Source organism: Sphingobacterium thermophilum, from assembly GCF_039541675.1.
In the GTDB taxonomy this organism is placed as follows: Bacteria; Bacteroidota; Bacteroidia; order Sphingobacteriales; family Sphingobacteriaceae; genus Sphingobacterium; species Sphingobacterium thermophilum.
The window spans coordinates 346,619-404,289 of sequence record NZ_BAABGR010000006.1; the positions used below are offsets into that span (position 1 = coordinate 346,619).

Annotated in this window: 56 protein-coding genes and 4 tRNA genes (2 of these 60 running past the window's edge); 29 read left to right on the plus strand and 31 right to left on the minus strand. The window is 39.9% G+C overall.

All coding sequences use genetic code 11. The features are described from left to right. From ABD873_RS03545 to ABD873_RS03570, 6 genes are all read right to left on the minus strand, one after another. A protein-coding gene (locus ABD873_RS03545) for a type IX secretion system plug protein (protein ID WP_345064713.1) crosses the window boundary here: on the minus strand, positions 1–853 show its 5' portion. It extends 461 nt beyond the left edge of the window; only the first 853 of its 1,314 coding nucleotides appear in the window; it begins with the start codon at positions 851–853; the stop codon falls past the left edge of the window. A 16-nt stretch (positions 854–869) separates the two neighbouring features. Continuing rightward, on the minus strand, positions 870–1,283 hold the full coding sequence (locus tag ABD873_RS03550; RefSeq protein ID WP_052258760.1) for a hypothetical protein: 414 nt from the start codon (positions 1,281–1,283) through the stop codon (positions 870–872). 142 nt (positions 1,284–1,425) lie between these two features. Further along, positions 1,426–2,301, minus strand: coding sequence for a 4-hydroxy-tetrahydrodipicolinate synthase (gene dapA / locus ABD873_RS03555; RefSeq protein ID WP_345064718.1), 876 nt, complete (start codon positions 2,299–2,301; stop codon positions 1,426–1,428). 24 nt (positions 2,302–2,325) lie between these two features. Then, positions 2,326–4,347: an NAD-dependent DNA ligase LigA gene (ligA, locus tag ABD873_RS03560; RefSeq protein WP_345064721.1), complete on the minus strand. Its 2,022-nt coding sequence runs from the start codon at positions 4,345–4,347 to the stop codon at positions 2,326–2,328. A 117-nt stretch (positions 4,348–4,464) separates the two neighbouring features. After that, positions 4,465–5,490, minus strand: a complete 1,026-nt coding sequence (locus ABD873_RS03565) for a glycosyltransferase family 2 protein (RefSeq protein WP_039053651.1) — start codon at positions 5,488–5,490, stop codon at positions 4,465–4,467. Further along, positions 5,487–6,359, minus strand: coding sequence for a lysophospholipid acyltransferase family protein (locus ABD873_RS03570; RefSeq protein WP_345064724.1), 873 nt, complete (start codon positions 6,357–6,359; stop codon positions 5,487–5,489). The genes ABD873_RS03565 and ABD873_RS03570 overlap by 4 nt, the downstream gene beginning before the upstream one ends. Before the next feature lie 81 nt (positions 6,360–6,440). Here ABD873_RS03570 and ABD873_RS03575 point away from each other — a divergent pair, with 81 nt between their 5' ends. Next, entirely contained in the window at positions 6,441–7,049 is a 609-nt protein-coding gene (locus ABD873_RS03575; RefSeq protein WP_345064727.1) for a WbqC family protein, read from the plus strand. A 56-nt stretch (positions 7,050–7,105) separates the two neighbouring features. Beyond that, positions 7,106–7,759, plus strand: a complete 654-nt coding sequence (locus tag ABD873_RS03580) for a hypothetical protein (RefSeq protein WP_345064730.1) — start codon at positions 7,106–7,108, stop codon at positions 7,757–7,759. Between the two features lie 313 nt (positions 7,760–8,072). On the opposite strand, the gene ABD873_RS03585 is transcribed toward ABD873_RS03580, so the two are convergent. After that, positions 8,073–8,666 carry a sugar O-acetyltransferase gene (locus ABD873_RS03585; protein WP_345064733.1) on the minus strand — a complete coding sequence of 198 codons (594 nt, stop codon included), beginning with the start codon at positions 8,664–8,666 and terminating at the stop codon, positions 8,073–8,075. Between the two features lie 126 nt (positions 8,667–8,792). Here ABD873_RS03585 and ABD873_RS03590 point away from each other — a divergent pair, with 126 nt between their 5' ends. Genes ABD873_RS03590 through ABD873_RS03605 form a run of 4 tightly spaced genes read left to right on the plus strand, consistent with a single transcriptional unit; the run spans position 8,793 to position 13,230 of the window. Then, positions 8,793–9,794 (plus strand): NAD(P)H-dependent glycerol-3-phosphate dehydrogenase, encoded by a 1,002-nt coding sequence (locus ABD873_RS03590; protein WP_345065276.1) that lies wholly within the window; start codon positions 8,793–8,795, stop codon positions 9,792–9,794. 5 nt (positions 9,795–9,799) lie between these two features. Then, complete coding sequence (hemF, locus tag ABD873_RS03595) at positions 9,800–10,696, plus strand: oxygen-dependent coproporphyrinogen oxidase (protein ID WP_345064736.1); 897 nt, start codon at positions 9,800–9,802, stop codon at positions 10,694–10,696. A gap of 13 nt (positions 10,697–10,709) precedes the next feature. Next, complete coding sequence (locus tag ABD873_RS03600; RefSeq protein ID WP_345064739.1) at positions 10,710–11,963, plus strand: M16 family metallopeptidase; 1,254 nt, start codon at positions 10,710–10,712, stop codon at positions 11,961–11,963. Then, complete coding sequence (locus ABD873_RS03605; RefSeq protein ID WP_345064742.1) at positions 11,953–13,230, plus strand: M16 family metallopeptidase; 1,278 nt, start codon at positions 11,953–11,955, stop codon at positions 13,228–13,230. Before ABD873_RS03600 ends, ABD873_RS03605 begins: the two co-directional genes overlap by 11 nt. A gap of 37 nt (positions 13,231–13,267) precedes the next feature. On the opposite strand, the gene ABD873_RS03610 is transcribed toward ABD873_RS03605, so the two are convergent. The 11 genes from ABD873_RS03610 to ABD873_RS03660 all read right to left on the minus strand — a co-directional run bounded on the left by ABD873_RS03610 (position 13,268) and on the right by ABD873_RS03660 (position 19,634). Further along, entirely contained in the window at positions 13,268–13,699 is a 432-nt protein-coding gene (locus tag ABD873_RS03610) for an SRPBCC domain-containing protein (protein ID WP_082021863.1), read from the minus strand. A gap of 65 nt (positions 13,700–13,764) precedes the next feature. After that, a complete protein-coding gene (locus ABD873_RS03615) occupies positions 13,765–14,337 on the minus strand; it encodes a Crp/Fnr family transcriptional regulator (protein WP_345064748.1) in 573 nt (190 codons plus the stop codon). 15 nt (positions 14,338–14,352) lie between these two features. After that, on the minus strand, positions 14,353–14,721 hold the full coding sequence (locus ABD873_RS03620; protein WP_039054554.1) for a hypothetical protein: 369 nt from the start codon (positions 14,719–14,721) through the stop codon (positions 14,353–14,355). 65 nt (positions 14,722–14,786) lie between these two features. Continuing rightward, positions 14,787–15,404 carry a hypothetical protein gene (locus ABD873_RS03625; RefSeq protein WP_345064752.1) on the minus strand — a complete coding sequence of 206 codons (618 nt, stop codon included), beginning with the start codon at positions 15,402–15,404 and terminating at the stop codon, positions 14,787–14,789. Positions 15,405–15,429: 25 nt separating this feature from the next. Further along, a complete protein-coding gene (locus ABD873_RS03630) occupies positions 15,430–15,828 on the minus strand; it encodes a DUF1801 domain-containing protein (protein WP_039054552.1) in 399 nt (132 codons plus the stop codon). A 4-nt stretch (positions 15,829–15,832) separates the two neighbouring features. Further along, positions 15,833–16,336 (minus strand): SRPBCC family protein, encoded by a 504-nt coding sequence (locus tag ABD873_RS03635; protein WP_345064757.1) that lies wholly within the window; start codon positions 16,334–16,336, stop codon positions 15,833–15,835. A gap of 66 nt (positions 16,337–16,402) precedes the next feature. Beyond that, complete coding sequence (locus ABD873_RS03640; protein WP_345064760.1) at positions 16,403–16,939, minus strand: O-acetyl-ADP-ribose deacetylase; 537 nt, start codon at positions 16,937–16,939, stop codon at positions 16,403–16,405. Position 16,940: 1 nt separating this feature from the next. Beyond that, on the minus strand, positions 16,941–17,345 hold the full coding sequence (locus ABD873_RS03645) for a VOC family protein (RefSeq protein WP_345064763.1): 405 nt from the start codon (positions 17,343–17,345) through the stop codon (positions 16,941–16,943). A gap of 98 nt (positions 17,346–17,443) precedes the next feature. Further along, complete coding sequence (locus ABD873_RS03650; RefSeq protein WP_039054512.1) at positions 17,444–17,938, minus strand: GNAT family N-acetyltransferase; 495 nt, start codon at positions 17,936–17,938, stop codon at positions 17,444–17,446. 102 nt (positions 17,939–18,040) lie between these two features. Then, positions 18,041–19,156 (minus strand): EamA family transporter, encoded by a 1,116-nt coding sequence (locus tag ABD873_RS03655; protein ID WP_345064766.1) that lies wholly within the window; start codon positions 19,154–19,156, stop codon positions 18,041–18,043. A gap of 1 nt (position 19,157) precedes the next feature. Then, positions 19,158–19,634: an Lrp/AsnC family transcriptional regulator gene (locus ABD873_RS03660; RefSeq protein WP_039054511.1), complete on the minus strand. Its 477-nt coding sequence runs from the start codon at positions 19,632–19,634 to the stop codon at positions 19,158–19,160. A gap of 241 nt (positions 19,635–19,875) precedes the next feature. On the opposite strand from ABD873_RS03660, the gene ABD873_RS03665 reads away from it, so the two are divergent. Continuing rightward, the gene (locus ABD873_RS03665; protein WP_345064770.1) at positions 19,876–22,791 is read left to right on the plus strand and encodes an FAD-binding and (Fe-S)-binding domain-containing protein; all 2,916 of its coding nucleotides are present in this window, start codon (positions 19,876–19,878) and stop codon (positions 22,789–22,791) included. A 38-nt stretch (positions 22,792–22,829) separates the two neighbouring features. Continuing rightward, positions 22,830–23,453 carry a hypothetical protein gene (locus ABD873_RS03670; RefSeq protein ID WP_345064773.1) on the plus strand — a complete coding sequence of 208 codons (624 nt, stop codon included), beginning with the start codon at positions 22,830–22,832 and terminating at the stop codon, positions 23,451–23,453. Positions 23,454–23,489: 36 nt separating this feature from the next. Here ABD873_RS03670 and ABD873_RS03675 read toward each other — a convergent pair whose 3' ends face one another. Continuing rightward, a complete protein-coding gene (locus ABD873_RS03675) occupies positions 23,490–24,971 on the minus strand; it encodes an aminotransferase-like domain-containing protein (protein ID WP_345064776.1) in 1,482 nt (493 codons plus the stop codon). 67 nt (positions 24,972–25,038) lie between these two features. Here ABD873_RS03675 and ABD873_RS03680 point away from each other — a divergent pair, with 67 nt between their 5' ends. Next, complete coding sequence (locus ABD873_RS03680) at positions 25,039–26,928, plus strand: TonB-dependent receptor plug domain-containing protein (protein ID WP_345064779.1); 1,890 nt, start codon at positions 25,039–25,041, stop codon at positions 26,926–26,928. A 66-nt stretch (positions 26,929–26,994) separates the two neighbouring features. Here the strand turns inward: ABD873_RS03680 and gap are convergent, their stop codons facing one another. From gap to pfkA, 3 genes are read right to left on the minus strand one after another with little or no spacing between them, the layout of a single operon-like run. Further along, on the minus strand, positions 26,995–27,993 hold the full coding sequence (gene gap, locus ABD873_RS03685; protein WP_345064782.1) for a type I glyceraldehyde-3-phosphate dehydrogenase: 999 nt from the start codon (positions 27,991–27,993) through the stop codon (positions 26,995–26,997). Positions 27,994–27,997: 4 nt separating this feature from the next. After that, positions 27,998–28,846: a hypothetical protein gene (locus ABD873_RS03690; RefSeq protein WP_345064785.1), complete on the minus strand. Its 849-nt coding sequence runs from the start codon at positions 28,844–28,846 to the stop codon at positions 27,998–28,000. Between the two features lie 9 nt (positions 28,847–28,855). Beyond that, positions 28,856–29,839, minus strand: a complete 984-nt coding sequence (gene pfkA, locus ABD873_RS03695) for a 6-phosphofructokinase (RefSeq protein WP_345064788.1) — start codon at positions 29,837–29,839, stop codon at positions 28,856–28,858. Between the two features lie 203 nt (positions 29,840–30,042). Between pfkA and ABD873_RS03700 the strand changes: the two genes are divergently transcribed. The 9 genes from ABD873_RS03700 (at position 30,043) to ABD873_RS03740 (ending at position 39,187) form a co-directional block, all read left to right on the plus strand. Further along, on the plus strand, positions 30,043–30,699 hold the full coding sequence (locus ABD873_RS03700) for an NUDIX hydrolase (protein WP_039052739.1): 657 nt from the start codon (positions 30,043–30,045) through the stop codon (positions 30,697–30,699). A gap of 125 nt (positions 30,700–30,824) precedes the next feature. Then, positions 30,825–31,430: a TetR/AcrR family transcriptional regulator gene (locus ABD873_RS03705; protein WP_345064793.1), complete on the plus strand. Its 606-nt coding sequence runs from the start codon at positions 30,825–30,827 to the stop codon at positions 31,428–31,430. A gap of 3 nt (positions 31,431–31,433) precedes the next feature. Further along, complete coding sequence (locus tag ABD873_RS03710) at positions 31,434–32,753, plus strand: TolC family protein (RefSeq protein WP_345064796.1); 1,320 nt, start codon at positions 31,434–31,436, stop codon at positions 32,751–32,753. Between the two features lie 18 nt (positions 32,754–32,771). Further along, the gene (locus ABD873_RS03715; RefSeq protein ID WP_345064799.1) at positions 32,772–33,827 is read left to right on the plus strand and encodes an efflux RND transporter periplasmic adaptor subunit; all 1,056 of its coding nucleotides are present in this window, start codon (positions 32,772–32,774) and stop codon (positions 33,825–33,827) included. Between the two features lie 19 nt (positions 33,828–33,846). Then, a complete protein-coding gene (locus ABD873_RS03720; RefSeq protein WP_345064802.1) occupies positions 33,847–37,041 on the plus strand; it encodes an efflux RND transporter permease subunit in 3,195 nt (1,064 codons plus the stop codon). A gap of 190 nt (positions 37,042–37,231) precedes the next feature. Further along, positions 37,232–37,305 (plus strand) — tRNA-Arg (locus ABD873_RS03725). A 71-nt stretch (positions 37,306–37,376) separates the two neighbouring features. Continuing rightward, positions 37,377–37,952, plus strand: a complete 576-nt coding sequence (locus tag ABD873_RS03730) for an adenylate kinase (protein WP_345064805.1) — start codon at positions 37,377–37,379, stop codon at positions 37,950–37,952. 20 nt (positions 37,953–37,972) lie between these two features. After that, on the plus strand, positions 37,973–38,974 hold the full coding sequence (obgE, locus tag ABD873_RS03735; RefSeq protein ID WP_039053829.1) for a GTPase ObgE: 1,002 nt from the start codon (positions 37,973–37,975) through the stop codon (positions 38,972–38,974). Between the two features lie 140 nt (positions 38,975–39,114). After that, a tRNA-Lys gene (locus tag ABD873_RS03740) sits at positions 39,115–39,187 on the plus strand. Positions 39,188–39,233: 46 nt separating this feature from the next. Here the strand turns inward: ABD873_RS03740 and ABD873_RS03745 are convergent. Further along, positions 39,234–39,596: a winged helix-turn-helix transcriptional regulator gene (locus tag ABD873_RS03745; protein ID WP_345064810.1), complete on the minus strand. Its 363-nt coding sequence runs from the start codon at positions 39,594–39,596 to the stop codon at positions 39,234–39,236. A 90-nt stretch (positions 39,597–39,686) separates the two neighbouring features. On the opposite strand from ABD873_RS03745, the gene ABD873_RS03750 reads away from it, so the two are divergent. The 5 genes from ABD873_RS03750 to ABD873_RS03770 all read left to right on the plus strand — a co-directional run bounded on the left by ABD873_RS03750 (position 39,687) and on the right by ABD873_RS03770 (position 43,284). Then, positions 39,687–40,523, plus strand: a complete 837-nt coding sequence (locus tag ABD873_RS03750) for an SDR family NAD(P)-dependent oxidoreductase (RefSeq protein WP_345064813.1) — start codon at positions 39,687–39,689, stop codon at positions 40,521–40,523. A gap of 16 nt (positions 40,524–40,539) precedes the next feature. Continuing rightward, positions 40,540–40,932, plus strand: coding sequence for a DoxX family protein (locus ABD873_RS03755; RefSeq protein WP_345064816.1), 393 nt, complete (start codon positions 40,540–40,542; stop codon positions 40,930–40,932). A gap of 528 nt (positions 40,933–41,460) precedes the next feature. Beyond that, positions 41,461–41,922, plus strand: a complete 462-nt coding sequence (locus tag ABD873_RS03760) for a Crp/Fnr family transcriptional regulator (protein ID WP_345064819.1) — start codon at positions 41,461–41,463, stop codon at positions 41,920–41,922. 64 nt (positions 41,923–41,986) lie between these two features. Further along, the gene (locus ABD873_RS03765) at positions 41,987–42,427 is read left to right on the plus strand and encodes a carboxymuconolactone decarboxylase family protein (protein ID WP_039053827.1); all 441 of its coding nucleotides are present in this window, start codon (positions 41,987–41,989) and stop codon (positions 42,425–42,427) included. A 113-nt stretch (positions 42,428–42,540) separates the two neighbouring features. After that, positions 42,541–43,284, plus strand: a complete 744-nt coding sequence (locus ABD873_RS03770; RefSeq protein ID WP_345064823.1) for an SDR family NAD(P)-dependent oxidoreductase — start codon at positions 42,541–42,543, stop codon at positions 43,282–43,284. Between the two features lie 26 nt (positions 43,285–43,310). Here ABD873_RS03770 and ABD873_RS03775 read toward each other — a convergent pair whose 3' ends face one another. Together ABD873_RS03775 and ABD873_RS03780 are read right to left on the minus strand one after the other, a co-directional pair. Further along, entirely contained in the window at positions 43,311–46,352 is a 3,042-nt protein-coding gene (locus ABD873_RS03775) for an SbcC/MukB-like Walker B domain-containing protein (protein WP_345064826.1), read from the minus strand. Positions 46,353–46,355: 3 nt separating this feature from the next. Next, positions 46,356–47,561, minus strand: a complete 1,206-nt coding sequence (locus tag ABD873_RS03780; RefSeq protein ID WP_345064829.1) for a metallophosphoesterase family protein — start codon at positions 47,559–47,561, stop codon at positions 46,356–46,358. A 180-nt stretch (positions 47,562–47,741) separates the two neighbouring features. Here ABD873_RS03780 and ABD873_RS03785 point away from each other — a divergent pair, with 180 nt between their 5' ends. The 3 genes from ABD873_RS03785 to ABD873_RS03795 all read left to right on the plus strand — a co-directional run bounded on the left by ABD873_RS03785 (position 47,742) and on the right by ABD873_RS03795 (position 49,686). Then, on the plus strand, positions 47,742–48,410 hold the full coding sequence (locus ABD873_RS03785; RefSeq protein ID WP_039053800.1) for a hypothetical protein: 669 nt from the start codon (positions 47,742–47,744) through the stop codon (positions 48,408–48,410). 144 nt (positions 48,411–48,554) lie between these two features. Beyond that, complete coding sequence (locus ABD873_RS03790; RefSeq protein WP_345064833.1) at positions 48,555–48,998, plus strand: DinB family protein; 444 nt, start codon at positions 48,555–48,557, stop codon at positions 48,996–48,998. A gap of 211 nt (positions 48,999–49,209) precedes the next feature. Then, the gene (locus ABD873_RS03795) at positions 49,210–49,686 is read left to right on the plus strand and encodes a VOC family protein (protein ID WP_039053798.1); all 477 of its coding nucleotides are present in this window, start codon (positions 49,210–49,212) and stop codon (positions 49,684–49,686) included. A gap of 33 nt (positions 49,687–49,719) precedes the next feature. Here the strand turns inward: ABD873_RS03795 and ABD873_RS03800 are convergent, their stop codons facing one another. Further along, on the minus strand, positions 49,720–50,604 hold the full coding sequence (locus tag ABD873_RS03800; RefSeq protein ID WP_345064837.1) for a macrolide 2'-phosphotransferase: 885 nt from the start codon (positions 50,602–50,604) through the stop codon (positions 49,720–49,722). Then, positions 50,594–51,832 carry an MFS transporter gene (locus ABD873_RS03805; RefSeq protein ID WP_345064840.1) on the minus strand — a complete coding sequence of 413 codons (1,239 nt, stop codon included), beginning with the start codon at positions 51,830–51,832 and terminating at the stop codon, positions 50,594–50,596. The genes ABD873_RS03800 and ABD873_RS03805 overlap by 11 nt, the downstream gene beginning before the upstream one ends. Before the next feature lie 308 nt (positions 51,833–52,140). Between ABD873_RS03805 and ABD873_RS03810 the strand changes: the two genes are divergently transcribed. Continuing rightward, positions 52,141–52,770, plus strand: coding sequence for a Tudor-knot domain-containing protein (locus ABD873_RS03810; RefSeq protein ID WP_345064843.1), 630 nt, complete (start codon positions 52,141–52,143; stop codon positions 52,768–52,770). A gap of 59 nt (positions 52,771–52,829) precedes the next feature. On the opposite strand, the gene ABD873_RS03815 is transcribed toward ABD873_RS03810, so the two are convergent. The 4 genes from ABD873_RS03815 to ABD873_RS03830 form a co-directional block, all read right to left on the minus strand. Then, positions 52,830–53,783 carry a glycoside hydrolase family 43 protein gene (locus ABD873_RS03815; protein ID WP_345064846.1) on the minus strand — a complete coding sequence of 318 codons (954 nt, stop codon included), beginning with the start codon at positions 53,781–53,783 and terminating at the stop codon, positions 52,830–52,832. A gap of 90 nt (positions 53,784–53,873) precedes the next feature. Continuing rightward, positions 53,874–53,959 (minus strand) — tRNA-Leu (locus ABD873_RS03820). A gap of 5 nt (positions 53,960–53,964) precedes the next feature. Then, positions 53,965–54,040 (minus strand) — tRNA-Gly (locus ABD873_RS03825). A gap of 229 nt (positions 54,041–54,269) precedes the next feature. Next, a complete protein-coding gene (locus ABD873_RS03830; RefSeq protein ID WP_345064849.1) occupies positions 54,270–54,752 on the minus strand; it encodes a regulatory protein RecX in 483 nt (160 codons plus the stop codon). 71 nt (positions 54,753–54,823) lie between these two features. Between ABD873_RS03830 and ABD873_RS03835 the strand changes: the two genes are divergently transcribed. Together ABD873_RS03835 and ABD873_RS03840 are read left to right on the plus strand one after the other, a co-directional pair. After that, positions 54,824–57,256: a bifunctional UDP-N-acetylmuramoyl-tripeptide:D-alanyl-D-alanine ligase/alanine racemase gene (locus tag ABD873_RS03835; protein ID WP_345064852.1), complete on the plus strand. Its 2,433-nt coding sequence runs from the start codon at positions 54,824–54,826 to the stop codon at positions 57,254–57,256. 13 nt (positions 57,257–57,269) lie between these two features. Then, a protein-coding gene (locus ABD873_RS03840) for a DUF502 domain-containing protein (protein ID WP_345064854.1) crosses the window boundary here: on the plus strand, positions 57,270–57,671 show its 5' portion. It continues 195 nt past the right edge of the window; 402 of the gene's 597 nt are visible here — the first part of the coding sequence; the start codon lies at positions 57,270–57,272; the stop codon falls past the right edge of the window.

Consider the following 57,671-nt stretch of genomic DNA (forward strand, 5'->3'; position numbering starts at 1 on the left):
TGACCTTTGTGGTGTCTCCACGAATAATTTCTTTAATGGAGGAAGAGGCATTTCTTATACTGCGGATGTCTGCTGTTCTAAATTCGTTGTTAGCTTTGAACTCCAAGGTCGTAGGCGCATCAAAGATTAATTTGTGGGCTTCTACCTTGGTAGGTAACCGTAAGATTTGTTTGCTGTCTTCACGCTGATTCTGTAATACATGAAGTTGAAACTGAGTTTGAGGATTGCTGATTTCTATTGCTGTTTTCAGCGTGATATTTAGCTTTTGATATTCTCTTTTACTGTCTATTCTGGAAGAGGGAAGTACTGCTATTTCCAAATGGGAAAGCGGCTTTACTACGAATATTTTTGAAGTAAGTATCAGTCTGCTTTTATCGCCACTTTCATAGACTTTCAGCAGGTAGTTTCCTCCAAGCTTTGGCTTCACATACTCGTTAGGAAAGGTAAAACTATAATGTGTATAGGGAATCCGTGTATTTTGTGACAATTTGATTTCTTCGATGCGTGCTTCATTGAAACCTCCGGCATAGTCCATTGCAGGTAAGTTGCTGGGGCTCCCGTCGGCGTTGCAATGTTCAAGACTGTAATACAACGATCTTATATCTGCACGCAAATCATCAAAAGATACTTTTATCTTTTCTGAGGTTCCTAAAGTTATGATAGGAAGAGAGCCTTCCTGATCTTCCGGGAAAACCTGTACGGTCTTTATCGTAGATAGATAAACTTTGTTTTTATATTCCAGTGGACTCTTTTCAGTAAGTAGTAGGTTACTTTTGGAGGATGGTTTTTGAGCAAAAACAACTATTACAGAGTGTAATAATATTGTGAAAAACAATGATTTGTAATTAACCATCTAAAGTTTTACTATATTATTTCATGTTAACGATTTTATCCACGATATAAACAGTATTTCCGCGCCACGGCAATACGCCATGATATTCTTTGTAGTGCAGGTCGAAGAATTTTCCGCTATTGCTTTCAAGAATATGAAAGATGGAGTCGCTTTCTATAGAAAAAACGAATTCGTTGCTAGTCAAGGTGCCAGCTCTTCCACTACCAAAACCTTCTTGGATGAGCTTTCCTTCGTACGTTTTAAACAGATTACCTTTCTTGACAGCGTAGTTGAGATAGCCCGACTTTACACCTTCCCCAAATACAAAATAGTATTTCCAATATACATAGCCGCCTGCTGCTAAGAAGAGGATAAGCACTAGCCAAGCCAAGAAAGATTTAACCTTAGACTTTACTTTTTGTGATGTATTTTGTGTTGATGCTGTTTCCATATTTTTATCTTGATACATAAATATAATTAATGTTTTATAATTTATATATCTTCACTTATATAGAAAATTAAAGTTGTAGCTTTAGGGCTATAATAAAAAAGCCTTTCGCAGGGAAAGGCTTCTGTATAAAGCGTGTGTAGTTTTATAATGAGCGCATCGCTTCTTGGATACGCTGCTGTGTTTTGGAGCTTACCCGAACTAGTGGCAAGCGGACATAATCTTCTCCGAATCCAAGTTCTTTCAGAATATATTTTACGCCGCAAGGATTTCCTTCAACAAAGCATAATTCGGTTATTTCCAGAAGTTTGTAGTGTATATCTCTAGCTTCACTATACTTAGCTTCCGCACATAGATGGGCTAAGGTAGATACATATTTAGGGTAAGCATTACCGACTACGGAGATGATACCAATGGCTCCCAAAGCCATCATTGGCAATGTCGCCGGATCGTCGCCTGAGATGAGCTGAAAATGTCCCGGCTTGTCGCGAAGTATTTCCGAAAATTGTGCAAAATTTCCGGAGGCCTCTTTTATAGCTACTATATTTTTAAATTCTTTTGCCAAACGTAAAGTAGTTTCTGCTGAAATATTGGAGCCGGTCCTTCCCGGAACATTATATAGAATTATCGGTAGTTTAGATACTTCAGCTATAGCTTTATAGTGTTGATATATGCCTTCTTGTGTTGGTTTGTTGTAGTAGGGAGATACAGAAAGTATGGCGCAGAAACCTTCTGTGTCGAAGTTTTTTACGGCTTCTACAATCTCTAGGGTGTTATTGCCGCCAATGCCGGCTACTAGTGGCACTCTGCCCTTGACCTTATCCTTGGTGAATTGCCAAACCTTCTTCTTTTCTTCAGAGCTTAATGTTGCAGTCTCACCGGTAGTTCCTAATGAAACCAAATAGTCCATTCCTTCACTTATTTGAAACTCTATAAGATTTCCTAAAGTTTCAAAATCAATACTTCCATCTGCATGAAAAGGTGTAATCAATGCTACACCTGCTCCTTGAATCTCCGTCATCTTTTTGATAATTATTATTTTACTTTATTCTTTATTAATCATAGCCAACAATTCCTGATCGGAAATGATTGGGATATTTAGTTTTTGTGCTTTAACTAGTTTTGAAGGCCCCATCTTGTCACCTGCTACCAAGAAGTTGAGCTTGGATGAGATGCTGCTCAGCATTTTGCCGCCATGAGACTCTATAAGTTCGGTAAGCTGCTCTCTAGAGTAGTCAGCAAAAACTCCTGAGATGAGGAAGGTTTTTCCTTCCAAGCTGTTGCCTGCTCTAACAACTTCTTTTTCTTCTATGTGGAATTGAAGACCGTAACTTTTCAGCTTATTCAGCTCTGCTATATTATCGGTATTGTGTAGATATTGATGGATACTTTCCGCGATACGGATTCCTATATCCTGTACGGAAGCGATTTCCTCAATACTTGCTGCTTGTAAGTTATCTAAGGATTTGAAATGCTGCGCTAGTTTTTTTGCTACCGTTTCTCCTACATGACGTATGCCCAAGGCAAACAACACTTTCTCGAAAGGTTTACTTTTGGAATCTTCAATACCTTTGAGCAGGTTGTCTATGGACTTCTGGCCAAAGCGCTCTATGGTTACCAGCTCTTCGCGTCTGTGATGTAGGGTATATAGGTCCGAAATATGACGTACCAACCCCAAACGGTAGAATGTTTCTATTGTTTCATCTCCCAGACCTTGAATGTCCATCATTTTACGGCCGATGAAGTGCTGCACTTTACCGACAATCTGAGGTTTACATCCATTTTCGTTAGGACAGTAGTGTACAGCTTCACCTTCCTGCCTTATCAGTGGTGTGTTACACTCCGGACAGTGGGTAGGGTATACTATAGGCTTGGCGTCAGGTTTGCGTTTTTCAGGGTTTGCTGCAATAATTTTAGGAATGATTTCGCCTCCTTTTTCCACAAAGACGGAGTCTCCTTCGTGAAGGTCCAGCCTTGCAATTTCGTTGGCATTGTGTAGGGAGGCTCTTTTCACTGTTGTCCCTGCCAGCGGCACCGGTTTTAGATTAGCTACCGGTGTGACAGCTCCTGTTCGGCCTACCTGATAGCTTACACTGAGCAGGGTAGTTTCAACCTGTTCGGCCTTAAACTTAAACGAGGTTGCCCAGCGTGGCGATTTGGCGGTGAAGCCTAACTCTTCTTGGTACGGATATTCGTTAACCTTAATAACTATACCATCAATTTCGAAAGAGAGTTTGTGTCTTGCTTGGTCCCAGTAATGGATAAACTCTAATACTTCGTCTATGGAGCTGCAAAGTTTGGTGTGTTCTGACACAGGGAATCCCCATTCTTTCACTTTTTGAAGACTTTCCCAGTGCGTGGAGAACAACTTATTGCGGTTGTCCATATACAAGAAATACAAGAAGCAATCCAATGGTCGTTTGGCTACTTCGGAAGAGTCCTGTAGTTTTATCGTTCCTGCGGTGAAGTTGCGTGGGTTGGCGTATGTTTGTTCACCGTTTTCTTCACGTTCTTTATTTAATCTCAAGAATGCTGCTTTATGCATGAAAATCTCGCCACGTATTTCAAACAGGTCGGGATAGTCACCTTGTTTCAGCTGATGCGGAATATTGCGTATAGTTTTAACATTTTGAGTAACTTCATCGCCCTGCATACCGTCACCGCGTGTCACTGCTTGTGTAAGTTTGCCCTTTTCATAGGTAAGGGAGATGGAGATACCGTCGAATTTAAGCTCACAGACGTAATCCACGGGATGGCCTATAGCTTTTTGCACACGGAGGTCAAAATCCCTCAGCTCCTGCTCACTGTAAGTGTTGCTTAAAGACAGCATCGGCCAGCGATGCTTTACCGTATTGAATTTGCTGGTGATGTCACCACCTACTTTCAGGGTAGGTGAATTTGGATCTCTATATTGTGGATATTCTTTTTCTAAACGCTCTAACTCTTTTAGCTTGATGTCAAATTCATAGTCCGAAATAACGGGGTTTGCCAATACATAATATTGGTAATTGTATTCGTTAAGTTCAGCTGTTAATTGTGCGATTTTTGCTTGAATATCTTGTGACATACGCGACGAAATTAATAAAATTTAAATGCTTAAAATAATTTAAAAACCAATATTTTATGAGTTATAACTCATAAGATAAAGGTTTGAAAATGGGGTTATTCGATGAAAAAAGTGATGCTAAAAATTATCTGCTGATAAGTTTGAGAATTTATGAATTTTATTCACATAAAAATCCCAAATGATGGATTTTCTATATATGCCAAAATTGTTTGTTTTTGCTGAATTTTTTTTGCGTTTTTTAGAGTTTTTAAACAAATGAAGAAGAAAGTGCTGATGTGCACGGCTTATTGCCCATGCATCTTTGGCTTTTCCTTGCACCAAAAACTGGATAAGTGCCAGCAGGTCCATCCAGAAGCGGATAAAAATCACAGCAACAGCCTTTACTGTTGGGAGGTTCTTCTGAAGCATGATGAGGTTATTCCTAAAATTGAGGTAAGTTTTTTTAGGGTTACTGGTGTTTAATGTTCCTCCTCCCACGTGATACACTACGCTGTCCGGACAATAGCCGATCCTATAGCCCCGATTTTTAAGTCTCCAGCAGAGGTCTATTTCTTCCATATGGGCGAAGAAGTCTGCATCAAAGCCACCCACTTCTTTCCATACCGAAGACTTGATAAAGAGGGCGGCACCGGTAGCCCAAAAGATTTCTTTGACATTGTCGTACTGACCTTTGTCTTCTTCCACGACATGAAGGATACGTCCACGACAAAAAGGATATCCTAAACTGTCTATATAGCCACCTGCTGCTCCCGCATGTTCGAAATGTGTCTTTTTGTGGTATGCTCGAATTTTGGGCTGTGCAGCCACAAAATCTTCTTTTTCCATGAGCTCGATGACAGGCTCTACCCAGTTTGGTGTCACCTCCACATCCGAATTCAGCAAGACATAGTAGTCGGCATCCACCTGCTCCAGAATCTTGTTATAACCGCCGGCAAAGCCGTAGTTTTTGTCATTTTCGATAATGCGTACCAGCGGGAAAAATTCTTCCACAAAAGCTACAGAGTCGTCCGTAGAACCGTTGTCTCCAACTACAAATTCTATATTGGGATATGTACTGTTATATACGGATGGTAAAAACTTTTCTAAAAAATATCTACCGTTCCAGTTTAAGATGACTATGGATACTTTAGGATAATTTGTCATGATTTATTCCTTCGCTGTCTTTTCCATCTATTATGTGTCCACAGCCAATAGGGAGGATTTTCTCTAATCATTTTCTCCGTAAATTGGTTATGGATCTGTGTTATTTCGTGTTCGCCATATTGCGACGGATCTTCAACTAATGTAGTAAATTTACAGTAATAATACCCTCTTTTTTCTTTTCGGCCTATATGACAATATACTACTGGAAAGTTGGTCATCTTAGCAATGCGCTCTGTACCGGTATAAACCAATGCTTCCTGATTGAGAAAAGGCATAAAATAGTCCGAATCTTGGTAAAGAGGCGTCTGGTCGGCCACAAACATGCTGATATGGGGGGTATTGCGTAGTCTGACGATATGGCGCAAAATCTGCTTCATAGGCACCATCGTTGCTCCAAAACGGGTACGTATATCGTTATATACTTCGTCGAAAGCCTTATTGTTGAGAGGTTTATAGATAATAAGTTTGGGATGTTCGGTAAGCAATGAAAGCCGGAAGATTCCCCATTCCCAGTTGCTGTAGTGAGCCGTCACACCGATAATAGCCTTTCCAGCATTGAGGTGTCGATGTACTTCTTCCTCATTGATTAGCTCCATACGCTTCAACACTTCTTCGGCGGAAAGGTTGGCCATTTTGATACATTCTACGATAAGATCAGGAAAGTATCTATAAAATTTTTTTGCAATATGTAGAATTTCTTCTTCTGATTTTTCGGGAAAGGAATTTCTTAAGTTTTTGAAAACTACTTTTTTACGGTAGCCTATGATATAATATATAAGCACATACAATACATCCGATAAGAGGTACAACACGCTGAAAGGAAGCTTGGAAAGAGTCCAAAATACGATTTTAAGGATGCTTTTGCTCATTAATGATTGTTGCTTTATTGTTGTACAAATATCCTCAAATTAACTTATTTTTGCCCTAAATTTTAAAATAAGTAAGAGAATATGTCAAATTCAATCGTCTTAGCAGCCAGCTATCTTCCTCCGGTTTCTTATTTTCATGCCATAGCGAAAAACGAGGGTTATGTTTTGCTGGAGAAATATGAACATTTCCCGAAGCAGACCTACCGTAATAGAGCGAGGATAGCCACGGCGAATGGTGTATTGGATTTGATTGTTCCCATTCAGCATGGACGTAAAGAACGTATAGCCATGAAGGACATCCGTATCAACTACGACCATGACTGGCAACGTCTGCATTGGTTGAGCATGCAGACCGCATATAGAAGTTCGGCTTACTTCGAATACTATGAAGATGATTTTCGGCCTTTCTACGAAAAGAAATATGACTTCTTGCTTGACTATAATGTGGCTCAGCTCGAACTGCTGTTAAAATGTCTTAAGCTCAAACGGGCGATAAACTTTACGGACACCTATGAGAAGGAGTATCCTTTTGCGGACTTTAGAGACGCTATCCATCCGAAAAAGGAATCCATTATGAAAGATCCTAAACCTTATTATCAGCTTTTCGAAGACCGTCATGGCTTTTTGCCGGATTTAAGTGTGGTGGATCTGATTTTCAATCAAGGACCACAAAGTAAAAGCTATTTATAAGATTAAAAACCTTTTAGGTTTTTGGGTTGTTTACTACAAAGATCCTGAAAGGTTTTATGAATAAATTTATCTTAGCATTAACACTTCTTGTATTTCCTTCATACTATAGTTTTGCCCAGCAGGGAGCAGACACCCTTCATTATAGGAAAGTCTATTATTTTGCCGGCACGGGGTTGGCTTTACCTATAGGTAAGAGCAAGGACGTGTTGTCTCCGCAGCTTTTTGCAGGAAGTATGGGGTTGGATATATCGCTGAACAATCCCAAATATTATTTATATCCGGCACTTTATACATTCAATTTCGACTATACGCAGCGAATCCATGATTCGGATTATTCCCATATCATTGACGATGGGACGGCGAGCATATATATGCTTAGCTTGGCTGGAGGTCTGCGTAGGCAGATGAGTCGCCTTAACACCTATGCTTATGCGGGTCCAAGTTTTGGCTTGGTGAAAGAGCCACGGGCCCAAGAAATAGGAGAGGTGATAAAGATTCATAACGAAATTTTTTTTGCTGTAGGTGCAAAAGTTGGTGTTGGAGCAGACTATAAGTTCAAAAGTTTTTTCCTCGGGGGAGAAGTAGGATATATGCGGCATTTTACCAAAATTCAGAGGAGACCTTTTCATGCCTTGACCATACTGTTTGGGCTCAAGTCAGATATTACAAGGTTGAAAGAGAAGGTATTAGATATCATTGATAAGGATTAAAAGTGTTAAAAATATGTTAAACTGCTTTATGAATGTAATAAAAGTAAGTGTGCGGACGTTTTAAATGTGAAATAAGAAGGATTTATACATTATTTCATATTGTTTATATTCATAATTTCATATTTAGGTTAATAATTGGTTTAGTGATCCCTGAAATGCCCGTTTCAGGGATTTTTTATTAAACAATTTTTATAAAAACTATGTTTTGGCATATAATTTGTAATAATGAGGTGAATTATATTCATTATATAATTCATATTTAGGTTAATAATTGGTTTGGTAAAGCCCCTTGCGCCAGCAAGGGGTCTTTTGTTTAAAATTTCATCTTCCTAAAATAGTATTGTGCGTCTTGGTCTGTAATGGTTCGCAATATTTTACAGGGATTTCCGGCAGCAACGACATTTGCGGGTATATCTTTGGTGACTACAGCCCCGGCTCCGATGACGGTATTATCTCCTATGCTTACACCCGGATTGATTACTGTATTACCTCCAATCCATACGTTATTTCCAATGCGTACGGGAAAAGCATACATCACTCCTTGATTACGTAATGACGGATGCACAGGGTGGCCGGAAGTGAATATGGATACATTCGGTCCGAGTAGGACGTTATCACCAATATTTACCTCCGCACAGTCTAAAATTACCACGTTGTAATTGGAAAAGAAATTTTCGCCGATGCTTATGTTGAACCCATAGTCACAATGAAAGGGCTGTTCAATACAGAAGTGAACTCCAACCTCTTTAAAAAGTCCACGGATGAGAGCTTTACGCTGACGTAGATTCTTAGGGTCAATTAGGTTATAGCGTTGGCAAAGTTGCTGCGCATGAAGGTGTTGTTGCCGCAATTCTTTGTCCGAGGCATTATAAGGCTTACCACATAGCATTTTTTCTTTCTCGGTCATATCATTGTCGTAGGATAATTTATTGAAGATAAGCAAAAGTCATTTTTATACCATTAATTTGCTTAAAGACGATGCTATACCCGAAATATAAGTATCTTTGGACATATAAAAAGGAGAAGTTTGGAAATAAAGAAAAATAGAATAGGTATTCTCGGAAGTGGAAGCTGGGCTACAGCCATGATTAAAATGTTGACCGATAATACGGTTGACAAAGAGGTGTTTTGGTGGGTACGCAAGCCTGAGGATATAGAGTATATCAAAAAATACAAACATAATCCAAGTTATCTTTCTGCCGTAAACATTAAAATTCCTAACAAGCATATTTATACTGCTGTCCGTACGGTGGTGGAAAAGTCGGATATCGTGGTGCTTAACACGCCGGCGGCATACCTTAAGGATGCGTTGAAAGACCTTACAGTCCAAGATTTTGAAGGAAAAATCGTGGTGTCCGCCATTAAAGGTATTATTCCTGAAGAAAATCAGATTGTAGGAGAATACCTGCATGATACGTATGCAATACCCTTAGACCATATTGTCGTCATCGGAGGGCCATGCCATGCCGAGGAGGTGTCGGCAGAGAAGCTGTCCTATCTGACATTTGGATGTAGTGCTATCGACATAGCGGAAAGGGTGGCAGTACTCTTCGGTGGAAGATACATTCGTACAATTCTGTCCGACGACATCTGGGGAATAGAATATGGTGCGGTTTTGAAAAATATATATGCCTTGGCTGGCGGTATTTGTCACGGCTTAGGGTATGGTGATAACTTCCAGTCAGTTTTAATCTCCAATGCGATACGGGAAATGGAATATTTTGTGCAGGCTATAGCTCCCAAGGATAGAGACATCAAAGCGTCAGCCTATCTGGGTGACCTGTTGGTGACGGCCTATTCTCAATTTAGTCGCAACAGAACTTTCGGAAACATGATTGGCAAGGGCTACAGCGTGAAGTCAGCCCAGCTGGAGATGAACATGGTGGCAGAAGGTTATTATGCTTCTGATTGTATTCAGCGCATCATCGGCAAATATAATCTGGACATGCCTATCTGCAACATGGTGTATCAAATACTGTACAACAACAGTCCGGCAGCAAAAGAAGTAAACACATTAGCGCAAAAATTAACGTAGGTAAGATGATTACTAAAGAACATATTGCTGAAACCTATCAGACTATTCAGGATGAAATCACACAGGCTTTGGAGGCCTTGGATGGCAAAGCTAAATTCCAAGAAGAACTTTGGCAGAGAGAAGGTGGAGGTGGCGGCAGAACCCGCATCATTCAGAATGGAAATATTCTGGAAAAAGGAGGTGTAAACTTTTCGGCAGTTCATGGTAAACTACCGGAACCTATAAAAAAATCTTTTGGTGTCGACGAGGATGAATTTTTCGCTACCGGCGTATCTATCGTTATCCATCCCAACAATCCACATGTGCCAATCATTCATATGAACATCCGCTATTTTGAGCTGAATGATAAGATACGTTGGTTTGGTGGCGGTATCGATCTTACACCTCATTACGTGATAGAGGAGGATGCTAAATATTTTCATCAACAGATGAAAACGGTATGCGATAAGCATCATCCAACCTTTTATGAAGAGTTCAAGAAATGGGCAGACAATTACTTTTTTATTAAGCATAGAAACGAAACACGAGGTATTGGCGGTGTATTCTACGATAAGCTGACACCCGAAAAGTCGGGATTAAGCCTTGAAGAGCTTTTCAATTTCTCTTGTGATTTGGGAAGAACTTTTGCTCCTACTTATGCGGAATTGGTAAACCGCCATCGTCATCAATCTTTTACCGAGAAAGAAAAGGAGTGGCAACTGGTACGCAGAGGACGTTATGTAGAGTTCAACTTGGTGTACGATGCAGGAACAAAATTCGGCTTAGAGACTAACGGACGTATAGAGTCCATACTGATGAGTTTACCTACACAGGCTAACTGGTTCTACGATTATAAGGTGGCAGCGGGATCTGCTGAGGAAAAGACATTATCCTTATTGAAAAAAGATATAAATTGGGTTTAAGAGCAGATATTAGATGGTAAATTTTAGTCGTTTCAAGCTGGATAACGGTTTGACTGTACTGGTCCACGAAGATCATACCACAGCAATGGCTGTGGTCAACATATTATATAAGGTGGGAGCACGTGATGAGTCTCCCGACAAAACGGGCTTTGCTCATCTTTTCGAACATCTGATGTTCGGAGGTTCCGTCAATATTCCTAACTATGACGCCCCCTTGCAAGCCGTAGGAGGGGAGAATAATGCTTTTACCACAAACGATATTACGAACTACTATATTACGCTTCCGGCAAACAATCTGGAGACAGCTTTTTGGTTGGAGAGCGACCGTATGTTAAGCTTAGCTTTCAGCAATCAAAGTTTGGAAGTGCAGCGTCAGGTTGTATGTGAAGAGTTCAAGCAACGTTATCTCAATCAACCTTATGGTGACGTATGGTTGAAGCTGAGGCCCTTGGCCTACAAGGTACATCCTTATCGATGGGCTACTATAGGCAAGGAACTTAAGCATATTGAAGAAGCGACGATGGAAGATGTGAAAGCGTTTTTCAAGAAATATTATACTCCTCAGAACGCTGTGATGGTGGTGGCAGGAGCTGTACAGCTCGATGAGGTAAAGCAGTTGGTGCAGAAATGGTTTGGCGACATTCCATCGGGAGAGCCTGTAGTGCGGGATATTCCTAAGGAGCCGCAACAGGTCGAAGCACGCTTCGAAAGGGTAAAAGCAGACGTTCCTGTGGATGCAATCTATATAGCTTTCCATGGCCCTGAAAGAATGGAAGCAGATTATTATGCTGCTGATCTGATTACCGATATCTTGTCCAGAGGTGCTTCATCTCGCTTGTACCGTGCACTGGTGAAAGAGCATCAGCTTTTCAGCGAGATCAATGCCTATATGATGGGATGTATAGACAGCAACTTGGTGGTCGTAGAAGGAAAGCCTTTGCCACATCTTTCATTGGAAGAGGCCGAACAACATATTTGGCAACAGCTGGATCGGCTGAAAGAAGAGCGTATTGAGGAGCAGGAACTTCAGAAAGTGAAAAACAAGGTAGAATCTACGATGCTGTTTTCCGAACTCTCCATTCTGGATAAGGCAATGAACTTAGCGTTTTTTGAAATGTTGAGCAAGGCAGAAGATTATAATAGGGAAGTGGAGAAATATAGTGCTGTTTCTTCCGAGGATATACTTCGCGTAGCCAATGCCGTATTTAGAAAGGAAAATTCATCGACCCTTTATTATCAATCAAACGCTAAAGAACATGTTGAATAGAACAGTACCTCCGGCTTTTCAAAGCATCAAGGATATTACGATTATACAGCCGGAAGAAATAGTATATAAAAATGGACTTAAAGCTTTTGTTTTTCAAGCTGAAAGCTTGGATCTGCTAAAGTTTGAGGTTACGTTTGCCAATATCTATACGCAAGAAGAGCTGGCCTATCTGAATCCAATACTGTCTTCCATGTTGAAGGAGGGGACTCAAACTCTTTCGTCAAAGGAAATTGCCGATACTATAGATTTTTATGGCGCTTACCTGATGCCGGAATACAGCTTAGACCATACATCGTTAACCTTATACACGATGCATAAATATGCAGATAAGGTTTTGCCGATAGTGGCCGATATTCTTAGGAATGCAAGCCTGCCACAGAAAGAGTTGAGTACATATATACGTAACAATAAGCAAAGCCTCCAAATATCGCTCCAGAAAAACGACGTATTGGCACGGCGATACTTTTATGATGCTGTCTTTCGGGGAACGCGCTATGGTGTATTGCCTACAGAGGAAAAATATGATGCTGTGACACGTGAGCAGCTATTGAATCTTTTCCAGCATCAGATATATCCTTCTAACTGTACGTTATTTATTGCCGGAAGAGTCGATAAGCCTATACTGGATTTGGTTAGTCAATATTTCGGTGAGGATTGGAAAAACGAACAGAAAGAGCTTAACGCAAATGCTCTTAGTTTTGATGCACATACAACGGAAGTCGTAGTGGTAGAGAAACCCGAAGCTTTGCAATCCGCTATTCGTTTGGGAACCACCTCCATTAGACGTGCTCATGAAGACTTCCCTGCCTTACAGTTTGTCAATACCTTGTTTGGAGGATTCTTCGGCTCACGCCTCATGCGTAATATTCGTGAGGAGAAAGGATACACCTACAGTATAGGTTCTTATGTAGGTAATCTGAAATACACGGGCTTTTTTACTATTGCCACAGAAGTGGGGATAGCTTCCACTCAAGATACGTTGAAAGAAATCGCAACAGAATTTGACAGGCTCAGAAGTGAACCTCCACAGCAGGAAGAAGTGGATTTAGTTCGCAATTACATGCAAGGAGTGATGCTTGGTAGTCTGGAAAGTATCTTTTCGCATGTGGATAAATTTAAAGCTACCTATTTCTCTGGGTTGACTTTAGATTATTACAGATATTATTCGGATGTATTAAAGGCCATGACTCCAGCAAAAGTGCAGGACATAGCTATTAAATATTTTGATTACGATAAGCTCTACAAAGTTGTTGTAGGAAAGATGTAATACTAACGCATTCGGACTTGATCTGTCCGAATGCATATTATTGCCTTTCAGCTTTCTTTTTTAGAGCCTTATTCATAGCTTCAAACCCTAATCTTGTATTTTTTGTGTTGAAAAAAGGTACGATAAGTCCACGGAAGGTTTCTTTGTGTATAAAGGTAGAAGTTCCATCTGCATGTTCTACAATTTCAAAATGATGTCTTCCGTCGAATAGCCCCGATATTCCTAACTTGCCCAACCATTGTAGAGACTTATTTGCTTCCATCATAGTCACTTTAGGGGAGAACGTCATTTCGCTGTTCGGTGAGCTTTGAATGCGAACTTTTATCTTGTTTCCGACGTTTAACTCTCCTTGTAACTCCTTTATAAATGGATTCCATAAAGGAAAAGATGCCGTGTCTGTTAATATTTGCCAAATCCTGTTTGCAGGTGCTTGGATCTGAATCTGAGTTGTTATAGTCTTTGTAATCATAATTTTTCTTTTGCTTACAAAGATCTCGGAAGAAGAGCATATTGCTCTTGACAAATGTCAAGAAATCAAAGTAGCTTTTTTCTTATTCGGCTCAGTGTTTCAGGAGTTATACCCAACATGGATGCGATATATTGCAGAGGTATTTGGTTAAATAAGTCTTTGTTATTTTGGAAAAAGAGCTGATAGCGTTCTTCCGCACTCATAGCTATATGAGAATATATACGTTCTTCCAAGGTGGTGAAGCAGTGAATGATAAAATGTTTTTCCACTTCATTCCAATCTGGAAGTATGTTATGGATTTGTAGGTAATCTTGTTTTGTGATGACAAGAAGCTGGCAGTCCACCAAGGCTTGCATGTTCCAGCGAGAAGGTTTATTGTACATAAAAGCAGGTAAGTCGGTGATGAAATATCCCGGAGTAGAAACCCATTGGGTGATTTCCCGATACGGAGTCTCCACGAAAATCCTGATATAGCCTTCCTGAAGAAAGGCTAGCTTGTTCGCTACTTTTTCTTTTTGTAGAAAGAAGTCTCCTTTCTTTATATTTTCTGTTTTGAACAGTGAGGTTATAGCCTGTATATCTTGTGTAGGTGAAATCTTAAAAAGTTGTCGTATTTGATATTCTAATAAGTTGGTCATAGCAGAAAACGAGCTTTAATAGGCTGAAGAAAGATGTACTTTCAAATGTTTGATGGTATTTTTTCCTGCGGATGTGAAGCTAAGAAAGAAAGCGAAATCAAGACACAAGACTTTTGACTGTATTTTTCCTTGGCAAGCTCCGAAAGCACCGTGGGTGATGACAGCATCTAGTTCCATTTTATAGAAAGAGTGGTTGCTGGGAATTTCATGTTGTAGTGCCGCGAAGTCAAAAGATTGAAGCTTGCCGGCCACTTCAAAAGTGAACGTTTCCACCACCATAGCCCTTAGCACAGACCACTGTTGACTCCAAAGAGCTTCGGTAAACTCTTTGATGATACGTTTTTTCGGTGCGTTGTTACAATCCTTTGGTGCTAGGACTTCCATGGTCTTGCTGTTGGAATAGTTTGAAAGCTACTAGTATAAGAATTTTTTCCGAAAAAACTAGGACGCTAGAATATCGTTATCCAATCGGCCTGGATTTGGAGACGCTTAGGTTTGGAAGGGGCGTCCAAGTCAGGATAGTCGCCAATGCGCTCATTTTCATCCGTAATAAAGACAAACTGCCATTGGTTGGTAGCTTCATGAAAGATTTCCCATCCGTTAAGAAGATCATGTTCGACAATCATATCAGGGTAGAGGGCTTGAATTTGCTGCACGCTAGCATTGGGATGAAGTCCATTGGTCGTAGTGAGGTTATTATGGATAGCGACAATGGAAAGAATGGTGTCCGTTTCCAGTTTGGGGATAAGCACAAAGACGAGCTCTTTGTTCAGGTAATAGAGATAGCTTTTTCCCCCGCCATCAAAACCGAAGTTACCGGCCTCATCTTCGCCTTTGATAAGTCCTGTAAAAAGCTTTTCCGCTTTCTCTATTGTCATACCTATGTGTAAGGGACCTAAGCTGCCTTTTTGTATAGGAAACTTGTCAAAGTCAAACAATAAGCTGTCTGTCATTGATAGGCTGTCGGAGAGGGTTTCGGCATTTCCCATATCATTTGTTGAAGAATTTGTGTTCGGACGACAGGCCCAACAGATTAGCAGTAACGTTAAGGTCAATAGGTTTTTCATGGTATTTGCGTATAAAGAGTATATGTTATTTAAGTCTTACAAGGACTCCTTTTCGCTTTACAATATTCTTATAATCCCATTGAATATCTTTCGCTTTTAGTAACCATCGTTTTAAGTCATCCAAACTAATTTCTTGTATGGTCTGATAAAAGATGGAAGCATCTTTAAATTTTGGACCTGGGATTAAAGTCTCATCTTCAAAGTCGGCACCGCTCCAAAACATCAGGCGCAGCCCTTTCTTCTCTTTGCTATAGCCTACGATAGGATTTCCTTCCAGAAACCATACGGGATGTCCGTGCCATAATTTGTTCTCTGCTTCGGGGAGATGTTGACATATAGTTTGTGTCAAAAGATTGCAAATGGCTTTATCTTCGGCAGATAATCCTTCCTGATATTTGATTATTTGTGGTGATAAATTTTGCATACCTTCATTTTTTAAGATTTTCCAAAAGGCTTTCGAGCTGATTTAATCCGGCAGTAAATCCTTCTTTAAAACCCATTCCCATAGTCTGTTCTAGAGCCTCTGTATTACTGAAGAGCAGGGTGACTTTGATAGTAGTAATGGTGTTGTTTTCGTGAAAAGAGATATGCCAGTCGTTTTGAGGCAATTCAGGGGTCGTCACTCCCTGATCGTCGCAGAAGTACCCTCTATAAGAGAAGGAAAGTTGAGGTTCTATATGGCTGAATTTAGCTTTAGCCCAATGACGTTCACCATCCGGCCCTACCATGGCGTACAGCCATTGGCCCCCTTCCCGGAAGTCCATGCTTTTTGTTTCAGCATTCCAAGGTTTTGGTCCCCACCACCTGTCCAGAAAGTCTTCAGATGTCCATGCCTCCCACAACAATTTGAGGGGAGCTTCATACTCACGCCGGACATTAATGATATTCTTTTTTTGGTCTATAGAAAATTCATAAAGCAGGTTTTCTTGCATCTTTATTGATGTTTATGTAGGATTATTGGAATAACAAAAAAAGTGCACATATGTTTTATGCTTGAATTAATAGTTTGCTAACGCAGCAGAAAGGATGTCAAAGTTTTCTTTGTCGAAAGCAACTAAATTAATTTTTTCTAAAATGGAGTCTTTTTGTAAGAATGTAATTATAGTTCGTATGGCTATAATTGCTGCTTTTTCTTTTGGAAAGCCAAAGATTCCGGTGCTGATGCAAGGAATAGCCATTGTCTTGCATGTATATTGAGTAGCCAGCTTTAAAGCACTATAATAGCATTGGGCGAGAAGCTCTTCTTCGTGTTGAGATCCTCCTTGCCATATAGGACCCACGGCGTGAATTACGTATTGGGCAGGAAGATTTCCTGCCGAAGTAATCACGGCTTCGCCGGTGGGGCAGATACCCCGGTTGGCAATTATTTTTTGACATTCCTGCAAGATGGTAGGACCTCCGGCACGGTGTATGGCACCGTTTACGCCGCTTCCATCTGAAAGTTGAGAATTTGCCGCGTTGACGATAGCATCAACATGTATTGTGGTGATATCTCCCGCTACTATACATATCTTGGATTTAGCTTGTATGCACATGTTATTTTTGCTGTGGATACACCAATTCCCAAAGATGTCCGTCCGGATCGGTTATATAACCTATATAACCTCCATATTTGCGGTCTATGGTTGCTTCCGCAGGTGCCGTACCGCCATAGAGAGGTGCGTTTTGCAGGGCTAGGTCTACATCTTCTTGCGAGTCCAAAGCACAGCTTATAAAGGCTCCTACTTGGTTGGTAGGAAAATACGATAATCTTCGTGCACGTTTACTGTATTCTTCGAAGGCAGCCTGTTCCATCAAAAAGAGAGAAAGATGTGGTAGCTCTATTGTCACAATACCCTCTTCATTATCTAATTCTTTAAGGCCAAATACATGCTCGTAAAAATGCTTAGTTCTCTCCGAATTTTTAATTGGTAGGCAAAGTACAGTGGTTCTAATTTTCATAAATAAACAGTTTAGCTTTAAAGAATTGGTTACCGTTAACTGTGTGAAAATATGGTCTTGGAAGGCTTTGATACAGCCTCCTTTATAAATATAACAATTTATCGGCTTTTGGAAAAGGAGGTGAGCTTAAAATAACTTAATTCAATTTCATGTTGTATGGGAATGTTATCGTAACCTGTCAAAGGGATGGAGGGTTTTATTTTGCGGGCATGATCCACAGCGTTTAGATGTATGTCGGTAATTGTGAATTGTCTTTTTTGATAGAACCGTAATGCTCTCAGGTTGTCATTAGTAGTCACTAGCCATAGCCTTTGACAGTCCGAATGGAGAAAGACTTCTTTAACGCCTTCCAATAGGGCAGAACCTATACCGTGTCCTTCATTGAAGCTGTCCAAAGAAACTATCTCGATTTCTTTGTTTTCCATGGTATAGGTCAGCAGACCTACAATCCTGTTTTCTTCAATGAGCACTAAAGACTCCAAGTCAGCAACATAATGCACCTTGCCTCTTGAAACCATAAAATCCGTATTCCATCTTTCTATAAAAAGTTTTAATACATCTTTTTTAATGTCTTCTGTGGCTTTAAGTATCATATGTTAAGCTTCTTCATACAAAAATAAAAGCTTCATAGGAGATTGTATTGCTACGGTTGATCTTCCATGAAGCTTGAAGGTGTACAGTAATAAATCTAAAAACTATTCTTGGCTTTGTTGTTTTTCTTTTTCTTTGAGCTTTTTCTTTTCAGCTTTGGAAAGCTCTTTGCGTTGAAATTCGGCAACTTCCACTATGCGAGGCACACTACTCTTTGGTGCCATATGTTTAAGACGTTTAAGTTTTTTGCGATAACGGATTGCCCGGATGGTTCTACTGTCTTTATACAGGTTCCAATTCATAAGAAGTACGGAAACCAAGACCACGCAAAGTCCCATAATCTGAAGTATGGTAACCTCATGATCGGTGAAGAAATGTACGAGCAGCAAGGCAACGATAGGGTTCACATAGGCATATGTGCTCACTTCCGTGGCCGGACGAACTTGCAACAACCAAATGTAGGAGCTGAAAGCTAGGATAGAGCCCATCGTCACTAGATACAGCAATGCCCCCCAATCTGCAAGGTGTACTGCCTTGTAGTCGAAACGGGAATACTCTCCATTGAACAGAGCTACCAGCGTGAAAGCTACCCCGGCAGTCAGCATTTGCCAGGCGGTCTTCACCATTACATTCAGTGCTTTTTTCTTGTTGGTAGTCTTACCTTTCTGGCTGTATTTGGACCACAGGGAGCCTATCGTCCAGCCTATGGTTCCCATTACTAAGACGCCCATAGCGGTGATATTTTGCGATTTCGTCTCCTCAGCAACAGTATTGGCAAATATCTGTTCGGCAAAGAGCATAATGACACCTGCAAAACCGAAAAACAATCCCAATAAAGTTGGGATGCTGGAAAAGTTTTCTTTCCATTTTGGTTTATCTAGCAGAACAAACCAAATAGCGGTAGCTGCCGATAAGATGGAAACGATGCCACTGGAAATGTACTGTTCGGACCATATGATACAGGCCATATCGACAAACAGCAGTAAGAACCCTACAAAAATAGCCTGCTTGACATCTTCTTTATTGAAAAGCTTGTATCCTTTTAAGGCACAGTACCCCATTAATAATGGACCTGCAATAAGAAAACGGATAGAGCCCAAAACAAATGGCGAGAAGGAGCGTAATGCCTCCTCAATAAAGAAAAAGGTGGACCCCCACACTATATAGACCACTAAATAGGCGAGGATAACGCTTAATATCGATGGTTTACTTTCTTCCATTTTAAACAGTCGGAATAACAAGTTTTTGTTCTTCTTTAATTGTCTCCAACACGATAGTTGTACGTGTAGAAATGATACCTTCAATTTTTCCTAAAGTGTTGCGCATGAGGTCGACCAAGCCGGCAGCGTCTGCGGTTCTTACTTTAATCAAGTATCCATCATCTCCCGCAATGTCGTGCACTTCCTGAACTTCCGGAATTTCGGCCAATAGGTAGGCTATACCTTGTTCACCAATAATGTCGGAAGTTTTGATGAAGATAAATGATAAGAGATTCTGGTCTAATGCCGCCGGATTGATTTTAGCATTGTACTGTAAGATGACTTCCTTTTGCTCCAGTTTTTTTACACGTTCTAGTATGGCCGAAGGAGCCATACCCAATTCCCGCGCGATATCTGCATTGTTGGTTCGCGCGTTATTTTGCATGATACGCAATATCTGATAATCTATATGGTCTAAATTAATTTCTAATTTTTTCATTCTGCAAAAATACATAAATATCGAATAAAATTCAAAATTTATTCTTTGATAAAGAATTTTGTTCGTCTATGTAAGGTTTGTATTAATAAATTTGCAAGAAAATGCAGTGGTTTTTGCGGTTTTGTGCGGTTTTTAATTTAGAATACGTATAAACAGTTAAATATTTGGGCTAATTATTATCAAAAATAACAATCTTTGCTTAGATTTGTTTTAGTGTAAAGCTTATTATTTTATTATTCATATGTCAATATCTTTAGAAAAGCTTAATAGCGAATTAGAGGGGGAGTTGTATTATAGGGAATGGGATCCTAAGCATCATACCATGTTGGTAGCTTATTCTACGGATGCTTCCGTATATCAGGAGAAACCTTTAGCTGTAGCTATTCCGTATACCAAGCAAGACCTAATTACCTTAATACGTTTTGCTGACGAAAATAAAATCACTTTAATTCCTCGTACTGCCGGAACTTCTTTGGCGGGCCAAGTTGTAGGAAAAGGTATTGTAGTGGATATTTCGAGATTTTTCAATAAAATTCTTGAGGTGAATGTGGAGGAAGGATGGGCACGTGTGCAACCAGGAGTGATTCGTGATGACCTGAATGCCTATCTCAAACCTTACGGCTTGATGTTCGGTCCTGAAACTTCCACGGCCAGTCGTGCAATGATTGGTGGGATGATTGGAAATAACTCATCGGGGTTGCACTCCATAGTTTGGGGGGATACAAGGGCCAATTTGCTGGAAGCTCATGTTTTGTTGAACGATGCATCAGAGGTTGTTTTCAAAGCTTTAGAACCTCAGGAGTATTTTGCTAAGCTGGCACAGAAGGACAGAGAAGGAGAGATATACCGTCAGCTCAATGACCTATTGACTAATAAGGAAAATATTGATATAATCAATTCGGGCTATCCGAAGAAAGATATTACCCGTCGTAATACCGGCTATGCATTGGACTTTCTGGTAGATACGACAAAACCTTTCAACCTCTGTAATCTGTTGGCCGGTTCGGAAGGAACTTTAGGCATAGTGACAGAGGCCAAGATCAAACTACGTCCATTACCCCCTAAGGAGATAGGCTTGCTATGTGTACACTTTTCCGATATGGTGGAATGTATGCATGGTAATGTAGTTGCATTGCAACATAAGCCGGAAGCGTCGGAGCTGGTAGATAAATATATTCTTGACTTCACGGTAGGTCATCCGACATATCAGTATAATCGTTTTTTTATCGAAGGTGATCCTCAAGCTCTACTGATAGTGGAGTTCCGTGCAGACAAGGAAGAAGAAATCGTCCGCAAGGCAGAGGCTTTGAAGCAGGATCTGATTTCCAAAGGGCTGGGATACGCTTATCCGTTAGTGATGGGAGTGCAACAGACCAACCTTGTATGGGATGTGCGCAAGGCAGGGCTGGGATTAATCCGAAATCTTCCTGGAGACGAACAACCGGTAAACCTCATTGAAGACTGTGCGGTATCGCCGAAAGATCTACCTGCCTATGTAGCGGATGTGCAACAAATTCTTAAGGAAGAGGGCGTGCATGCCTCGTACTATGCTCATGCCGGAGCAGGAGAATTGCATATTGAGCCGTTCATAAATCTGAAAACCGCAGAAGGTAAGCGTAAGTTTCGTTCTATTTTAGAAAAGACCACCGACCTGGTGTTGAAATACAATGGTTCACTTAGCGGGGAACATGGTGACGGTAGGCTACGTGGTGAGTTTATCGGCAAAGTGCTAGGAGAGAAAGTGTATGCTTTGCTGCAGGAGGTGAAAAATGTATTTGACCCGAAAGGCATCTTTAATGCCAATAAAATTGTAAATACGCCACCGATGGACTCTTCCTTGCGTTATGATAAGGTAATTGATGGCAAGGAAATCCAGACCTATTTTGACTTTACGAAAGACGAAAGCATTTTGCGTCTTACAGAGAAATGTTCGGGTTCGGGAGATTGTCGTAAGACCGAAATCACTGGAGGAACGATGTGTCCTTCGTTTATGGCTACACGCAATGAAAAGGACACCACACGTGCCCGTGCTAATATGTTGCGTCAGTTTCTGACAAATTCGACTAAAGAAAACCGCTTTGATCACGAGGAGCTGAAAGAGGTAATGGACCTTTGTTTAAGCTGTAAAGGCTGTAAAACAGAATGTCCATCTAGTGTTGATGTGGCCAAGATGAAAGCCGAATTCCTTCAACATTATTATGATGCTAATGGAGCCCCTTTCCGCGCCAAGGTTATTGCCAATTTCACGAAGTCCCAACATCTAGGGGCTATGGTGGCGCCAGTATACAATTTCTTTGCACAAAACAAATTGACTTCAAGTCTTATCAAATCGGTGTTGGGATTTGCTCAGGACAGAAGCTTGCCGGAAGTGAGTGGTACAACCTTAAGAAGCTGGATAAAAAAGCAGAAAACACAACCATCTAAGCGGAAAGTTTATCTTTTCTGTGATGAGTTTACTGATTATAACGACACCCACATCGGTAAGACCGCGTATAAGCTGCTTACTGCCTTAGGCTATGAGGTGCTTTTTGCACCCCATAAAGAAAGTGGAAGAACTTATCTTTCCAAAGGCTTTGTGAAGGAGGCTAAAAGGCTGGCAAACGAAAATGTAACTTTGCTTAAAAATAAAATTTCGGAAGAAACACCGCTTCTGGGGATCGAACCTTCGGCCATCGTTACATTCCGTGATGAGTATTTGAGTTTGGTGGATAAACCTTTGTTGGAAGATGCCAAAAGAATAGCACAGCATGCCCTTATGGTGGATGAGTTTCTGGCACAGGAGATAGATAAAGGAAATATTACAGCCGATATGTTTACTGACGCAAAACAGCATATCAAGCTGCATGGACACTGTTACCAAAAAGCTTTCCATCTCGTAGGTTATACGGAGAAAGTGTTATCGTTGCCGACGAATTATTCGGTAGAGGTTATCCCTTCCGGGTGTTGTGGTATGGCGGGTTCTTTCGGCTATGAGAAGGAACATTATGATATCTCGATGAAGGTTGCCGAATTGGTATTGTTACCGGCTGTTCGCGCAGCTAAAGAGGATGTCCTAATCGCTGCGGCGGGAACATCATGCCGTCATCAGATCAAGGATGGCGCGGCACGTAAGTCCTACCATCCAGTAGAAATTTTGTATAACGCTTTAAAAAGATAAAACATTATCGTAATTTGCTATAATAAAACTCTATTGCCATGAACATAGCAAAAATTTTCTTGACTGCTGGTTTCGCAGCGATGGTGGCATTGTCCGGTTGTGGCAATTCTTCCAATAAAGGACAGTCAGACCAAGGTCTTCCCTTAGAGAAGTTCACCAATGATAAAAATGCCCAAAAGCAATATTTCTTCCTACGTATTGTAGAGGAGAATGAAACAGATTCTTCAAAAGTATACGTAGCCAAATCGGTTTTCGACCAAGATACCGTAGGAATGAAAGTAGAAGTCTTGAAAAATATAGAACCGGGGGTTGACGGTCAAGGCCGTCCTAAAGAGTCCGGATTTGTTAAAGGGGCTATCAAAATTTCTTCTATAGGCGAAGAATCCAATGCTTTGGTAAGAGCATTATCCACCATTTTCGGTATGGAATCAGCAGGCCAGATGAGCTCCGAAGCGATCTTACCTACTGTCTTTTCTTCCAATACAGTGGCTGTAGATCTGAGTAAGAATGCTACGTATAGCTTTAAGTTGTTCTTCGAAAATTCTGTAGGAGATCCAGCAGAAGTTTTTGCTACGCTCGACCTGTATAAGAAATCTTTCGAGATGTCTGAAAAAGATGCTTCGTTCCGCCCGCAGTGGCTGGCTGCTTTCGAAGGAAAATAACAAGAATAACCAATAAGGCTTGCCTAATGGCAAGCCTTATTGGTATAATACCTCATAAAACCCTTCACTCCAAATTTTTATAGCTTTTTCTGCTTCTTGTTCGTTAAGGTGTCCATATCCTATACGCATGGCTGTGATATACTTATCCTGATAGAGGATATGTTGTGGTATGGTAAGTCCTTTTCTTTCACAGTTGCGACATATGGTCAGTAAAGGCACTTTCTGCTTAAACTCCACCCAAAATGCCAAGCCCATATGAGGTGGATTAAAATCTATAATTCTGTCAAAATAAGAATCCAAAAGGACGCTGAACTGGTTTCTGCGCCTAAGATATAATTTGGTGAGCCGTTGTGCTTGACGCAAAAAGTAACCTTCTTTTACGTATTCGCTTAAAGCATGTTCTATCAAGGGCGAAGAGGTGGATTGTAAGGTATTTTTGACTTTCTGTAATTCTCGGATAACGGATGAGGGAGCGACAATATATCCCATGTCATAAGGAGGGGGAAGCAAGCCTTCTAAACTATTAAGATAAACGACTGTATGCTGGTCATCATGATGAATGAGCGAAGTGGGAGACTGTCGGTCGAAAATAAAATCTGTTCCGCTATCATCTTCTATAATTGCGAAGCCATATGTTTTGGCTAAAGCGATCAACTCTTTTTTCTGTTCTTCCGATAAAGTCCGCGCGGTGGGATATAATGTGTTCGTATGAATATAAAAAGCTCTAATATTTTCTTTTGCAAGAATTGACTTAAGCTCTTCTATGTCTAGTCCCTTTTCGTTCAGAGACACAGTATATAGTTTTGCTCCGCAATCTTTCAGCATCATGTTTATAAAATAATGACCGGGCTGGGTGACCACAACAATATCATTCGGCTTTATCAGCGTTCTCAGAATGCACAACGTGCTTATTTTGTGATTTCCGGTAACGAGAATTTTTTCGGCATTAACAGCAATGCCTTTCTGAATAAGAAGAAGGTTTATCAGTTGATTTTTAAGATTTTCATTTTCTGAATGAATGTTTTTGTTGAGCTGATTTAACAACCATTTGCTTTGCGAAGCCGCACTAAGAAAGGTGTTCAACAATTTGAGGTCTGTGGTTCTGTAATCGGGCGTACCATCTGTCAAAAAGAGAGAGGAGTGAAGAACATTGGAAGATAAATCGAGTACAGGATTGGAATAAAGCTGATATGGTAGCTGTTTCTCTTTTTCCTCCTTGGTAATTATTGGGGGGTGAGGTGCTTTTATTTTCTGCTGTGTGACATAAGCCCCACGCTGTGGAAGAATTTCTATCCATCCTTGCGCTGCCAGTTCATCATATGCTGCTACCACGGTCTGGCGATGGATGTACAGCCGTTCGCTAAGAAGTCTCGTCCCCGGAAGCTTTTCTCCGCGCAGAACAATCTTAACCTGAATGGCTTTTACAATACCTTGAGCAATCTGAAGATAAAGAGGGGTGCTGTCGTTGCGTTGCAATTTGATGTACGGCAGGAGTTTGTTGATAACTGGACTATTCATGGATATAAAACTGGACTATCTATTTGATGGAGAAAGATAAGACTTTTGTGACGAAAAATTTAAGATTATGAAACTTAAACGCAGTGTTTTATTCATCACCTGTACTAATTTTTTCTTTATGGCGCATGCACAGAAATTTGAAAAGCTTCAAGACAGCATCGCTGAGGTAGTGATTTCAGAAAACAGGTTACAGATTCCTTTTTCCAAACGGAGCAGGGATATCCAAATCATTAATAATGAAGATATCAAGCGGTTGCCGGTAAAATCTATCAATGAGGTGTTGGCCTATGCTAACGGAATGGATATAAGACAACGTGGTCCTTTCGGTACACAGGCAGATATAAGTATTGACGGTGGTTCTTTTGAGCAGGCGTTGATTCTAATCAATGGTGTAAAAATTTCAGACCCACAGACGGGCCATCATACTATGAATATTCCTATAGCCATGGATGCAGTAGAGCGTATAGAGATCTTGCGAGGGCCTATGGCTCGTGTTTATGGGGCTAATGCATTGACCGGAGCGATCAACATTGTTACACGAAAGGATGTTAAAAGTGGGCTGTCAGCACATATACAATTGGGCTCCTCATTCGAAAAGAAGGAAGAAGGAGACGGAAAAGGCAGATATGGCGCTGGAGGTATGCAAGTGGTAGGTCAGCTTGTAGAACAGAATCACCAACACCTGTTCTCCGTTTCTTCACAAAAGTCGAATGGACAGCGCTATAACAGTCAAACGGAGGATATACGTACTTATTATCAAGGAAGCTATCAGCTGCAGGATGAACATTCACTAGAGTGGGCGGCAGGCTATATTAACAACGCTTTCGGAGCTAACGGTTATTATGCATACCCTGGTGATAGGGAATCCTATGAAATCGTGAAAACCTTTTTTACCTATGTTGCTTCCAAACATTATCTAGGAAAAAGGTTTTATCTAAGTCCACGTATATCAAATCGTTTTAACAAGGATGATTACCGCTATTATAGACAAGATCTGAGTAAGGCGCGTTCCGAACACAAGAATAATGCTTTTGCGGTGGAATTGAATAGCAGATTTACAACGGATTTCGGCGATTTGGGGATAGGGGTAGAGTATAGAGATGAGCAGGTGAACAGCAATAATCTAGGTAAGCATTTCCGATCAAACATAGGAACTTATTTGGAATATAGGACGCAACTTTTCTCTAAAGTAGGCCTTCATCTAGGAGCCTATGGTAACTACAATACAGATTACGGCTGGCAGATATATCCGGGAATGGATATGGGCTTCCCACTTAATAAAGATTGGAAATTGAATGTGAATGTAGGTGCCAGCCAGCGTATTCCTTCCTTTACAGACCTTTATCTAAATCAACCTATGAATAAAGGTAACCAGCAGTTGAATCCGGAATCTGCTTGGCAGTATGAGGCATCGATACAAGGGAAGGTGGCCGGATTGAGGCTAGAAGGACGTTATTTCTATCGAGAGATTACTGATTTTATAGATTGGATCAAACAAGCACATACTCCAGGAGAGGATTTGACCGACATCCCTTTTCAGCCATACAACTTTGGAAGCAATAAGGTTCATGGTTACAGTATAGACTTAAGAAAAGATTTTATTTTTTCTACTGATCAACAGTTGAACCTTGTGGTAGGGTATAATCATCTTAACCCAAAAGAGATGAGCTATCAGGAGGATGTACACTCCAAATATGTTTTGGAGAGCTTGAAACATCAGGTTTTGTTTCGTCTTTCTTATAGACGTTCGAATTGGACATTCAGCTCGGCTAACAGATGGATAGAGCGCGAGTTGAATAATCCCTATTTTATTTCTGACCTGCACCTAGGCTACCGATATGGGAAGTTGGATTATTATGTAGAGATGAGTAATCTTGCCAATGCCCAGTATGTGGAGTCCGGTGCAGTATTGATGCCCAAGCGCTGGTTTGCTGTAGGGGCAAGGTTTTCCCTTTAGAAGATTATAGACAAACAAAAAAGCATCGGAATTCCGATGCTTTTTTGTTTACGATTGTTATCTCTATTAGATAAACTTACCAACTTCTTGTGCTAAGTCGATAATTTTGTTTGAATAACCCCATTCGTTGTCGTACCAAGATACAACTTTTACGAAGTTGTCATTCAACGAAATACCAGCTTTAGCGTCGAAGATAGAAGTGCGTGCATCGCCTAAGAAGTCAGTAGATACTACTTCGTCTTCTGTGTAGCCTAAGATACCTTTCAATTCGCCTTCTGAAGCTTCTTTCATCGCTTGTTTGATTTCTTCATATGAAGCACCTTTTTCTAGACGAACTGTCAAGTCTACTACCGAAACGTCAGCAGTAGGCACGCGGAAAGACATACCTGTTAATTTACCTTTCAAGGCTGGCAATACTAAACCTACGGCTTTTGCAGCACCTGTCGAAGAAGGGATGATGTTTTGGTAAGCACCTCGACCACCTCTCCAGTCTTTTACTGAAGGGCCATCAACAGTTTTTTGTGTTGCTGTCACAGCGTGTACAGTAGTCATCAAACCTTCGATGATACCGAATTTGTCGTGCAATACCTTAGCGATAGGAGCAAGACAGTTAGTAGTACATGAAGCGTTTGATACGATATGTTGGTCTGCTTTTAATTCTTTGTGGTTTACACCCATAACGAAAGTGGGGGTGTCATCTTTTGCTGGAGCAGACATAATAACTTTTTTAGCGCCTGCTTGGATGTGTTTTTGAGCTAGCTCCTGTGTTAAGAACAAGCCTGTAGATTCGATAATTACTTCCGCACCTACTTCATCCCACTTCAAGTTAGCCGGATCTTTCTCAGCTGTCACACGTATAGTTTTACCGTTTACAACTAAATTACCGTCTTTTACTTCTACTGTACCGTCAAATTTTCCGTGAGTAGAGTCATATTTCAACATATATGCCATATAATCTGGCTCTACTAAGTCGTTGATACCAACGATTTCAATATCATCACGTTTTACAGCAGCTCTAAATGCTAAACGACCGATACGGCCAAATCCGTTAATTCCAATTTTCATTTTCTTAATTTTTGTTTATGTAATATTTTATTAGATTTTGAATAGGTTCTTTTACTATAGTTTTAATATTCAAATGATGTTCTTTGGCTAAATCTAGCAGCCAATCCTGGTAGTTGTACGCTACCGACCCTGTAAGTCCTATCTGCGCGTCCGGATATTGGTCCAGCAGAGGAAGGATATAAGTATTAATATACGTTTCCAGTCCCTTTTTTATAATGGAGGCCAGATAATGTTCATTTTTGTTTTCGTAGAAAAAGTCTGCAAACGATGTCAGAAACAAGTTGGGGTTAGGGCTGTTGTACAGCTTTTCTAGGATAATCTTACGGTCTAAGTTGAATTTTCCTATGAGCTTTTCGCGGAAACCCTGCGGCATGGCGTCGGTAAGGAAGTCGCGCAGCACTTGCTGAGCTATCCAGTTTGTTGAGCCTTCATCTGCAAGGATATAGCCCAATCCATAGTTGTTTTCTACGATTTTCTTCCCTGTATAATAGGCGGCATTGGAGCCTGATCCGATGATTCCTACGATACCTTTGTCATCACCCAAAGTAGAAAGGGCTGAGGCATCCAAATCATGTGAGACTTTTACCTTGGCATTTTTAAAGAAGTTGGAAAATACGTTGGCGATTTTATCCTGTCTTTCTTTTGAAGAAGCTCCCGCACCGAAAAAGAATATTTTCTTTATCTTTTCTGCATTATATAGCAGGTCTGTACTTTTGTTGAGCAACTGATTTATGAAATTTTCATCTTGAATATAAGGATTGATGCCCACTGTGCGAAAGCCGTGCAGCAATTTGCCTTTTTCGGCAAGCCGCCAGTCTGCATATCTTGATCCGGTGAAAATAACTAAAATCATATGGCTCAACTATTTGTTCATTATATTGGCTATCGCCAACAATTCGTCATCTAGTTTCAGTTCTTTAGTGTTTAGGGCTTCTTCAAGAGGCGTAGTAACCATTTGGTTGCCGCGGATACCTACAGTGGCCTTGCTGTTGCCTTTCAGAAGTTCGTTGACTGCTATGTATCCCATTCTTGTTCCCAAGATGCGGTCAAAGCTACTTGGAGCACCACCTCGTTGTAAGTGACCTAATATACTAACTTTTATGTCAAGATGCGGAATTTTTTCTTTTACAATTTTGGCAACATTGTACGCTCCTCCATTTTTGTCACCTTCGGCAATGATAACAATCATGGAAGTTTTGTTGCGGCTTTCTGCCAGATATATTTCATCCAATAGGTCATCAATGCCGGAATTTAGCTCCGGAAGGAGTATAGCTTCCGCACCGCCACCCACGCCGGCACTTAAGGCAATGCATCCTGAATCTCTACCCATCACCTCTACGAAGAAGACGCGGTTATGCGAGGAAGCCGTGTCGCGTATTTTGTCTATTGCTTCTATTACGGTATTGTTGGCTGTATCATAACCTAAGGTGTAGTCAGTACCACAAAGGTCGTTGTCTATAGTTCCCGGAATACACATTACAGGGATATCATATTCTTCGGAGAAGATTTTGGCACCGGTGAATGTGCCGTCACCCCCAATAGCTACCAATGCATCGATACCTTGGGATTTTATATTGTTGTAAGCTTTCTCTCTACCTTCTTTCGTTTTGAAATCTAGGCACCGCGCGGATTTAAGGATAGTTCCTCCCTTTTGGATGATAGAACTTACGGACCTGCGGTTCATGTCTACAAACTCGCGGTCTATCATACCTTGGTATCCGTGGTAAATTCCTGTTACAGCAATGTCGTGATAAATAGCAGTTCTCACTACAGCTCGGATCGCTGCATTCATGCCAGGCGCATCGCCACCTGAAGTAAAAACTCCAATTCTGTTTATCTTTTTCAATGTGGTTTCAGTTTAAGTTCAAATACGAATATAATGTGTATTTTTTACACTATTAAATTTTTTATGCATTTTTTGTGAGATTTTTGCATTTTGGTGACTTCCTTTGTTGTAACAATCTATGTTTGCATATTTTTTGTTTTTAAATTTTATGATTATTGATTAATATCGCATATGATTTTGTAACTGCTTAATATAACCTACATATGTTGTCGTTTTTTACAGTAGATTGTCTGATCTTTACCTTTCATGATGGTAAGCTCAAAGTATTGCTCACAGAGCGCAACGAGTACCCTTATCGTGATTGGTGGGCAATGCCGGGTTATTTTGTCAATAAGGATGAAGAGATGGAAGATGCTGTAAACCGGATAGCGTACGAACATACGGGGTTGAAAAACATTTATCTGGAGCAGTTGGCCGCTCTTGCCGGACTCAAGCGTCACCCGGAAGGTAGAATTCTTACGGTAGCTTATATGGCCTTGGTAAGGTATGACGAGGTTAAACACAAGATAAAACCGGTGACAAACTATATGCGTCAGGCTAAGTGGTTTGATGTGCACGAAGTGCCGGAACTTGCCTTCGATCATAATGAAATCCTGCGTCTTGGACTAGACAAACTGAAAAGAAACTTGCATTATACTATGGCTCCTTATGAGCTTCTTCCTGAAAAATTTACATTAACTCAATTGCAGCAAGTTTACGAGTCCATACTCGGTGAAACACTAGATAAACGGAACTTCAGAAAGAAGATGAGTAATCTCGGGTATCTTAAGGAATTGGATGAATTCCAGACCGGAGTGTCTTATAGGGCCGCACGTCTCTATAAGTTGGATAAGAAAAAGTTCCTCAAGCTTTTCTCGTAGTATTATCATTTTCTGTTTCTTTTTTGTCAGCGCATTGTATTTTTTTAAATACACAATAGTTTGTGTTTAAACTTTTTTTATTTTTGACCATTCTTTTGCTAAAGTCAAAAGTTAAAAAGTTTAAAATGGATAAAAGAAAAGAAGAAATAATAGAGGCTGCTATTCGTCGCTTCTCGCATTATGGTTTTGCAAAGACCACGATGAATGAGATTGCGGAGGATTTAAAAATCACGAAGGCTAATCTATATTATTATTATCCGGATAAGACGGCGCTTATTAAAGATGTGATTTGTTCCATCTCACATGAATTGATTTCTGCGGAAGAGAAAATGATTGCCGCGTATGATGGTGATTTCTTAGGAACATTATTTGCCATCTTAAAATTTCGGGCCGAACATATGAGAAAGCATTATATGCTTTATATCAATGAAAATCTGGATTGGTTAAAAGGCTTGGAGCTTTCTGAAGTGATAAAACAGGTATATACCAAAGACTTGGATTTGATGAAGTTGCTAGTGCAGAAGGCCGTAGAAGACGGCTCGTTGAAGTTGGATAATATCGAAGAGTCTTGTGCCATCTTTGGAGATATCATCCGTGGGTTGACCTTGACTTACACTATAGAAGATATACTCTGCAAGATTCCAAACCTGGAAAATGTAGATAAGATACTTGCCAGCCAGATTAACGCCGCTAAATTAATTTTTCAAGAACGTATAGTTACTAATAAATAACCGATGAGAAAGATCAGATTAATTGCTGTTTTATTAGCCGGGATGTTTAGTTTTTCTTATGCCGATGCGCAAGAAATCTTAACACTGAAAGATGCGATAAAATATGCTTTGCAGAATAAGGCAGAAGCTAAGAAAGCTGCCTTAGACTTAGAAAATGCACAATATCAGATTGATGAGGTGCGCGGTACGGCCTTGCCTCAGATCAATGCTGCCGGAAGTTTGAAATACAATGTCATCATTCCGGAAATGGCTATTGATATGGGAGGTGTGGTGAACAAGGTGAAAATGGGCCAACCGTGGAATGCTACGGGAGTAGTTTCGTTGAACCAACAACTGTTCAACCAATCGGTATTCACCGGTCTGAAGGCCGCTACCACCACGCGAGAGTTTTATATTATCAATAAACAGTTGACCGATGAGCAATTAATAGAACGTGTGGCGACTGCATATTACGAGGTGTATCAAACTCAATTGCAGTTACAAACCATAGAAACAAACTTAAATAGTACGACTAAAATCCGAGATGTCATTGCGGGTCTGGTGTCTGCCGGATTAGGTAAGCAGATTGACTTGGACAGAACGAACGTACAGATTAACAACCTGATTGCCAACCGCCAGATCGTGGTGAACGCCCTAGAGCTTAAGGAAAATGCGTTGAAGTTCGCCATTGGCATGCCTATGGATAAAGATATTACCCTTCCGGACAATACATTTGAGGTCGATGCTAACATCGCTTTGGAGGAAGCTAATATTGACAACCGTACAGAAGTTCTTTTGACCAAGAAACAAATCGAACTATTGGAACTGAACAAGAAGTCTAAAGTTGCCGACTTGTATCCTCGTCTATCGCTGGGAGCTGACTTCGGTTGGAGTGGGTTCGGTAAAGGCTTTCCTATAGGAGGAGATTTCTTCTGGCCAAAAACTTCCAGTATTGGTTTGAACCTTTCAATTCCTATTTTTACAGGTGGTTCTACTAGAGCAAGGATTAAACAGGCCGATATTCAAATCCGTCAGGCACAAGTCTCTTTGGAAGATATGAAACTGGGCTTGAGCTTGGAAAATGACAACGCCAAAGCGCAAATCAAGAATTCTTTGCTTACTATTAACACCAACAGAAGTAACGTGTCATTGGCCAAAGAGGTATTGGAAGACACAGAGAATAATTATAAAAATGGTTTAGCTACACTTACAGAACTTCTTGATGCAGAGCGTGCTTATGCTGATGCTCAAAATAACCTTAATACAGCATTATTAAACTATAAGATAGCTGAAATTCAATTGATCAAAGCTAAAGGAGAATTGAAATCATTAGTAAACGAATAATAGACTAAATATATTTTTATGAAACGTGCAATAATTACGGTAATTATTATCGCAGCAGCAATAGGTGGTATTTTCTTTATTTTGAAAAAGAATAAAGCTAAGAACGACGCAGTTACACAAGAAGCATCCAAAACCAATGCATATGTGGCAGTGCGTGTAGATACTGCACAAAATGCTACGGTAGATGCGTCTTATGTGGCAAATGGTACTTTCGAACCTAAACAGGAAGTGATTGTGGCAGCTGAAACAGCAGGTCGTGTGGTGCGAGTGTTGGTTGACGAAGGTTCGTATGTATCTGCCGGACAAACATTGGCTGTCGTGGAAGGCGACAAATTGAATGTGAACGTAGCAAACGCGCAAGCGAATTACGATAATGCTTTACAGAATCTACAACGTTTTGAAAGTGCTTTCAAAACAGGAGGGGTTACCCAACAACAATTGGACCAAGCAAGATTAAGTTTTGAAAACGCGAAAAACAACCTTCGCAGTGCTAAACTTACTGCTGGAGATGTAACTATCAAAACATCGGTAGCAGGAATCGTAAACTCCCGTAAAATAGAACCGGGATCTTACGTAAATCCAGGAACAGCGGCTTTCGAGATTGTGAACGTTAGTTCATTGAAATTGCGTGTTAACGTGGATGAGAAAAATGTAGCTACTCTTGCCGTAGGACAACCTGTAAATGTTACGGCTAGTGTTTATAACGACAAAACCTACACCGGACGCATTACTTTCATTGCTCCTAAGTCGGATGGAAGCTTAAATTTCCCTGTGGAAATTGAAGTGCCTAACAAAGGCAATGAGTTGCGCGCAGGTATGTATGGAACAGCTCACTTTGGCGGTAACAGTACTGCTAATGTGTTGGTGGTGCCACGTGCAGCATTCGTGGGTTCTGTATCGGACAACACGATTTTCGTGGCTAAGGACGGTAAAGCTGTAGAAACTAAAGTAGTTTCAGGAAGAAGCTTCGGCGATAAAATCGAGATCGTTAGCGGCCTTAATGCCGGTGATGTGGTGATTATTTCAGGTCAAATTAACTTATTGAACGGAACTGCAATCGAAATTATTAAGTAAGATTGGGTAAATAGCTATTATGAAAATTTCAGAAATATCGATAAAACGACCTAGTATCATCTTGGTGTTGTTCATCATTTTGACACTAGGTGGGCTTTTCTCGTATTCTCAACTGGGGTATGAGTTAATTCCTAAGTTTGAGGTAAACGTGATTACCATTCAGACGGTATATCCGGGAGCTTCACCTACAGAGGTAGAAAATACCGTTACCAAAAAGATTGAAGATGCGGTAGCCTCTTTGGAGATGGTTAAAAAAATTGAATCCACCTCCTTAGAAGGGGTGTCCGTGGTGATGGTTACCTTAAACAATGGTGCCGATGTAAACTTCCTGTTGACCGATGCTCAACGTAAAATCAATGCGGTGATCAACGACCTTCCGGAAGATGCTAAGACACCGTCATTGAACAAATTCTCCTTGGATGATGTTGCTATCATGAACTTGGCCGTAACATCTAATCTTTCGGAGAAAGAACTGTATGATTTATTGGATAAAAAGATACAGCCTGTTTTCGCTCGTATCAACGGTGTGGCTAAGGTGGATATGATCGGTGGTGAGCAACGTGAAATTCAGGTGAAAGTGGATCCTGACAAGTTGCAGGGCTATGGATTGAGCATCTCCACTATCCAACAGGTCATCCAAGCATCCAATATGGACTTCCCTACAGGTAATGTGGCTTCTAAAGAAAATAGAACGACCATACGTTTGGCGGGAAAAGTGAGAAGTATTGAGGAATTGCGCAACTTGCCTATTACCACCCCTAAGGGAATCACAATATACCTGAAGGATGTGGCTGATGTTCAGGATGGCATAACGGAAATTGAAAAGATTGCCCGTGTGGACCGTAAGAACACGATTATGTTGCAAGTCTTCAAGCAATCGGACGCTAACGCCGTAGCCGTATCCGAATTGGTGCGTAAAACCATAGCTCAATATGATGATGAGGGTAATCTTATCGGTGGGGTAGAGAAGGACTATGAAGCACAAGGTGTAAAAATCATGGTGGCTAACGACACATCTACCTTCACCTTGATTGCGGCAAATAACGTGATTCATGACTTGATGATAGCCGTAGTATTGGTAGGTTTCATCATGTTGTTCTTCTTACATTCATTGCGTAATGCCGCTATCACGATGGTGGCAATCCCATTGTCGCTGATTGCTACTTTCATCGGGCTTCTTTTGATGGGATATACGCTTAACCTGATGTCCTTACTAGGTCTGTCATTGGTGGTAGGTATTCTCGTGGACGACGCTATCGTGGTTATCGAGAACATTCACCGCCATATGGAGATGGGTAAAAATAAAGTGCGAGCGGCTTTTGACGGAGTTAAAGAAATTGGATTTACCGTTACGGCTATTACATTGGTAATCGTGGTGGTGTTCTTGCCTATTGCGATGTCTACAGGTTTGGTGGCCAATATTTTGGCACAGTTCTGTGTGACGGTAATTATTTCGACTATGTTATCGTTGCTGGTATCTTTTACCGTAGTGCCATGGTTATACTCCCGTTTTGGTAAGTTAGAATATTTAAGCCAAACTTCTTTCTTTGGAAAGATTGTTCACGGCTTTGAGGCAGGACTTGATGCCTTTACACATAAAATTTCGGATATTTTGAAATGGGCGTTACGCACAAGAGTAAATAAAGTGGTTACGTTGCTGATTTCTCTTGTGTTGTTTGTCGTATCCATAGCTTTGATTCCTGCGGGATTTATCGGTTCGGACTTCTTTCCTTCAAACGATAGAGGTGAGTTCTACCTACAATTTGAATTAGAGAAAGATGCTTCTCTCGAGAAAACCAACATCTTAACACGTAAGGCGGAAGAAATCTTGTCAAGCAAACCGGAAATCGAAAGAATCATCACTACTGTAGGGCAGTCTTCGGATGGTGGTCTCGGTTCAGTGTCAGGAACACGCTATAAATCCGAAATCCAGGTTATCCTTACCGATGAAGCCAAACGTCGTATGAACTCGAAAGTGTATTCGGTTCAATTACGTAATGAGTTGCTTCCACAGCTTGTAGGTGCCAAAATCAAGACTGTACCGGTAGGTATCATGGGGGCTGAGCAGTCGCCTTTGAAGCTTACTATTATCGCTTCAACAGTTGAAGATGCACAGGAGTTTGCCATGCAGGCGGCCGACCTATTAAGAGAAATTCCGGGAACCAAGGATGTTAAGTTGTCGTCGGAAAGCGGTAACCCTGAGATCTCCGTGAAAGTGGATCGTGATAAGATGACGTCCTTGAATCTTAACATTGCGACGGTAGGTTTAACCATGCAGACAGCTTTCTCCGGAAATACGGACAATAAGTTTCGCGCCGGGGATAACGAATACGATATCAACATTCAGTTTGATGATAAAGGACGTACAAGCCTTGAAGACGTTAAAAACCTTCAGTTTATCAACAGTCAGGGAACGGCTATTAAGTTGTCGCAATTTGCAGATGTAGAATATAGCTCAGGTCCAACGATGTTGGAACGTCGTGATAAGTCGCCTGCTGTTTCCGTACAAGGTGGGGTTGTTGGGCGCCCTACAGGTACCGTAGCACAAGAATGGGAAGCTAAGTTTAGCCAATTACCACGTAAACCGGGAGTATCATACGTGTGGGGCGGTAACATGGAAAACCAAGCTGAAGGTTTCGGTACATTGGGTATTGCTTTAATGGCTTCTTTAATCTTGGTGTACTTGGTGATGGTAGCCCTTTATGACAACTTTATTACACCTTTTGTGGTATTATTCTCAATTCCATTGTCATTTATCGGTGCCTTATTGGCGTTGGCGTTGACGAACCAGTCATTAAATATCTTCACCATCTTGGGTATTATCATGTTGATTGGTTTGGTGGCCAAAAATGCGATTATGCTTGTGGACTTTGCTAACCACCGTAAGGAAGAAGGCATGAATACACACGACGCTTTGGTGGCGGCCAACCATGCCCGTCTTCGTCCGATCTTGATGACGACGATAGCCATGGTGTTCGGTATGATTCCTATTGCTATTGCGCAAGGAGAAGGTTCCGACATCAACAGAGGTCTTGCCATCGTAATCATCGGTGGTCTACTGTCGTCCATGTTCTTAACCCTTGTGGTAGTACCGGTAGTGTATTCGATTATGGATAGCCTGAAACACCGCTTCAGTAAAGGCAAGAAAGTAGATTATGCTGCCGAAATGGTGGCTGACTATGTGCCAAATGAGCATTTTATTGACAAACACTAGTATTTGTTTAATAAATCTTAAAAAGGAGAGCTAAAATGCTCTCCTTTTTTTGTGGTTGAGCGTCATGGACTTAGTTGATTTTCGAAAAAATAATGTATATTAAAGGTGAAAAAAATTTGAACTAAAGGCTTTTTAGTGTATATTTGCATCACCAAAACGGAAGAGGCTATACCCGGAAGTGATGGTTGAAGCATTCCTAGCTCAATTGGATAGAGCATCTGACTACGGATCAGAAGGTTAGGGGTTCGACTCCCTTGGAATGCACTTAGTTAACTGAAAGCCTAATTCATAAAGGATTAGGCTTTTTATTTTGTACAAAGTAAAATAATCAAATTATGCTAAACCTTGTATTATTTGGTCCTCCAGGAGCGGGAAAAGGAACTCAATCTGAAAAACTTATCAACAAATACAATTTGGTTCATATCTCGACGGGGGATATTTTCCGAGCACATATCAAAAACCAAACTGAATTGGGAAAACAGGTAAGTCAAATTATCGCTGAAGGTAATCTTGTACCTGATTCCATTACCATAGCTATGTTGGAGGAAGAAATCCAAAAGAACCCTCAAGCGAAAGGTTTTATCTTTGATGGCTTTCCACGCACAGTAGCGCAAGCGGAAGCATTGGACAACTTCCTTGCTAGTATCAACAGTTCCATTTCGGGGGTGATTGCTTTAGATGTTACCGAAGAGGAGCTTACACAACGTATCGCTAAACGTCAGGAGATTTCAGGACGTGCAGACGATGCAGCAGATAAATTGAAAAAACGTATTGAAGAATATTTCAGCAAGACTATTCATGTATTGCCTTACTATGAAAAACAAGGTAAGCTTACCAAAGTGAATGGTATCGGAGAAATCGAGACGATTTTCGCCGAGCTATGTGCTGTTATCGATAGTTATAAAGCGTAATTAAGAAAGAGAAGTATTTTATGGCTCAAGGTTCAAATTTTGTTGATTATGTAAAAGTGTGTTGTCGTTCAGGACGCGGAGGGGCAGGTTCTGCACATTTGCATCGCGACAAATTTACCGCCAAAGGAGGACCAGATGGAGGAGATGGCGGACGCGGAGGACACATCATTCTAAAAGGTTCTTCGCATCACTGGACCTTGCTACACCTGAAATACAGAAAACATATCATTGCCGAGGACGGGCAGCCGGGAGGTTCGGCACTCCGTACTGGAGCGAATGGTAAAGATGTGATATTGGAAGTGCCGCTAGGTACGGTTGCTAAAGATGCCGAAACAGGAGAGGTGTTGTTCGAAATTACAGAAGATGGTGAGACGAAGATCCTCACAGCTGGAGGTCGTGGTGGTTTAGGTAACTGGCATTTTAAGTCTGCGACCTTACAGACACCACGTTTTGCACAACCGGGAGAGCCAGGTAAAGAACAGTGGGTTATCCTCGAATTGAAGGTGTTGGCCGATGTAGGACTGGTAGGGTTTCCTAATGCCGGAAAATCGACCTTACTGTCCGTTGTGTCTGCTGCAAAACCTGAAATCGCCAACTACCCGTTTACAACGCTAGTGCCTAACTTAGGTATAGTTAGTTACCGCGATGGAAAATCATTCATCATGGCCGATATTCCCGGTATTATCGAAGGAGCATCCAAAGGAAAAGGTTTAGGGTTCCGCTTCTTACGACATATCGAACGCAACTCCGTGTTGCTCTTCATGGTGCCCGCCGATACGGATAGAACTATAAAGGAGGAGTACAATATCCTTTTGAATGAACTGAGAGAATACAATCCGGAGATGATGGCTAAACCTCGCTTGTTGGCCATCACCAAATCTGACATGCTGGACGATGAACTGGAGGAGGAGATGAAAGCCGAACTTCCAGAAGGCGTGCCTTATCTTTTCATTTCGTCAGTTTCGGGAAAAAATATTCTACAGCTGAAGGATATGTTGTGGCGAACGATAAACGATAAATAAATAGACCTAAAATTTATTGATTTAAGTATCAATAAGTTTGGTGTGAAAGACAATAAATAATGCAAAATAGTTTGTAGAACCGCTCAAAATAGCTATCTTTGCATCACTTCAAACAAGGAAGTTGATTCGAAAGAATTAAAGATTCCGTAGCTCAGTTGGTAGAGCAATACACTTTTAATGTATGGGTCCTGGGTTCGAGTCCCAGCGGGATCACTAAAAAGAGGGCAAGTCGAGAAAAAGAGATTTGCCCTCTTTTTTATTATGAAGCTTGCTGCTTTTCCCTATGCTTTTTACCCCAATCGTGCAATGTTAACAGCACTTTTTCAAGGCTCTTTCCTTTTTCACTTATGCTGTACTCTACCCTTGGTGGCACTTCTGAATAATCTTTGCGAATAATAAGACCGTCTTCCTGCAATTCTTTGAGTTGTTTGATCAAGATCCGCTCAGTAATGTTATTTATTCTTTTCTTTATCTCGGAATAACGTAACGTCTCATTTTCCAACAAAGCAGCAAGGATTCCTACCTTCCATTGTCCACTAATTAAGGAGATGGTATAGAACATACCACAATTCTGCAAAAGGTCTACCTCATTCAGAAAATTAGTTGAATTCCTCTTTCTCATAGCAATAAATGTTTGTACATACAATTTTGTAAGTACTTGCCAAAAGTAAAGGTATAAAATACTTTTGTCTTATCATCAAATCAAAAGGTTATGAACATCATAGAAAGAAAAGTTTGGTTGATAACAGGTGTATCAAAAGGATTAGGCAGGGAACTTGCCAAACAAGTGGCAGATAAGGGAGATATCGTTGTAGGTACTGTTCGCAATGCGCAGGACAAAGCGGATTTTGAAAAAATTTTAGGAGCCAAGGCGTTTATCATTGACCTGTCGAACACAGAACAGATTTCCTCTCTTGTTGACGCCATTATAAATCAATATGGTCAGATTGATGTGTTAGTAAACAATGCTGGTTATGGTGCATTTGGAATGATTGAAGAATTTTCAGAAAACGAAATCATCCATCAATTTAAAGTGAATGTCATAGCGGTATGGAAACTTTGCCAAGCTGTGCTACCTCACATGCGCGAAAAAGGCGGTGGAACAATAATCCAAATTTCTTCTCGTGTGGGAATTCTAGCAGGTGTGGGAAATGGTATTTATGCTTCAAGCAAATTTGCTTTGGAAGGAATGAGAGAATCACTCAAGCAAGAAGTAGAACCTTTTGGCATCAAGGTGATGTTAGCGGAATTAGGTGCACTAAGAACAGATTTCTTCGGAACGTCCGTAAAATATGCCGAAAACAAATTGCCTCTGTACTTTGATACGGCAGGGGACATAAGAAGCAATACAAAAAGTCTTCATGGTAAACAATCTGGCGATCCGGTTAAAGTAGCCGAGGCTATCATTGAAGCGGTAGATAAAGATGTTCCAACATTTCGTCTTCCTTTGACTACAGGAACCATTGACGCGATGAAGACTAAGATTGCTGAATACCAAAATCTGATTGATCTGTACGAACATAAAGCACGAAACGTGGAATTCTTCTAATACAATCCGATATCTGATGAAAACTAATTCTAAAGCCGTTTTATACTGGATTTGTTACCTATGGTACTTGTATATCATTGCACCATCGGCCACGAAAAAAATCATACTCTATCCAGGCATGGTGCAAAGTATGCAGTCATTAGGTTTTGATACAACTTGGACACTGGCTATAGGTATAGCAGAGATAATAGGTGTGCTGCTTGTTATTGCGGGATTATTCAAATCACAACTGAGAACGTTGGGCATCTTACTTCTCTTCCCTTTCGTCATCGGAGCATTTACCGCTCACATGGCACATCAAGAGTACTATCACTTTTATAATTCGCTAATTATGTGTGTTCTTTCCTTCATTTTACTATTTCTTGATGAGCGAATTAGAATAAACTTAGGACAGGTTGAAAATAAGTAAATTGAAGCATTATAAGGAGTTGCCGATTATCTCACTCTTAGTACTTAGCCTTTCAAATTTGTTGCAGCCATAACCAAATCACTGCCAGCAGTCTTGTCTCAGAAATTAGTGTAACTTTAGTAAATTCGGCCGGCTTATGCCGGCCAGTTTATTGATATTGGTTACAATCTCGTATTTTTTATGTTCATTCTTTGCAGTATTTAATCTTGCAGTGGCTGGCCTTGGGCATTGGGGGGGCTGATACTAGCATACTGGGGTAAACTACATTTTCGTTATATTGATAGTTCTTAGCTTATTGGCTTTAGGTCTAAAGAAACTTCAATAATCCGAACCTGTCCAATTATCAAAAAGGACGATATAGAGTCTACTGAAAAACCAATTAAAAATAGCTGCCACATGACACATGGAGAAAGTAAAAAATATGATTTAATACGACATTTTAAAAGGTTTGTAGAACTAACATCCGAAGAAGAATCCGAAATCGTAAATTACTTTCAGTTAAAGGAATTTTCATAGAAAGAAAAGTTAATGGAATTGAACAGTAGGTGTAGGTATCATTTTTTTGTTTTGAAAGGTTGTCTGAGAATGTTTTTCATTGGGGAAAAAGGAGTGGAGCAGACTATTCAATTTGCGATAGAGAATTGGTGGATTACTGATTATGCTGCTTTTGAGAGGCAAGGAATTACAGAGTTTGCCATTCAAGCTGTTGAGCCTACGTGTGTAATGCAAATAGATTTCAAGAATCAAATGCTTCTATTAGAGGATTTTCCTAAGCTAGAGAGATACTACCGCATGATTTATCAAAGGGCTTATGCTGCTTTGCAAATGCGGACAAAATATTTATATGATTTTTCAAAAGAGGAATTTTATCATCATTTTAATAATCACTTTCCTGAATTTACAAGACGGATTCCCCAGCATTTGTTAGCCTCTTACTTGAATATGACCCCTGAATATTTGAGTGAGATCAAAAGTAAATTGCAATCTTAAAATGGTTTAAGATTTTTGGGAGATGTCCTTTTTACTTTTGCTTAGACTTAATTGTGTATAAATTATGGAAAAGAGAATCAATATTCAACAGTTGGAGCCACAGGCATATGAGATAATGTTTGGCTTGGAGAACTATTTGCAAAATTCAAAACTTTCAAAAACACATCTAGAGCTCATTAAAATTAGAGCTTCGCAGTTAAACGGATGTGCTTTTTGTATTGATATGCACACTAAGGAAGCATTAAAAAATGGCGAAAATGCTAGACGTATTTTCCTGCTCAATGCTTGGAAGGAAACAGAATTATTTAGTGAGGAAGAAAAGGTAATTCTGGCTATTACTGAAGAAATTACCTTAATACACCTGCACGGGTTAAGCACAAATACGTATCAGCAGGCCGAAAAACTTTTCGATAAGAACTATTTAGCGCAAATTATAATGGCTGTCGTAACGATTAATGCTTGGAATAGAATAAGTATTAGCACAAATAAAAAAGTTGAAAGCTAATTGTCGTTGGCGCTTAATCTGTGCGAGGAAGGAACGTGTATAGTAAGGGGACAGGAAAGACTATCGGACTTGTTTGTCATTTAAGAACTTTCGTACTATACCAATTAAAAACTATGGGAAACAACCGTTTGAAAACTATTCTCATTACAGGAGGGAGTTCGGGAATAGGATTGGCAACAGCAAGAAGATTTTTCGAAGAGGGTTATCAAGTGCTTATCACAGGCAGAAGTTTATCCAAACTTAAAGACGTAGAACAGAAATATCCCTATTTTAGAGTTTTTCGTTCAGATGTATCTAATATAGAAGATTTAAATGACCTGCCCTCTATCGTAAAAAATCATACCTTCACATTGGATACATTATTTGTAAATGCTGGAATAGGATTGTTCAAAAAATTCGAGGAAATCAGCTTTGATGACTTTGATAAACTAATTTCAATCAATTACAAAGGAGTATTTTTCTCAATACAGAAGTTACTTCCTCTAATGGACAAGGGAAGTAATATAATTATAAATACATCATGGACTCACTTTAGAGGTCTTCCGACTTCTTCGTTGTATGCTTCGTCCAAGGCAGCAATTTCTTATTTAGTAAAAGTGTTGGCCATTGAGTTGGCTCCTTATCACATTCGGGTGAATGCCATAAGCCCTGGCTATACAAGCACGAATCAGTTTAATGAGACGCTGGTAGGGCAGCAACGCTACGAAAAGATGATACATCACGTGCCAGCTAGCCGATTTGCTCAACCCGAAGAAATTGCTAATGCCGTATTTTTCCTTGCTTCCGATAAAGCATCCTATATCAATGGCCAAGAGATTGTTGTTGATGGCGGCTTGACAGCTGTACATGTAGAATAATACAAGCCAACTTGAGGTTGACTTGCTTAATTAATAAGTGTAATTTGACTTCCTTTTTCTTCATCTTTGGTGATGCGAAGTGCCATCGGGATTCTTTCTTGAAGCTCTTCCACATGGGAAATGATGCCGACGATTCTGTTTTCTTTCTGTAAACTGGTTAAAGTTTCAAAGACAATATTGACTGATTCCAAATCTTGCGTACCAAATCCTTCGTCTATGAAAAAGAAGTTCTTCTCGGATTTTGCCTGGGATTGCACGCTTTCAGCCAAAGCCAGGGCCAAGCTTAAAGAGGCTTGGAATGCCTGTCCACCCGATAAAGTTTTCACGCTTCGAGAGCGACCTTCGTTCAAATAATCGATGATTTCAAAGTCGCCTTTTTCAGATAATTGAAGGCTCAATTGATTTCTCGTCATACGATGAAAACGTATGTTGGCATTATCGCAAAGCTGTCTCAGGTAAATGGATGAAACATATTGAACAAATCCTGCTCCTTTGAACAAATTCGATAAGGTTTTGAGGTTTTCTTCTCGTTTTTGAAGCTTGGCTTGTTCTTTTAAGAGTTCTGCTTTTTTTGCAAATTCTACTTCCAAACGACTGATTTCAGCTTGTAATTTTCCGACCGTTTCGGTGACTGTTTGAAGGCGGGTTTCTACTTCTTTCAAAAGACTTTCTTCCTTGGCAAATTCTTCTTCGTCCAGATTTTTTCCTGTCAATTTGGATTCTAAATCCTTAACTGAATTGCGAAGAGTGGATAATTCAATTCGGTAGTTTTGAATTTGTTGACGTATTGCCGCTACATCTAAATTTTGACTCAAAATCGTTTTCACAGCTTCCAAAGAATCCAATCCACTGAGGGAAAGATTTTCCGAAATTTTTTCATTTATGGTTTTAAGTTCAAATTCAATTTCTGCTTTTCGTTTTTGGATGCCTCCCACCAAAGTCTTTTGCGAAGCTAATTTAGGCGTAAGCTCTTGGAAAAGTTTGGTAAACTGCTGATGATTTTTTTCAGTATCCAAGATGGATTGCTTTAAATTTTGAATTTGAGCCTGAATTTTCTCGAATGAAACGCTTTGATAGTCCTCAAATTTTAAGGATTTTAAATAGGATAAATTCGTTTGAATTTCCGCTTGTTTGGCTGTTTCCCGGCGCTTGTATTCCTCCAATTTATGTTGAGCTTTTTCTAGCAACTTCGATTTTTCTTCGGTTTGCGATCGAAGTTCTTTCAGTTGGGCTTGCCAAGATTTTACTTGATTTTGCTTTTCTTGATTGGATTTTTTGATTTGTTCAAATCCTGAGAAATCGTCGGCTTGAAATTCTTTCCAATGGAATTTCTCCCTATGCTCGGAAATTTGTAATTCGAGATTTTTAAGCTCTCCAATTTCCTTTTCTAAATTTTCCTGAATGAATTTTTTCTGTTGTTCGATTCGGTCGATTTGTTCCTTTAAATTTTGCCAGTATTTACGTTCTGCCTCCAATTGGTTCCATTGATTTTGCAATTCTTCCAACTGAGTCGAAACATTTTCAACTTGAACAATATTCGGATGATCCAATGCACCGCATAAGGGACAAGGTTCACCGTCTTTCAGTTCCACGGCATAATTGGAAATCTGTTGCTGAACCAATAAATGCTGGCGTTGATTGTCAATTTCTTTTGATTTTAATTCAATTTCATTTTGTTTGTTAGTATATTTAATTTCAAATGATTGAGTGGATTTATATAAAGTTTTAATTTGATTGTTTAATTCTTGAAGATTTTCATTTTTATTTTGAATGGAATTCAGCAATTTAGCCTTTGATTCCTGAAAGTTTTGGGTTTGAAGAAACCATTTTTCAACTTCCATCAAAATAACAGAATCGATGATTTCTTTTCCGAAAGAATCGATTTTTTCTTCTAATTCTTGGATTTGCGTTTTGAGGTTTTGAACCGAATTTTTAGTTTCCTCTACATATTCCAATCCCTTTTGCGAACCGGATATTAAGTTATCAATATCCTTTTTGGCTTCTTGAATTTTCAGAATTAACTCCCAATCATTTTTTTCCGTTTTTTTCAATTCTAAAGCCTCAAATTGAGGTTGAATTTCATTGAGTTTTTGTTGTACTTCCTGAATCTGAGTTTCTAAATTTTTCAAAGTTTCCAATTCCCGTATTTCTTCCTCGGATTTAGCATGGTATTCCAAGGTTGCCTTGTTCTGTGTTTCGAGAATTTGGGCAAATAAGGCTTGCACACGTTCAAATTCCTCCAATTTTTTCTCTACCGCATTTATGGATTCCTGTTGAGATTCCATCTCGGTGAGGCTTTTTTTCTTTTTTTGAAGTGTTTCAAATTCAGCTTTTAAAGTTTTTAACTGCTGAAATCTTTCCGATTTCAAATCGAATTCTTCCTTGGTAGAATCAAATGCCTTTTTCGCCTCTGTCAACTGTTTTTTTTGAGCTTGAATTTCCTCTTCAGAAACCGTTTCAAATCCTACCATTTGACCTTGTAACTGGTTTAATTTGGTCTTGTTTTCGGAACTTAATGCACTGACCTTGTCGTATAAATCGTATTGATGAAGGTTAAAAATCTCCATCATCATTTGGGTACGGTCTTTTTCCCCTAATTCCAAAAATTCCTTGAATTGACCTTGAGGAATGATAATAGTTCGTTTGAAATTCTCGTAACTCAAACCAATAATGGGTTCTACGTTGGTTGATTCCAAAGGAATCCATGCGTTATTTTTCCATTCGTATAAATTAGCCATAGGCGTATTTACATCCTCAAATCTTTTGGAATTTCGTTTGAATTCACGCGTAGCTTTAAACAAACGGTCTTCATGATTTTTGAATTCCAATTCGATATAGGAACGATTGGATTTCAGGTTCATCATATTGTAAGTTCGCTTGTCGCGAGAGTTTAATCTTTCAGTTTCTCCATATAAAGCATAGGTAATAGCTTCCAAAATGGAAGATTTTCCAGACCCTACCGAACCGAAAATACCGAATAACCCGGCATCGGTTAATTGCGTAAAATCAATAGTTTGGCGTTCCTGATACGAATAAATTCCTTCTATGGTTAATTGAATGGGAAGCATGGTTTAGGCATTTAGAATTTCGTTAAACAAATTCATGATTTCTTCATTCGGTTCTTGACCTCCGTTTTTGGATTTAAAATAATCTCGAAATAATTCACGACGGTCTTTGTTTAGGTTAATTTCTTGCACATCTTCTGAACCTTGATTTTGATTTTTGACTTTGGGAATTAAGTGGATAATACCCTGGTGGGTTTGATAAAGCGCTTTGCGGTCTTCGGCTTTCAGAAAGGTATCGGATTCGAGGGTCAATTCTACCAAAGCATTTTGATTTTCGGAAAGCCAATTCAAAGCCGATTCTAAGTTTGAGAAAGTTTTGCGATGCAAAGGCTTGCCCGATTTCAATTCGACTTTTTCAAAAGAAAGATTTCGATTTTCATCCACCGAAATCAAAGAAACGTATTTCTTTTGTCCGGCTTCGCTAAAGCTGTAGCAAAGGGGAGAAGAGGAATAAATCACGGGTTTTTCAACCGTTCCTATATTTCGGAAACCGTGTAGGTGTCCCAATGCGGTATATTGAATTTGAGGTGGAATGGCATCGGAATAAATCATATCGGCATTCCCGATTTTAATTGGTTTTTCACCTTCGGGTTCTTCCAAAATTTCTCCTCCTCTTTTGTTCATGTATAAATGCGCCATAAGAAGATTAACCCCTTTATCGTCGCAATAAGTATCGGCTAAATTTTTCCAGTTTTCGGCTAAAACTGCATTCAATTCATCTTCTCTATTTTCGCCCAAAAATTGTTTTAAACGAATTTCGTTGGCATAAGGAGTATGCAAAATTCGAACAGGCATAGGAGAGGAATTCAGTTGAATTTCTAGGAATCCCTTTTCGGATTTCGTGATTCGGAAGTTTTCCAATGCGTATTCCTGCACTTTTTGGTTGGGATATCCGATGAGAATGATTCCGCATTCACGGGCCAAAGGATCTGGTGCATCGATGAAGCTTGGAGAATCGTGGTTTCCGGCAATGGCAATTACCGGTCGTTTTCCGTTTTTGGCCAGTCGTTTTACAGTCTTGTAAAACAAATCAATGGCTTCTGTACTGGGATGGAAAGCGTCAAATAAATCGCCCGCTACCAAAACCAAATCAACGTTTTGTTCATCGGCAATCGAAATGATTTCGTTCATTACTTCGATTTGTTCCTCCAAACGGGAAAAATTGTCCAATCGTTTTCCCAAATGCCAGTCTGCAGTATGTAGAATTTTCATTCCTTGATCATGTTTTATGCGAGTATAAAATTACATAAAGGATTGTGGATCCCAGGTTATTTGTAAGAAAATCCTTACAGATTATATTTTTTTAAAAGGGTAGTTTGTTTTTTTACGAGAAATTTAGAATTAACTGCTATCTTTGCCACAAGATAGTTCAATAACTAACAACTAAATATTATGAAATATAAATTTTTATCCTTCTTATTGTCAATGGTCGTTGGTTCGATGGCATTTGCTAATGAACCTGTAGAGAAATATCCTCGTTACAGAGGCTATTATTCCTTTGAGACGTGGTTCGCTTCAGCGAATGCTGGTGCTCAAGTATTTATGGGAGACCATGATAAACAAGAAAACTTTGGCAAGCGTATAACTCCTACTATAAGTGTTAGTGTAGGTAAATGGTTGAATCCTAGTTTTGGTGTGAGAGGATCTATTAATGGAGGTCAGATTGTTGGTTTGACACAAACAAAAGCTTTGGCCTCAAGTGATAAAATGATTATTGATGCTCCTCACTACTTGTACAGACAAAAGATTAACTATATACATGCTCATGCCGATTTGATGTTCCATTGGAGTAACGATGCATATGATGTAAACTTAAACCGTACCTATAACCTAATACCTTATGCAGGTATCGGTATTATGGCTGGTTTAAATAAGCAAAAAGAAACTAAGTTTAGTCCTAATTTAGGTGTTATCCAAACAATCCGTTTGACGGATAAATGGGACTTAAATCTTGATATAATGGGTAATATCGTTGGAGATGCCTTCGATGGTGAAAAGGGTGGAAATAAATTTGAAGGCAGAGTGGCTGCAACTGTAGGTTTTACTTATAACTTCAGATAAGGAATATAATATATAATACAGGAAGGTCAAAGTATAACACTTTGACCTTTTTTTTGGGGACATAGATTGCTAACAACAGTTTTTGCTTAGATTTATGGAAGAATTGCTTATTTGATAACACATACGATCCTTTCTTAACATAATATGAAAGATTTTTTTAAAGATTTATATGCTTATAATTACCATTCTAACCAACAGCTTTGCGAGGATTTTGAGAAGAAAGGAAGTTTGCTTCCTTCGAAGGCTATTACATTATTTTCTCATATCCTGAACGCCCATCATATCTGGATTAAGAGAATGAGTGGTTTTCAGCCCGATTATGGGCTATGGCAAGAACATAATATGGATACTTTTAAAACTGTAGATACAGTGAATTATGATGTGTCCATTCATATTATTGAACAGTCGGACTTAAATACTATCGTATATTATAATAATACCAAAGGCGAGGCCTTTCAGAATACTGTTAGAGATATTTTATTTCATGTCATCAACCACTCCACCTATCATCGTGCACAGATAGCTACGGAATTTAGGAAATATGGTCTTGAACCTATAATGACGGATTATATTTTTTACAGAAGGTAGTGTCTTAACAATGTAGTAAAAGATTTTTATGAATGAATTAAACAAGGGGCTGGTTTAAATGTTTTTGATGAAGGCGCTGGCATGGTCATAATATGACTATGATGAAAGGATATAGGATATCACCTGTGTTGATCTTTTTTCTAACATGTCCGTCTAAGGACAACAATCTTCTAAAAATCAGCCTTCGATAGTAAGGTCAAAAGATACAGATATGGACAAGCAGAAAATCACCCCGTGTTTGTGGGTAGAAAAGGACGCCCGAGCGGTAGTAGATTATTATCTCTCTATTTTCAGAGATGGAAAGCTAAAGGAATATCATCGCTATGATAATTCGCCAGAAGCTAAAGAAATAGGAGGGCAGGATAGCTTTGAAACAGCAGTCATGGAAATAGGAGGAGTGGAGTTCAGCATTTTGGCCGCAGGTCCATTTTTCCAGTTTAATGAGTCTATTTCCTTTGTTATCAACTGTAAAAATCAGGAGGAAGTAGACTATTATTGGGAGGCATTGACAGCCGATGGAGGAGAAGAAGGTTCTTGTGGATGGCTTAAGGACAAGTATGGTCTATCGTGGCAGGTGGTGCCGGAAGAGTATTATGCGTTGATAAATAGTCCTGATCCTGTTGTACGTGAGAAAGCTATGCGTAATACTATGCACCAAAAGAAAATTATACTTTTCGAACTTCAGTAAAGACTTTGCTAGCTACTAGCAGAGTTTTGTAGATTATAAAGAACCCAGTTGTGTTTTTGCTGCCTTTATATGGTTGTCGTCTTGGATGGATATGGCGAAAAATCCATAAGCTAAAGGTGCCGCTGCCGCTCTTTCGACCGCTTGATCGTAAAGGGCGTCCCAAATTAGTCCTCCCTGCTGCTGATAAGCTGTGATTAAAGATTTAAGGCTTTGTTCACCAAAGACTGTTAGATGTCCCGAAAAGTCTTGAGCAATGTCACTGACATGTGCGGTAGTCCAATCTATTACTCCGGAAATTTTTCCGTTAGGAAAGATCAAAATATGGCCTGCATAGAGGTCGCCGTGGATAAATCGGTTGAATGTAGGCCACAATCTGTCGTTGTCAAGCCATTGCAGATATCTTTTTTCCAATTCTTGATTTATGCCCAATTCGGATTTGACAAGAGCTAATCTGTCGGAGATTTCTTTTCTACTTTGATCGGGAGTTAGAACTTTCAGCTGTCGTTTTTCCACTTCTTCGACAGGGATAGAATGTATCTCTACCAATATTTTGGCTAGAGAGTCCATATAGCATTCACCATTTTTGTCCATATGCCAAGTTACTTCGTAGCTCACAGGGTCGTATGTTAGGGCTGGCTTTCCTTCTAATAAAGGATAAGCAATGAGTTCATCGGTGGCTATTTTCCAATCCGGTACTTGTATGGATAAATATTGCGATACAAGTTCAAGTATATTTTTTTCTGTTCTGATCTGGTCTATTAGATTCTTTCTTCTTGGAAGTCGTAAAACCCATTGTTGACCGTTTCGATCTTTAGCAAAGCCAACTTGAAAATCTATTCCCATGTTATTGAATGACATTTCTTCATTCAATAATAATCCATGTTTTTCTGCTATTTCAATTATTTCTTTAGTTTTCATTATTGTCTATTGTTTTGTTGTTTCCTAATTGCATAAGTGTTGGGAAGGTGAATGCAGCAAGTCCTAACACGATGGCCAACAGTCCACAGATGATGAAGGTTTGGTTAATGCCTATGGTATCTACAATCCAGCCGGTAAATAATAGTCCTATCAGACTAGGCAAAATAGCTAAGCTGAAATAAAGGGAGAATACACGTCCCAATTTTTCGGGAACTACTTCTATCTGAACAATGGCAGTAAAACAGCCATTGAAAACGGAAAGACTTAAGCCTCCCACGATAGTTATTATTACAAAAATGATAAAGGCTTCTTCGGGTAGTAAACCGCTAGCCAATAATGTGAGCCCCAACAAGGTATACATAGTATTGATTAGCATTACCTTGCTGCTTTCAAATTTGAAGACACTAAGAATGCCTCCACCTATCAACATACCGCTTCCCCAAGCTACTTCTATGAGACCCATTTCCCATTTTCCACCACCATAATGTCCTGTTGTAAGCAAGGGAAACATGATGGCGGCAGGCATGACCACCAAAGTGATGGCCATGGCAAAAAAGAAGAGCAGGCTCAGTCCTCTATTTTGAGATACGGTTCGTAATCCTTCTTTTAAATCGTATAATACAGTAAGAAGAGAGCCCTTATTTTGTGCAACAAGGTTAGGAATACGTACCAACAATAATGAAGTAATAGCCAATACAGCGCCTATTATATCCAGATATAGCACTTCGGATATAGGGAAGGAGGCTATCGCTAGTGTACCTATTGCAGGACCGGCAATGCTCGTTACGGATTGTATAATTTGATTTATGCCGGCTACGCGAATCAATTCGTTTTGAGGAACGAGAAGGGGCGCGATGGCTTGCAGTGCTGGTGTATGAAAGGCATTACCGACGGAACGTAAACCCAATAAAATATAAATCCAAAAAAGATTGATAGCCCCGTTTTTTAATACTACAAGAATGACGAATGTACATACCGCTATGAATGCATCCGACAGCATCATCACATTTTTGCGGTTTAGTCTGTCTATATATACGCCTGCTATAGGTCCGATGATGGCTTGTGGCAATATACTTGCTATACCCGCATAGGCTAATACCTGAGCAGACTTATACTCCAAACTTAACCAAATAATAATAGCAAATTGGACAGCATAACTCGACAACATGGATACAAACTGTCCACTCCAAATAAATAAATAGGTTCTAAACCATTTCGGCTTTCCCATACATTAATAATATTTTAAAGTGAAAATAATACATCAGAAAGGTAAAACACCAATAATGTGCTACCCAGTAAAGAATAAGATCCTTGGTAAGAAGGCGGATCTTAGAAGTTAAACCAAATTCGTGAGATTAGCATAACCGTATGTATTAGTGTTACAAATATAAAAATATTTTACTAGTAGTGTAATTTAATGAAAAAGAATTAATCGAGACAAAGCTTTGTTGGTTTATTCCAAAACAATGAATTTTATTGAATTATTAGCTATTTTTAAATTAGTAAATAATTACAAATCAATTATTAATCTACGTTATGAAAGCAATGCATCTACTTATCTTTTTTTTGATAGGACTAGTGTCACCGGTACGTGCTCAAAAAGTATCCGGTGAGGTGGTTGGAAAATGGGATGTTTGGATTCCAGGGGCAGTCACTTATGTGGCCACGACAGACAACCGGGCTCAGATGGTGTACCAACCCGGTGCAGCCATGAACACATTAACAATCCAAGCTAATGGGCAATACACTTGGGGCGATTATACCGGTACGGTGGAAATCGTAAAGCCTTGGTATGCGCAAGTGGGGGTGACCTATTACCGTATTTCCAATCTACGGAAGAATACATACGATTTTTGGTATAAAGAAGAGACAGATCAACTGATTTTGCTGTTCGGAGAAGTGGGAGATCATGCAGCAACGGGTACGCGCATAGGAGAAAAGCAGGTAATATCCTCTTCGAAGGATATGAAAGAAAATCAGGAGCCTATCCCGGCGGACTTTAAAATTGGTCAGGAAGTGTTGGTGGAATGGTCCGGCAGCTGGTATAATGCCAAAATCTTAGAGTATAAGGACGGGCATTTTAAGATCCATTACATAGGTTGGGGAAGCACTTGGGATGAATGGGTGAAACCCAGCCGTATCAAGCCCAAGGCAACTAAGAAATAAAATGTTAAATAAAACCTGATAATTTGAGGAGCTTCTCTGCAAGAGGAAGCTCCTTAATTTTATTTTAAAGGATGTTGTACCCCCGAAAAAGTCATCTTGACAGGAATAATTTTTCCATCCTTATCGAATTTCAATTCGTCAATGCATGTTACTCTTTCATGAGCCTCTTTTTTACCCAAAGGTCTTCGATGATAGACAATGAAGTATTTGTCCTCGTTTGGAATTTTTATAACAGAATGATGTCCCGCACCTGTGGCGATCTGAGGATCCTGTTCTAATATAGTGCCAATACGTTCAAATGGGCCTAAAGGATTGTCGGCGATAGCGTAAGCTACTTTGTAATCTGGTCCTGTCCAACCACCTTCGGACCACATGAAATAATATTTGCCGTCTTTCATGAACATAAAAGGTCCTTCGACATAGCTTTGTGGCGTGATCTCTTTGTAATAGGATCCATCCTCAAAAGGTAGTAATCGAGTAAAGTCTGAGCTGAGTTTCACCACGTTACAATGTCTCCAACCACCGTAATACATATAAAAAGTTCTGTCTTTATCTTTGAAAACAAATTGATCTATGGGTTGAGCTCCATTGACGATATCACTTATTAAAGGCTTGCCTAACAAATCTTTATATGGACCTTCAGGTTTGTCGGCTACTGCAACACCAATTCCCCCAACTTCTCCCTGGTGTACATCATTTGCGGCAAAAAAGAAGTAATATTTGCCGTTGTTTTCTATCACTGAGGGTGCCCACATGGCTCTTTTTGCCCATTTAACTTCCGCAGTATCTAATATGTTACTATGCTTAGTCCAGTTTACTAAATCTTTGGAGGAAAAAGCATCAAATTTGACCTGTTGATTATAAGGAGCAGAATAGGTCGGAAATATCCAATAAGTGTTGTTATATACGATAGCTTCCGGATCTGCATAATAGCCTGGAAATACAGGATTTTGCTGGCTAAAAGCTTTTAGTGAAAGAAATAGGAATAACGATAGTATATACGATTGTTTCATAAGTTGATGGATTGGTTAATAGTTTATGTTTAAATATACCACTTAAAAAGCAAAGGGTAAAAAAAAGCCCGACTATGGTCGAGCTTTGAGTACCTAGGGCGGGAATCGAACCCGCACTCGCTTTAGGGCGAACAGGATTTTAAGTCCTGCGTGTCTACCAGTTCCACCACCTAGGCGACACTGGAGCGAAAGACGAGATTCGAACTCGCGACCCCAACCTTGGCAAGGTTGTGCTCTACCAACTGAGCTACTTTCGCTTATATTGTCTTTCAAAAGTTAGAGGATATCGCATCCTTCCGTTTTGATGATGCAAATATAGAGCTATAATCCAGTTTTGCCAAATGTTTTTGAAAATAAAATAGCACTTTTTTTACTCTTTTCAGTCATCCATTTGATTATCAGACTTAATATTTTTGCAGGATTTATTCAATCTTCCTCGGAGAGATAAGTCTCTAGGGGATAAAAAGTATTCATGTTTTACAGCATCTAGTCACTGTCAAAATTAAGTCGTTGGAAAATCAGGTCGTTTTCATAACCCTTACCTTGAAGATATCGGACTATCTTGGCTTTTTCGTTATATGAAAGCTTCTTCAAGCTTTTGTCGACTTTCTTTCTGATAAGTTCGTCAAGCTTGGCAATATATTCTTCTTCGTCTATTTCGGTAAGGGCAATTTTAATTAGGGGGGTAGAGATGCGTTTGGCTTTCAAATGTTGGATGATCTTTATCTTTCCCCAATCGTTCATCCGAAATTTCCCTCGTACGAAGGCCTTAGCAAATCTTTCCTCATTGATAAAGTTGTTTTCAATAAGATAGGCTATGATGTTCTCGACCTCTTCTTGGTGCAGTCCCAACTCATATAACTTATCTCTTACCTCTTGCTGGCATCGTTCTTGATAAGCACAGTAACTTTTTAGCTTCAAGCGTGCCTGCAGGGGAGTGTAGACTTTCCTATTTCTCTCCTTATCCATGACCTTACAAATCTTGAAAAAATGATACACTTATAAAAAATTATAGTGAAATTTGTTTTGAAATACACATTATGTACAGTTTATCCGAAATTCTTGATAGTATTCAGCCTGTCAGGAAACAAATAGTTATCCCATCGCTCCTCATAGACACCCTTAGCTATGATTCCCGCAAGATTAGGGATGGAGAGCACAGCATTTTCTTTGCTCTCAAGGACCAACGTGACGGCCACCATTATATAGCAGATGCCTATCATAAAGGAGTAAAGACATTTGTACTGACAGATCTTTCTTTTGATATTTCTTCCTTTGCGGAAGCAAATTTTGTCTGGGTAGAGGATGCTTTGGAAGCTCTGCAGCAGATTGCTTCTTTTCATAGAAAGCATATTCAGTATCCTGTCATAGCTATTACGGGAAGTAACGGCAAGACCATAGTCAAGGAGTGGCTTACGCAGATGTTGCGGAAGGACAATCATATCTATCAGAGTCCTAAAAGTTATAATTCACAGCTGGGAGTAGCTTTATCGGTATGGGGATTACCTAACCAAGCGGATCTAGCAATTATAGAAGCGGGGATAAGTATGGTGGGAGAGATGGCGCGCCTAGAAAGGATAATTCAACCCTCGTGGGGCATCTTTACCGGTTTGGGAACAGCACATAGAGAGGGGTTTGATTCCAAAGAACAAAAGCTGGAGGAGAAGTGGAAACTCTTTCGCAATGCCCTAAAAGTTATTTCTGCTCCAATAAACGCATTAGTGGATTTTCGAGAGCCAGAAAAGTCACCTTCATGGGGTTATAGAGATAAAGATAAACTGCAAATAATCGATATTAAAATAAATAATAGTCAATCGGATATCCGCCTAAGATATCAAGATGATTTTTTTGTACTAAGCGTGCCTTTTAAGGATAAAGCTTCTTTGGATAATATGCTTACGTGCACATTGGTTTTACTTGAAATGGGATATGACAAAGAAGAGATTCAGCGGAGATTGATGGAGCTTAAGCCATTGGAGATGCGTCTTCAGCTCAAGAAGGGGAAAAACAACAGCAGCATTATTGACGACAGTTATTCCAATGACTTGGCATCCTTGGAAATTGCTTTGCATTTTCTGAGTCAACAGAATCAATATTCTAAAAAGAAGCTTATCCTTAGCGATTTTGAGGGGGAAAGATGGACGCCAAAATTCCAAGAGAAGTTGCAAAAGCTGCTCTCTTTGGGTAGTCTTCAAGAGATAATTTTCATTGGCTCTCGTCTTGACAACATATTTGTGTCATCAGATACGCAGCGGACCGTTTATCCCGATACAGATACACTATTGCAAAATATAGGTAAGCATGATTTTTCAGAGTCTGTAGTTCTCATCAAGGGAGCCCGAAAATACAGATTGGAGAGGCTGAGTAAGCTATTGACCGAAAAGTCGCACGAAACTGTGCTGCAGATCAACCTGAATGCCTTAGAACATAATCTGAAGCAATATAGAAGCAAGCTGGCACCACATGTTAAGCTTATGGTGATGGTTAAGGCTTTTTCATATGGAAGCGGGTCGTTCGAAATAGCCAACATGCTACAGTTTAACAATGTAGATTATCTTACCGTGGCTTTTGCGGACGAGGGGGCAGAACTGCGCAGAGCGGGAGTACAGCTGCCTATCATGGTCTTAAGTCCACATGAAAGCGCTTTTGAAGATATAGTGCGGTATAAGCTTGAACCGGAGATATATTCTGTACGTGTGCTCAAAGCATTTATAGCATACCTACAAGCCAAAGGATTGACGGATTATCCCGTACATATCAAGTTGGATACAGGCATGCATAGACTGGGATTTATGGAACATGAGGTAGACGAAATGCTGGAAATACTGTTGCGTCAGAGCCGGGTAAAGGTGAGGTCTGCCTTTTCGCATCTTGTGGGAGCTGGAGACCCTCAGCTTCTGGCTTTTACTCAACAACAGATAAGTCTGTATCAGCGTTTGGTAAAAAAGATTGAAAAGCATATAGGATATTCTTTTATTCGACATATTTGTAATACTTCAGGCATAGTTCATCATCCGGAAGCACATATGGATATGGTGCGCCTTGGAATTGGACTTTACGGGTATGACATGACCTCCACAGCTCTTGATCTCCAAGAAGTGGGTAGATTGAAAACGACCATAACACAGATCAAAAGATTACCGATGACAGAAACGGTGGGCTATGACAGAAAGGGAAGATTACGCAGAGACAGTGTTATTGCTACAGTGAAGATAGGATATGCGGATGGATATAGCCGTCGTTTTGGCAATGGAGTCGGCGAGATGATGGTCAACGGACATGTGGTGCGTACGGTGGGCAATATCTGTATGGATATGTGTATGTTGGACATTACCGATATTGATGCAACAGAAGGAGATGAGGTTATAGTCTTCCCGGATTTGGCGAAGGCTGCCAATGACATAGGAACCATTCCTTATGAGTTGCTTACAGGAATTTCATCACGCGTAAAAAGAGTTTATTATTACGAATAGGATATTTGGCATTATGTTACGTAAGATATTTCAACGATTATTATATTATCTAATCAAAGGTATTTTGGTGGTAGTACCTGTGGCTGGTGCTGTGTTCTTGATTATCTGGATTGTCGCATCCTTAGACAATGCTTTGAATATTTCTCAACATTTCTTGGAAGATGAACACGGCCATCCATTATATATTCCGGGCATAGGTATCCTTACCGTAATCCTTCTTCTTGTGCTGGTGGGATTTATCTTTACGACATTGGTTACGACTCCCATACAAAGTTGGCTGAGCAGAACCATTAATAGGATTCCTTTGTTTAATACCTTGTATTCATCTATAAAAGATTTTACGGAAGCCTTCGTAGGAGACGCCAAAAAATTTAACGAACCGGTATTAGTACAGGTAAATGACATGGGACTGAAG

Coding starts and splice junctions, on each gene's coding strand:
- ABD873_RS03550 (WP_052258760.1), bottom strand. CDS start 1,283: ATGGAAACAGCATCAACACAAAATACATCACAAAAAGTAAAGTCTAAG.
- dapA (WP_345064718.1), bottom strand. CDS start 2,301: ATGACGGAGATTCAAGGAGCAGGTGTAGCATTGATTACACCTTTTCAT.
- ligA (WP_345064721.1), bottom strand. CDS start 4,347: ATGTCACAAGATATTCAAGCAAAAATCGCACAATTAACAGCTGAACTT.
- ABD873_RS03565 (WP_039053651.1), bottom strand. CDS start 5,490: ATGACAAATTATCCTAAAGTATCCATAGTCATCTTAAACTGGAACGGT.
- ABD873_RS03570 (WP_345064724.1), bottom strand. CDS start 6,359: ATGAGCAAAAGCATCCTTAAAATCGTATTTTGGACTCTTTCCAAGCTT.
- ABD873_RS03575 (WP_345064727.1), top strand. CDS start 6,441: ATGTCAAATTCAATCGTCTTAGCAGCCAGCTATCTTCCTCCGGTTTCT.
- ABD873_RS03580 (WP_345064730.1), top strand. CDS start 7,106: ATGAATAAATTTATCTTAGCATTAACACTTCTTGTATTTCCTTCATAC.
- ABD873_RS03585 (WP_345064733.1), bottom strand. CDS start 8,666: ATGACCGAGAAAGAAAAAATGCTATGTGGTAAGCCTTATAATGCCTCG.
- hemF (WP_345064736.1), top strand. CDS start 9,800: ATGATTACTAAAGAACATATTGCTGAAACCTATCAGACTATTCAGGAT.
- ABD873_RS03600 (WP_345064739.1), top strand. CDS start 10,710: ATGGTAAATTTTAGTCGTTTCAAGCTGGATAACGGTTTGACTGTACTG.
- ABD873_RS03605 (WP_345064742.1), top strand. CDS start 11,953: ATGTTGAATAGAACAGTACCTCCGGCTTTTCAAAGCATCAAGGATATT.
- ABD873_RS03610 (WP_082021863.1), bottom strand. CDS start 13,699: ATGATTACAAAGACTATAACAACTCAGATTCAGATCCAAGCACCTGCA.
- ABD873_RS03615 (WP_345064748.1), bottom strand. CDS start 14,337: ATGACCAACTTATTAGAATATCAAATACGACAACTTTTTAAGATTTCA.
- ABD873_RS03620 (WP_039054554.1), bottom strand. CDS start 14,721: ATGGAAGTCCTAGCACCAAAGGATTGTAACAACGCACCGAAAAAACGT.
- ABD873_RS03625 (WP_345064752.1), bottom strand. CDS start 15,404: ATGAAAAACCTATTGACCTTAACGTTACTGCTAATCTGTTGGGCCTGT.
- ABD873_RS03630 (WP_039054552.1), bottom strand. CDS start 15,828: ATGCAAAATTTATCACCACAAATAATCAAATATCAGGAAGGATTATCT.
- ABD873_RS03635 (WP_345064757.1), bottom strand. CDS start 16,336: ATGCAAGAAAACCTGCTTTATGAATTTTCTATAGACCAAAAAAAGAAT.
- ABD873_RS03640 (WP_345064760.1), bottom strand. CDS start 16,939: ATGTGCATACAAGCTAAATCCAAGATATGTATAGTAGCGGGAGATATC.
- ABD873_RS03645 (WP_345064763.1), bottom strand. CDS start 17,345: ATGAAAATTAGAACCACTGTACTTTGCCTACCAATTAAAAATTCGGAG.
- ABD873_RS03650 (WP_039054512.1), bottom strand. CDS start 17,938: ATGATACTTAAAGCCACAGAAGACATTAAAAAAGATGTATTAAAACTT.
- ABD873_RS03655 (WP_345064766.1), bottom strand. CDS start 19,156: ATGGAAGAAAGTAAACCATCGATATTAAGCGTTATCCTCGCCTATTTA.
- ABD873_RS03660 (WP_039054511.1), bottom strand. CDS start 19,634: ATGAAAAAATTAGAAATTAATTTAGACCATATAGATTATCAGATATTG.
- ABD873_RS03665 (WP_345064770.1), top strand. CDS start 19,876: ATGTCAATATCTTTAGAAAAGCTTAATAGCGAATTAGAGGGGGAGTTG.
- ABD873_RS03670 (WP_345064773.1), top strand. CDS start 22,830: ATGAACATAGCAAAAATTTTCTTGACTGCTGGTTTCGCAGCGATGGTG.
- ABD873_RS03675 (WP_345064776.1), bottom strand. CDS start 24,971: ATGAATAGTCCAGTTATCAACAAACTCCTGCCGTACATCAAATTGCAA.
- ABD873_RS03680 (WP_345064779.1), top strand. CDS start 25,039: ATGAAACTTAAACGCAGTGTTTTATTCATCACCTGTACTAATTTTTTC.
- gap (WP_345064782.1), bottom strand. CDS start 27,993: ATGAAAATTGGAATTAACGGATTTGGCCGTATCGGTCGTTTAGCATTT.
- ABD873_RS03690 (WP_345064785.1), bottom strand. CDS start 28,846: ATGATTTTAGTTATTTTCACCGGATCAAGATATGCAGACTGGCGGCTT.
- ABD873_RS03700 (WP_039052739.1), top strand. CDS start 30,043: ATGTTGTCGTTTTTTACAGTAGATTGTCTGATCTTTACCTTTCATGAT.
- ABD873_RS03705 (WP_345064793.1), top strand. CDS start 30,825: ATGGATAAAAGAAAAGAAGAAATAATAGAGGCTGCTATTCGTCGCTTC.
- ABD873_RS03710 (WP_345064796.1), top strand. CDS start 31,434: ATGAGAAAGATCAGATTAATTGCTGTTTTATTAGCCGGGATGTTTAGT.
- ABD873_RS03715 (WP_345064799.1), top strand. CDS start 32,772: ATGAAACGTGCAATAATTACGGTAATTATTATCGCAGCAGCAATAGGT.
- ABD873_RS03720 (WP_345064802.1), top strand. CDS start 33,847: ATGAAAATTTCAGAAATATCGATAAAACGACCTAGTATCATCTTGGTG.
- ABD873_RS03730 (WP_345064805.1), top strand. CDS start 37,377: ATGCTAAACCTTGTATTATTTGGTCCTCCAGGAGCGGGAAAAGGAACT.
- obgE (WP_039053829.1), top strand. CDS start 37,973: ATGGCTCAAGGTTCAAATTTTGTTGATTATGTAAAAGTGTGTTGTCGT.
- ABD873_RS03745 (WP_345064810.1), bottom strand. CDS start 39,596: ATGAGAAAGAGGAATTCAACTAATTTTCTGAATGAGGTAGACCTTTTG.
- ABD873_RS03750 (WP_345064813.1), top strand. CDS start 39,687: ATGAACATCATAGAAAGAAAAGTTTGGTTGATAACAGGTGTATCAAAA.
- ABD873_RS03755 (WP_345064816.1), top strand. CDS start 40,540: ATGAAAACTAATTCTAAAGCCGTTTTATACTGGATTTGTTACCTATGG.
- ABD873_RS03760 (WP_345064819.1), top strand. CDS start 41,461: ATGGAATTGAACAGTAGGTGTAGGTATCATTTTTTTGTTTTGAAAGGT.
- ABD873_RS03765 (WP_039053827.1), top strand. CDS start 41,987: ATGGAAAAGAGAATCAATATTCAACAGTTGGAGCCACAGGCATATGAG.
- ABD873_RS03770 (WP_345064823.1), top strand. CDS start 42,541: ATGGGAAACAACCGTTTGAAAACTATTCTCATTACAGGAGGGAGTTCG.
- ABD873_RS03775 (WP_345064826.1), bottom strand. CDS start 46,352: ATGCTTCCCATTCAATTAACCATAGAAGGAATTTATTCGTATCAGGAA.
- ABD873_RS03780 (WP_345064829.1), bottom strand. CDS start 47,561: ATGAAAATTCTACATACTGCAGACTGGCATTTGGGAAAACGATTGGAC.
- ABD873_RS03785 (WP_039053800.1), top strand. CDS start 47,742: ATGAAATATAAATTTTTATCCTTCTTATTGTCAATGGTCGTTGGTTCG.
- ABD873_RS03790 (WP_345064833.1), top strand. CDS start 48,555: ATGAAAGATTTTTTTAAAGATTTATATGCTTATAATTACCATTCTAAC.
- ABD873_RS03795 (WP_039053798.1), top strand. CDS start 49,210: ATGGACAAGCAGAAAATCACCCCGTGTTTGTGGGTAGAAAAGGACGCC.
- ABD873_RS03800 (WP_345064837.1), bottom strand. CDS start 50,604: ATGAAAACTAAAGAAATAATTGAAATAGCAGAAAAACATGGATTATTA.
- ABD873_RS03805 (WP_345064840.1), bottom strand. CDS start 51,832: ATGGGAAAGCCGAAATGGTTTAGAACCTATTTATTTATTTGGAGTGGA.
- ABD873_RS03810 (WP_345064843.1), top strand. CDS start 52,141: ATGAAAGCAATGCATCTACTTATCTTTTTTTTGATAGGACTAGTGTCA.
- ABD873_RS03815 (WP_345064846.1), bottom strand. CDS start 53,783: ATGAAACAATCGTATATACTATCGTTATTCCTATTTCTTTCACTAAAA.
- ABD873_RS03830 (WP_345064849.1), bottom strand. CDS start 54,752: ATGGATAAGGAGAGAAATAGGAAAGTCTACACTCCCCTGCAGGCACGC.
- ABD873_RS03835 (WP_345064852.1), top strand. CDS start 54,824: ATGTACAGTTTATCCGAAATTCTTGATAGTATTCAGCCTGTCAGGAAA.